Origin of the sequence: Streptomyces sp. NPDC101178 (genome assembly GCF_044767965.1) — a bacterium.
GTDB lineage: Bacteria > Actinomycetota > Actinomycetes > Streptomycetales > Streptomycetaceae > Streptomyces.
Genome location: NZ_JBIWOZ010000001.1, coordinates 354473 through 403978 on the forward strand (window position 1 = coordinate 354473; position 49506 = coordinate 403978).

Genomic DNA, 49506 nt, shown 5'->3' on the forward strand with positions numbered 1-49506 from the left:
CCGAGCCGTCACGGTATCGGGGTGATCATCACCGAGCAGCCGCTCCCGGTCGGCCACCACCCGCTCCTTGATCGCGATCGCCTCCTCGGTCCGCCCTGCCTGCCAGTACGAGGAGGCGAGATTGGCCCGAGCCGTCACGGTGCCGGGGTGGTCCTCACCGAGCAGGCGCTCCCGGTCGGCCACCACCCGCTCCAACAACTCGATCGCCTCCCCGGTCCGCCCCGCCCGCCAGTACGAGGAGGCGAGATTGGCTCGGGCCGTCACGGTGTCGGGGTGGTCCTCGCCGAGGCGTTGCCGGCTGGTGGCGGCCATGGCGTGCCAGTAGGTGATGGCGGGGGCGGCCAGGCCGGTGTCATGGAGGCTGGTGCCGGCCCGGAACAGGACCGGATGCCCATCCGGGTCCCAGAGGGTGTCGGGGGCGTGCTCGGCGAGTGCGTCGGTGTTGGCACGCAGGACAGCGGCGAGGTCCGGACGTACCTGGTCCACCTCCGGCCACACCTCCAGCAGCGCGTCGGCCGCCGCCCCGGCTGCCCGGCCGAAGTCGTCGGCGGTGAGCGACTCCCGTACCGCCCGCGCCGTCAGAGCGTGCATACGCACAGCCCGCGGTTCCCCACGCTGGTCATAGATGATCAGTGCATACCGGTCAAGAAGACGAAGCACGGCTTGTGTGTCATGGCTGGTGTCCGGGTGGGTGGTAAGGGTGGGGGCGGTCCACAGGCTGGCGGGTTGGCCGTCCGGGTCGAGGAGTGCGATGAGGTGGAGGACGGAGCGGGCGAGGGGGCCGCAGGCGTCGCGGTCGGTGGCTTCGAGCGCGAGAAGAAGGGTGGCAGTGATCTCCCGGCCGTAGCCTTCGGTGTCCGCCCAGTGCGGCAGGAGTTCGTCCAGATGTGCGGCGCGCTGGGTGAACTGGCTGAGGTAGGCGGTGCAGGTAGTGCTCTCGCGGATCATGTAGGCGGCGGCGTGGCTCAGGGCGAGGGGAAGATGGCCGAGCGCCTGCGCAAGGGCAGGAGCCTGATCGTCGAGGAGGTGGTCGGTGCGGTCGTGGCCGAGTCGCAGGGTGAGGTAGGCGACGGCCTCCTCAGGGGTGTAGACATCGACGTCGATACGGGTGCGGTTCCCGCCGGTCAGGCGGGGGTCTTTGAGGCGGGTGGTGGCCAGGACCCAGCCGGTGGAGCGGTGGCTGTCGGGCCACCAGGGCTCGATGGTGTCGAGGTCGGTGATGTCGTCGAGGACGACCAGCCAGCGGCGGTCGGTGGTAGCGAGGTAGTCCAGGAAGACTTGTGCGTCGGCTTGCGGGTCCGTCCCGGTGAGGCCGGGGGCGCGGACACGGTGGGCGGCTTTCGCGTAGGTGGTGAGGATCTGCTGGGTGTCGGTGGCGGGTACCCACAGCACCAGATCCGTGCCGTCGGTGAGAGCTGTGCGGACGTAGTCGGCGGCAAGCTGGCTTTTGCCGACCCCGCCACCGCCGGTCATCACCTGCACCGGCAGCGGCGCGGTCGGCCGGGGCGAGGGGTCGGCTTCTTCACCACGGTTTCGCGTGGTCGTGGTGTCGCTCGTCAGGACGGCCGCGTGGCCGTGGTCACGGGCGTCGTTGACCTGACGGCGCACGGTGCTGCGTGGCTGAAAAGCCGTCGCCAGTACGGGAACGGTGCCCACCACCACCGGCCAGGACACGGCTTCTTCCCTGCTGGTGAGGGTGTGGAAGTGCTGTTCACCGATGTTGACGGTGCTGTGCGGTCCGACAGCGCTGCTCTCGACGTTTCCGCCGACGCCGATGCCGCCGTTGCCTGCGGACACCGGGGACGGGTCAGCCCTCTGATGGGGAAGGGGGCCGGTCGCGGTCGGGGTGTTCCGGCGCCGTCTGCCCGGCCAGGTCACCGCTCGCTACCCTCGCCCAGGGCGCTGTCGGTGACGTCGCCGCCGGTGGCGATGCCGCCGCGCCTTGAGCTCACGTCGTCGTTCCTGGCGGGCGGGGTGGCCGCAGGCGGTGGGGACGTGGACGGGCCGGTCCTTTTGGCGTTCTTACCCACGGCGGATCCGGTGATGTTGCCGCCCACGGCGATGCTTCCCTGGTCGGCAGAGACCCGACGGCCGCCGCCACCGGGGCCGCCGCTACCGGTGCGGACCAGTGCGATGACCGAGACCAGGAGCGCGGCGAGGGCGACGACTGCCCCGGCCACGGTCGCGGCCTGCCCCGCAGTGTCGAGATCCCCCAGCCAAGCCAGGAGTACCAGGCCGACCGACATCAGGCTCGTGATCACCGCGGTCACCCATACCCACACCCGAGCTGCCCCCGTCACCGCCATCAGCCACCCTCCTTATCGCGTCGGGCCGTTCGGACCTCTGGATCCGGGGGCGGCCCGCACTCCGATGCCCCGTCAGTTCTGGTGCGACCGTAGCGGCCTGACGACGGCAAGTTCATAGGAACCGGCCAGAAAGACCCCCTCTGACCATCCTTGCGGACCGCCGGTTCGGACTGCGGCGATCAGGTGGAACGGCCAAGCGAAGAACGCTACGTTCAGAGGCATCCGTCCGGACCCAGACGCCGCGCGCCAGTCCTCGGTGCGGCGGACCGTAGCCAGGCCATCCAGGGGGCACCAGACGGTGGATATCTGCACGCACGTCACCACGACAAGCCCGATGCGGAGCGGGGCCGGAACACCCGCCCGCATCGTCGGAGACGACCAGTGAGCCCCCAGGGCTGGCCCTGGAGCCGCCCTACGCACCCCGCTCCCGACGAGAACACCACGGCCGCCGCCAGCCGACCCCCGCACGCTCCTGTCTCCGAGGACAGCCGCGCCCACGCCCCCCTGCACCCGAATGTTTCCGCAGCCAGCGACAGCATCGCCATCGGCGGGAACACCGACGGAAGCGCCGTCGGTACAGGAAACACCGTCTACAACATCCACGAAGAACACACTCACCACACGACGAGCCCGAGCGGCGAGGTGCTCTGGCCGGTAGAAGTCGGCCCCGTACCGGCACTCGCCACGGCCTTCCAGCCCCGCAGCGCACTGCGCCGACACATCGATGCCGCCCGCGCCCGCACCACGACCGTGGTCCTCACCCAGGTCCTCTCCGGCGGGGGTGGTGTCGGCAAAACACAGCTGGCCGCCGCATGCGCCGCCGACGCCGTCACCGACAGCGTCGACCTCGTGGTCTGGGTGACCGCGACCGAGCAGCAGCAGGTCATCACCCAGTACGCGCAGGCCGCAGCCCGCATCCATCTGCCCGGCGCCACCGGCAAAGACCCGCAATCCGACGCCCGCGCCCTGCTCGACTGGCTCGCCACCACCGACCGCCGCTGGTTGGTCGTCCTCGACGACATCACCGACCCTGCGGAGATCACCCCCTGGTGGCCCACCAGCCGCACCGGCACCGGCCATGTCCTGGCCACCACCCGCCTCAAAGACGCCCGTCTGACCGGTGGGAACCGCACCCGTATCGACGTCGATGTCTACACCCCTGAGGAGGCCGTCGCCTACCTGACCCTGCGACTCGCCCACGACCGCACCGCCCACCTCCTCGACGATCAGGCTCCTGCCCTCGCCCAGGCCCTCGGCCATCTTCCCCTCGCCCTGAGCCACGCCGCCGCGTACATGGTCAACGAAGACCTCACGTGCACCCAGTACCTCGCCCACTTCCGCCGGACCCGACTCGAACACGCCCTGCCCGACACGGCGGACGCCGAGGGCTACGGCCGGGAGATCGCTGCCACCCTTCTCCTCGCCCTCGAAGCCATCGACCGCGACTCCCGTGGCCCCCTCGCCCGCTCTGTCCTCAACCTCACCGCATTCCTCGACCCCGCAGGCCACCCGCGTGCCTTTTGGACCGCTTCTGCTGCCCTCAGCCACGTCACTCCGCGCCCAGACACCTCCCAGGCGCAGGCCGCACTCGACCAGATCCACACCGTGCTTCGTCTTCTTGACCGGTATGCGCTGATCACCTATGACCAGCGTGCGGAACCGCGGGCTGTGCGTATGCACGCTCTGACGGCGCGGGCGGTACGGGAGTCGCTCACCGCCGACGAGTTCGCCCGGGCAGCCAAGGCGGCGGCCGACGCGCTGCTGGAGGTGTGGCCGGAGGTGGACCAGGTACGTCCGGACCTCGCGGCCGTCCTGCGTGCCAACACCGACGCACTCGCCGACCATGCCCCCGACACCCTCTGGGACCCGGACGGGCATCCGGTCCTGTTCCGGGCCGGCACCAGCCTCCGTGACACCGGCCTGGCCGCCCCCGCCAGCACCTACTGGCAAGCCATGGCCACCGCCAGCCGGGAACGCCTCGGCGAGGACCACCCCGCCACCATGACGGCCCGGACCAACCTCGCCGTCTCGTACAGGCAGGCAGGGCGGACCGGGGAGGCGATCGAGCTGTTGGAGCGCGTGGTGGCCGACTGGGAGCGGCTGCTCGGTGAGGACCACCCCTCCGCCGTGAAGGCCCGGGCCAACCTCGCCGTCTCGTACTGGCAGGCGGGGCGGACCGGTGAGGCAGTCGAGCTGTTGGAGCGGGCGGTGGCCGACCGGGAGCAGCTGCTCGGTGAGGACCACCCCTCCACCGTGAAGGCCCGGGCCAACCTCGCCGTCTCGTACAGGGCGGCGGGGCGGATCAGGGAGGCGATCGTGATCGAGGAGCGGGTGGTGGCCGACCGGGAGCAGCTGCTCGGTGAGGACCACCCCGATACCGTGCTGGCCCGGGCCAACCTTGCTGTCTCGTACGGGCAGGCAGGGCGGACCGGGGAAGCGATCGCGATCGGAGAGCGGGTAGTGGCCGACCGGGAGCAGCTGCTCGGTGAGGACCACCCCTACACCGTGACGGCCCGGGCCAACCTCGCCGTCTCGTACGGGCAGGCAGGGCGGACCGGGGAAGCGATCGAGCTGTTGGAGCGGGCGGTGGCCGACCGGGAGCGGCTGGTCGGTGAGGACCACCCCGATACCGTGCTGGCCCGGGCCAACCTCGCCGTCTCGTACGGGCAGGCAGGGCGGACCGGGGAAGCGATCGAGCTGTTGGAGCGGGTGGTGGCCGACAGTGAGCGGCTGCTCGGTGAGGACCACCCCGACACCGTGAGCGCGCGCGAGGTTCTCTCAATGTGGAGGAACCCGGGCAACTCGACTATCCGTTAGTTTCAGGCCCTCCGCACGCGCTTGTTTCGCACCCTCGCTCCGAGGGCGGGGCAAGTGAAGGTTCGTCGTCTCGCCGCCGGAGACGACCGTGTTCCTCAGGGAGAAGGTCACCGAACGGTTCCGTGGGGAGAAGACCAGGAGGGTTTGAGTACACGTACTCATGAGCCATGTTCCGGCCGGGCCCGAGAGTGGGGACCCGCACCGAACACGAGGAGCAGGCCATGAGTGCCCACCCCGCCCCGGCCCCGACGCCGGCCCTGAGTCTGTCGTCCCGGCGTCGTTTGCCGGCCCTCCTCGCCGTCGGAGTGAGCGCGGCGCTCGTCGCATCGTGGTTCGGCGCGGCCGATCCGACGACCTGGCTGCTGGAGACGGTGTGGGTGATGGTGGGGCTGCCGCTGGCGATCCTGCTGCGCCACCGTTTCCCGCTGAGCGGCCTGCTGTGCGGGCTGCTGGCGGCGCACGCCCTGGTCCTCATCGTGGGCGGCCACTACACCTACGCGGAGGTGCCCGCCGGGGACTGGGTGCGCGACTGGCTTGGCTGGGACCGCAACCCCTACGACCGCTTCGGCCACCTCGTGCAGGGCTTCGTCCCGGCCGTCTTGGTGCGCGAACTCCTCCTCCGCACCTCCCCGTTGCGCGGCAGCCGCTGGCTCGCCCCGCTCACCGTCTGCGCCTGCCTGGCCTTCAGCGCCGTCTTCGAGATGCTGGAGTGGCTGGCGGCTGTCACCGGCGGCCAGGCCGCGGAGGCCTTCCTCGGCACGCAAGGAGACGTCTGGGACACCCAGTGGGACATGTTCTGCGCCCTCATCGGCGCCGTCTGCGCCCTGTTGCTCCTCAGCCGTGTCCACGACCGGTCCCTCATCCGTCTGAGCCGTGAGAGGACGGCCGAGAGCTGAGAGAAAAAAGGGGGTTCTTCCACCGGCCGGTGGAAGAACCCCCTTTTCTCGGCGTCCGGAAAACTCTCCTGCCGACCGGAAGCCCAAGAACAGAAATGCGTCAGGCGTTGATCTTCTTCAGGTCCACCACGTCCCCGGCGGCGGGCTTCTGCGCGTCGACCTTCTTGTTGTATTCGCTCAGCACCGTCTCGCTCGGCACGTCGCCACCTTCGGACACCGCCTTGAGAACGTAGGGCTCGCCCTCGGTGGCCACGTACATGGTGATCTTCTCGCCGTTCTCCTGCTTCTTCTCCAGGATCAGCGCCGGCGTGCCGTCGACCTCCGTGGTCTTGCCCTTCTTCATTCCCTTGCGCTCGGACTTGTCGCTGTCCAGCATGGCGAGGGCGGCCTGCTTGTCGCACATGCCCTCCGCCCCGGCCTGCGCCGAATCGGAGACCACCCACTTGTCCTGCACCTGCTGGACCACCTTCTCGGTGCCGGGCTTGCCCTTCAGCGTGTTCTGCCAGAACTTCTCGTCGCCCCGCACGTAGACGCTCTGCCCGACCTGGATGACATCGGCCTTGGCCCCCTGTCCGGTCATGGTGCCCTTACAGAGATCCTGGTCGTCCACGCGGAAATCGAGGTTGATCTCGTTGCCGCCGGGCTGCTTCGCCTTTCCGACGATCCGCAGGGATTTCGCGTCACGCGTCGCCTTGACCGCCTCCGCCGCGATGGTGTCCGCGCTCTTTCCCTCGAACGCGTCGTCGGAACTCTCACCGCCACACCCCACCAGTGCCGTCGCGCCCAAAGACACCGAAACCGCGGCCAGGATGACCTTCTTCATCGCTTTCCCTCCCGGAAATAATGGAAGGCCTCCCCGGGCCCTCATGAGCCCGGCTACCCAGCAAAAGCGGAAGATCACTCACCTATTTATCAATTTCCCGGTGTCCCCAGGAAAGAGGCGGAATTCGGCCACGGTGGCCGACGCGGGGGCTGCTCAGCCGGTACGCGTACGGACTCCTCGCCTCACGGCTTTCCTACGGCGTCGAACGTCCCGGCCTGCACGCTTGCGACGAACGCGGAGAACGCCGCCGTACGGACGTCGACCGCCGGGCCGTCCACGCACTTGGAGTCACGCATCGGGACGATGCCACGCGCAGCGGCCAGGTTGACGGCGACCTCGACGCAGTTGCCGCCGTTGTCGCTATACGAGGACGTGAACCACTGCGGGTGCTGCTCGGCGATCATGAAGTGCCCTTCTGTCGCCGGAAGTTCCACCATGCATGAGCCAGCAGACCGCTGCCAGAGTGCCTTGGCCCCGGGCGACAGAACGCCCCACCCTGCGCGGGACAGAGTGGGGCGGTGCTCGGAAGGGTCTTCCCGTCAGGCGGCGTTGAACATCCCGGCCTGCACGCCGGCGACGAACGCGGAGAACGCGGCGGCACGGACGTCGACGACCGGGCCGTCGACGACCTTGGAGTCGCGGACCGGGACGATGCCCTGCGAGGCGACCAGGTTGGCGGCCACCTCGACACAGTCACCGCCGGTGTCGCTGTACGAGGACTTGAACCAACGGGGGGATTCGGTCTTCACAGGGTGCCCTTTCGCAACTTGCTGATCTTGGCCACAGACGCCGCCTTCGACAGCGACTCGCCCTGCATCTGATGGTAGGCCGTGAACATGGGTGCCACTAGCGACGTTTCGCGCTCGACATACCCCTGCGCCTGCGATTCGGCGTAGGCGACGATGGACCGGTCGGCCATGGTCAGCAGGTTGACCGGCAAGAAGAACGCCCTGCGCTCACCCAGGCTGAACGGCGCCACCTGGATGATCCAGTTGGGGCGCGCGGCCATCTCCTCCAACCGTCGGAGCTGGGCGTTCATGACCTCCGAGCCGCCGACAGCCTGATGGAGACAGCTCTCGTCCATGACGACGAACACCATGGGCGGTTGCGAACGCACCAGCGCTTCCTGACGCTGCGCCAGGAATGCGACGCCCTCGTCGGCCTGCTCGTACGTGATGGAGCCTCGTTCCACGTGCCCGTAGGCCACAGCCCGCGCGTAGTCCGGTGTCTGTAACAGCCCAGGAATGAGACCGAGGTTGTAGATCCGGAGCTCAACCGCACGACCCTCGTACCCCGCGTACTCCGGAAAGCCCTCCTTGAGCGAGCCGTTCCGCAGCTCCATGTACTCACGCTCGAAGGAGTCGGCCGTGCCGGTCGTACCAAATGCCAGGTCGGACTTCCGCGAAAACGGAAGGGACGGCGGTTTGCGAACAGTTTCCACGGCCGAGATGTGCTGACTGGAGTACCCGATCCTCGGAGCCAGCGCGTCCTGTGTCCACCCCCGCTCCTCCCGGAACCTGCGGAGACGCGCTCCGAAGGCCGCCTGCGGGCTGCTGGCGGGGTTCAGCTGCTTGATGTTGACCATGCCCGGACTTCCTACTCTTCCTTCAGATTCCCTCAGTTGAAGGGCTCTTTACGGTAGGTCACTCTGAATCGCCCCGGTAGCCGAACGGCTACAGAACGGAGCGAAGGAGTACGCCATGGACTCTTGTGCGAGCCACCAGGAAGAACCTCCTGACCCACCCGCCCCGAACACCCCTCTGGTCGACACCAGCCGCAACGACCGCGTCGGCGAGTTCCGTGGCGTCGCCGGCACCCGCTGGTCCCTCCGGCCCATCGGCGGCGGGCGCGAGTGGGAGGCCGACCCCCGGCACGTACGCCCCGCGCTCCCGATGGAGCAGATTCGCGCCCGTACCGCCCGGGCCAACGCCCGCAGCCGGGGTGAGGTGCTGTGAGCGGCGCGTTCGCCGCCGAGGTCACCGTGTCCGACGCCCGGCGGTACGCCTCCCTCGGCGCCGTCGCCGTACGCAACCGGCGCCTCGTCCTCCTCTGGCTCCGGCGCCAGGCCCTCCGCCTGGCCAACGCCCACGGCGACCGCGCGGCCCTGGAACGGGAAGCGCTGCGGCTGCCCACCGCCGACGTACGGGCCGTCCTGTTCCACGGCACCGACGCACCCGAGAGCCTGCGGTGCTGGGCCACCGACGCGTACCGCCAGGACGAGGCGATACGGACGCTGGAAGCGGGCTTACCCCTCCGCTTCACCGTCGCCGACCCCGCCGTCGGCCTCCGCGTCACCCTCGCCGGATGGCACACCGCCCCGGCCGTCCCGCCGTAACTCCCCCTCCGCAGAAGAGGCTTCCGTGCTGCAGTGCACCGCCGTGACCCTGACCCCTCGCAGTGAGGTGCTCACCGCCCTCGTCACCATGCCCTACGGGCCCGACACCCTGCCCGACGACTTCACGATCGACCACCACGTGCTGTGCGAACTCGGCGAACACGACGACCGCGCCGAACACGCCGCGCTCCTGGCCCCCGCCGAGGATCCCGACCGCCCCGCGCTCTGGTTCCACTGGACCGGCTCCGGCACCGACCGCACCCACCGCATCATCACCGCGCCCTGGTGTCCGGCCGTCCTCCGGCACCTGGGCACCGCCGCCATCCTGCGGTGCTCACTCTTCAACGGCCACACCGCCGGCCACTCCTGGGACATCGCGGACCCCCTCGGGGACCTCGTCGCCGGATCGGCCGGTACCGGCAGCGATGACGACGACACCTCCGACGACCCACGAAAGCGCCACCGGCCATGAAGCAGTGCACCGCCGTCGCCCTTCTCCCGCCCCCGGACCACCTCGTCGCCCTCGCTCCTCCCGGACAACGGCCCGAGACCGGCCATGTCCTGTGCGAACTCGGCGGCGACCATGACGACCGGCACGCCGCCCTGCTCTGGGACGAGGGCGGACGGCCCGGAAGCGGCGTCTGGGTCCGCTGGAAGGGCTCCGGGCTCGCCGCCCTCGCCCCGCTCCCCTGGTGTCCCGCGCTCGACCCCCGTAACGAGGCCTGCGAGCTGTTCGCCGCGCACCCCTCCGCCCACAGCTGGCTCGTCACGGACCCCACCGACGACGCCATCACGCGGCTCCTCGCCCGCCAGCATCCGGAGCCGTTCCCGGAGTTCAGGGGCAAAGACGTCGGTGGAGAGGGTGATCAGGACGGGACCGGGGGCCCGTCCTGAGGATCGTGTTCCGCAGCGGGTCGCTGATGGCCCGCACCTGCCCGGTGGTGGTGAGCTCGATCGTCTCTTCGAGGTCGTAGTCAGGCTTATTGCTCGGCATGGTTCGATCGAACGAACATCATCGATCGATCCATACTTTTGGTCCGTTCAGAGAGTGAGCACACCATGGCGGAAGTTGTGCTGTTCCACCACGCGCAGGGCCTGACACCGGGTGTTGAGGCCTTCGCGGCCGAGTTGCGACGGGCAGGGCACACCGTCCACGTCCCGGACCTGTACGAAGGGCACGTCTTCGGGACGCTGGAGGAGGGCATCGCCCACGCGAGCCGGACCGGGTTCTCCACCATCGCCGAACGCGGGGTCGCCGCCGCCGACCGGCTCGGCGGCCGACCGGTCTACGCGGGGTTCTCCCTCGGCGTCGTACCGGCGCAGCGTCTGGCCCAGACCCGGGAGGGCGCCGAGGGGGCTCTGCTGTTCCACTCCTGTCTGCCGGTGACCGAGTTCGGCGAGGCCTGGCCGACCGGTCTTCCGGTGCAGGTGCACGGGATGGACGGCGACCCCTTCTTCGCCGGTGACGGGGATCTCGACGCCGCGAAGGAGCTGACCGCCGGTACCGAGGGTGCCGAGCTGTTCGTGTACTCCGGCGACCAGCACCTGTTCGCCGACTCCTCGCTCCCGTCCTACGTCCCGGCCGCGGCCGACCTGTTGTTGGGGCGAGTTGTCCAGTTCCTGAACGGTCTCCGATAGACCTGCCGCCCGGTCAGCTCTCCTCGCAGCCGGTGATACCGGTCAGCAGGCGCGCGGTGGCCTCCGGTGCTTCGAGCATCATGTCGTGGCCGGTCGGGAGCGAGTGGACGTCCCAGCCGTGGGCTCGTGCCCGGTCCTCGGACCGTTCGAGGCTGGGCAGCGGCGGCCGGGTGTGGCGTACGTAGGACGCGGGCAGGGCCGCGAGCGGTGCCGGGTCGAAGTCGACGGCGTCCGTCTGGCAGCGCAACGGGAAGGCGGTGAGGCGGGGCGCCACCCAGGCCGCCAACTCCTCGTCCGTGATGCCCCATTGGGCGAGGAAGGAGGCGTCGGCGGGCAGGAACCAGCCCTCCCCGCCCGCTGCTGCCAGTGCCCGGTACCGCTGGGCCGTCTCCGGCGGCTCGACGTCCAGCAGGCACTCGCCCGGCCGGACGAGGAACGCGCCGAGGAAGGTGACCGAGGCGAGGCGACCGGCCGCTCGCTCGGCGACCGGGCCCGCCAGGACACCGGCGTAGCTGTGCAGGACCAGGTGCACGTCGCTGAGGTCTTCGTAGCGCAGGAGAGCGGCCACATCCTCCACGTGCGTGGCGACGCCGACGTCCGGGCCGAGCAGGTGGGCGTGCTCGCCCTGGCCGGTCAGGCTCGGCGTGAAGACCTGATGGCCGGCCCGGGAGAGCAGGTCACGGACGGACCGCCAGCACCAGCCACCGTGCATAGCTCCGTGGACCAGCACATAGGTCCCCATGACAGACCGCCTCATTCGCCCGATCGCACCCCCCGTCTGCACCTTAGGGCGCCGATCGCCGCGCGGACGGGACGACAGGACGGCTCGGGGCGGGTCAGGTCATCGCCTGTGCCCCTATGACCGACAGCAGCCGCAGCCGGTCGTAGCTCTCGCTGCCGGGCGCCGCCGTGTAGACGAGCAGGCTGTGGGACTGGTCGGGGTCCAGCAGCCGTTGGCAGTTCAGTTCCAGGACGCCCACCTCGGGGTGGATGAAGCGCTTGACCTCGTGCGGGCGGATGCCGACCTCGTGCCGGTCCCACAGGCGGCGGAACTCCTCGCTCCGGTCGAGCAGCAGCTCGGCGCAGTGGGCCGCGCGGGAGCCGGCGCCCCGCAGGGTGGCCAGCTCGCGCAGGCCGGAGGCGAACATCCGGGAGAGGAAGTCATGGTCGTCCGCCACATACATCGAGCGGGTGTCGGGGTCGGTGAACCAGCGGTAGCCGATGGAGCGGTCGAAGCCCGCGTAGCGGGTCGTGTCGCCGGTGAGGGCGACGCCCAGCGGGCTCTGCCGCAGGGTCTCCCCCAGTTCGGTGACGATCTCGGCGGGGGTGTCGTCCAGCCGGTCGAGGATGCGGAGGAGGCCGGGGTTGATGTGCTCACCGGTCGTTCCCCGGACGGGCGGGGTGTGACCGGAGAGGCGGAACAGGTGGTCGCGCTCCTCCAGGGAGAGATGGAGGCCCTGCGCGATCGAGGCGATCATCTGCTCCGACGGCTGCGGTCCGCGTTCGCGTTCCAGCCGGGCGTAGTAGTCGGTCGACATGTGGCAGAGCACGGCGACCTCCTCGCGGCGCAGCCCGCCGGTCCTGCGGCGCTGTCCGCGCGGGAGTCCGACGTCCTCGGGTTGCAGCAGCTCCCGGCGGTGCCGGAGGAAGGCCGCCAGGCCTGCGCGGTCGATCTCCACTGTTCTCCTCCGGTCCGTGTCTTCGTCTTCCCGGTCGTCCGCCCCGCCCCCGGTCGTCCGCCCTCACCTCCTTTGTAGCGTCCGGCGGCCGAACCAACCACGGATCGTCGATCCCCCCATACGGCCGGGCGCGTCCCCGGAGTGCGGCGGCGCCCGGAACGTAACGTCGCCTCGCCGGTCGAACAGCGGGCCGCCGATCAGCGGATCGGCAGGCCCTGGATAGGCCGCGGCGACGGCGTCACCGTGGAAGCGACCCGGCCTCACGGACCCCACGAGGAGTGATCACCATGCCCCGCAAGACCCCCGACCTCACCCTCCCCGACCTCTCCGGCAAGCGTGCCGTCGTCACCGGCGGCAGCGACGGCATCGGGCTCGGTATCGCGGCCCGCCTCGCCGGCGCCGGTGCCGAGGTCGTCCTGCCCGTCCGCAACCAGGGCAAGGGTGAGAAGGCGCTCGCCGCGATCGAACGGCAGGCTCCCGGCGCCCGGGTGTCGCTGCGCTCGCTCGACCTGTCATCGCTGGACTCGGTCGCCGCGCTCGGCGACTCCCTGGCCGGCGAGGGCCGGCCCATCCACCTGCTGGTCAACAACGCGGGCGTCATGACCCCGCCCGAGCGGCAGACCACCGCCGACGGGTTCGAGACGCAGTTCGGCACCAACCACCTCGGCCACTTCGCCCTCGTCGGCCGGCTGCTGCCCCTGCTGCGGGCCGGGCAGGCCCGGGTGACCTCGCAGATCAGCGTCTCCGCCAACCAGAACGCGATCAACTGGGACGACCTGAACTGGGAACGTTCGTACAACGGCATGAAGGCCTACAGCCAGTCGAAGATCGCCTTCGGGCTCTTCGGCCTCGAACTCGACCGCCGCAGCCGGGCCGAGGGCTGGGGCATCACCAGCAACCTGTCCCACCCGGGTATCGCTCCGACGAGCCTGCTCGCCGCCCGGCCGGAGATGGGCCGGGCCAAGGACACCCTGGGTGTGCGGCTGATCCGCTTCCTGTCCGCGCGCGGCATCCTGGTCGGCACGGTGGAGAGCGCCCAACTGCCCGCGCTGTACGCGGCGACCGCGCCCGACTCCCGGGGCGGCGCCCTCTACGGGCCCAAGGGGCCCGGCCACATGGGCGGTGCGCCGGCCGAGCAGAAGCTCTATTCCCGGCTCACCGGCACCGACGAGGCCCGTCGGGTCTGGGAGGTCTCGGAGAAGCTGACCGGGGTCCGGTTCACGGACCTGGCCGGCCGGTAGGGCCGACCTGCACGGCTACGCGGCGGCCGGTGGGGCCGCGAGCCGGAAGCCCACGCCGATCGCCGCCAGGTCCTCCTCGTACGCGCCGTGGCGCCGGGCGCACCGGGCCAGGTCCCGGTCGTGGCGGAAGGCACCGCCCCGGGTGATGTGCCGGTCGAAGGCCCAGTCCTCGGTGACCGGTACGTCGTCGGGCGCGCCGGGATACGGGGCGTAGAGCGTGGAGGTCCACTCGTCGGCGTTGCCCGCCATGTCCAGCACGCCGAAGGGGCTCGCGCCGTCCGGGAACGAGCCGACCGGCGTGGTGGTGCCGACGCCGAGGTCCACCAGATTGGCCAGCCCGGTGCGGTACTCGTCGCCCCACGGGAACTCCCGGCCGTCGTCACCCCGGGCGGCCCGCTCCCACTCGTCCTCCGTCGGCAGCCGCACCTCACCGCCGATGCGCTCTCCGAGCCACCGGCAGTACGCCGTCGCGTCCTCCCAGGCGATCCCGATGACCGGATGGTCCGCCGGGCCCCGTGGCGCCGGCCGGCCGGTGTCGGCCGCGAAGAGCGCGTACTGCTCGACGGTGACCGCCGTCCGGGCGATCCGGAAGGCCGGTAGGTGGATCTCCGTACGCGGGGCCTCCTTCCGGTACCAGGCCTCCGGCACGTGCGTGTCCGCGTAGCGCCGGGCCACGGCCGCCATCTCGCCGGCGGGCGTGCCGCGACGCACGAGCCCGGCCGGGATGTCGATCCAGTCCACCTGATCCACTTCTTCTTCTCCTCCGTCACGCATCGTCGTTCAGGCCGCTACCGGCTTGACCAGGTCCACGACGCCCTCTTCCCAGGTGCCGGGCAGCACGGCGTATCCCTGCCGCTCGTAGAGAGCGATGTTGCGGTGACTGGCGGCACCGGTGGACAGGACGATGCGGTCGCCTTCCTCTGCCGTGGACTCGGCCCGGCTCAGCAGCCAGCGGCCCACGCCGAGGCCGCGCAGGTCGGGAGCGACGGCGAGCCGTCCGACGTGGAGGTCGGTGCCGGTGCGGCGGGTGCGGACCATGCCGAGCAGCCGGCCGTCCCGCCAGAGGCCCGTGGTGTCCCAGTCGGCCAGCCAGGTGCGTACGTCGGCCGGTGACTCGTGGAGCGCGGGGATGGCCAGCGTGTCGTTGGCGAGGGCCTCCTCCATCCAGCAGCAGCGCTGGAGCACAGTCACCTCGGCGGCGTCGTCCGGGCCGAGCCGACGCGCGTACGAGCCCGGCAGCGGGCCCGCGACGGAGGCCGCGTGCTCGCGCTCGCGCATCGGGGCCAGAGCGCGGGCCGCTCGTACCAGCTCCGCCAACAGGCCCTGTGCCGCGTCCGCGTGGCGTGCCTCGGGCTCCAGGCGGCCGTCCCGCAGCGCGTCCGCGATCCGCAGGGCGACGGTCGCGCCGAGCGGGACCAGCCGCAGCGTGGTCACCACCTGCTTGGCGTGCTGGACCGCGCGGGTGCCGGCCGAGGTGTGGCCGTAACTGACGAAGCCGACCGGCTTCCAGGCCCATTCCGGGCTCAGGTAGTCGAGCGCGTTCTTGAGCGTGGCCGGCATGCCGTAGTTGTACTCCGGGGTCACGAGGACGAAGCCGTCCGCCTCGGACACGATCCGGCTCCAGCGGCGGGTGTGGTCGTGGTGGTGGACGCCGCTCGACGGGTGTTCCTCCTCGTCCAGGAACGGCAGGTCCAGATCGCCGATCGCCACGGGCACGAGGTCCGCGCCGAGCAGCCCGGCGTCGGCCGCGAGCGTGTCGGTCAGCCAGCGGCCGACGGCGGGGCCGAGCGCGCCGGGTCGCGTGGAGCAGGTCAGGACGAGGATGCGCAGCCGCTTCGTTGTCATGGAAACGAAATTAGCCGGTAGGTTGGTTACATGTCAACGAATAGTTTGGAGCCCCCGGTCGACTGGCTCTCCGCCGACGAGGAGCGCGCCTGGCGCGCGTACCACCGCATGGTCACCGCCGTCCAGGTCGGCACCGCGCAGGACCTGGCCGCAGTCGGTCTCTCCGAGCCGGACTACGAAGTGCTCAGCACACTGTCCGAGCGCCCGGACGGCACCAGCACGCTGCACGAACAGGCCGCCAAGATGGGCTGGTCACGCAGCCGCCTCTCCCGGCACGCCTCCCGCATGGAGGCGCGCGAACTCCTCCGCCGCGCGCCCGACCCGGCCGACGGCCGCGGCTGCCTCCTGATCCTGACCCCGACCGGCTGGGACACCTTGCGCGACGCCGCTCCCACCCATGTCGCCTCCGTACGCCGCCACTTCGTCGACCGCCTGACCCCGGAGGAGCTCGCGGCCCTCGGCGCGATCGCGCGGAAGCTCATCGACGAGCGGTAGGGCCTTGGGGAAAGCGCGGTGGGCCTCCGGGAGTACGACGGTGGGCCCGGATCACGGATGATCCGGGCCCACCGTCGTACGTGTTTACGTGTCAGCTCTGCGCGGAGCCGTCCTGCTCGGCCGGCTCGGCGGTCGTGGCCGCCTGGGCCTCGGCGCGCTCGCGCATCTTGCGTACCAGCTCCTGCTTCTTGTCCTCGGCGGCCTTGCGGTCGGCGCCTCGCGCGGAACCCGCGCCCTGCTGTTCGGCGCGGGACAGCTTCTTGCGCTGTCCGCCGACGCCGAGGAGGTTGTTGCGGCTCTTGGCCACGGCGTTCTCCCATTCGTGGTGATGAGAAGTGAGAAGTGCGTCAGGAAGGGTCGAAGGGCCGGTCTGCGCCGGTCCTCGTGGCGGCGGGGGTTCACTCACCCGCCGCGCTCTCACTCGTAGATCTGGAAGAACGAAGACATGCCCAGAACGGTACCGCGCCCCCGAAGCGCCCCGCACCCGGTTTTCAGGCCATCGGGTCCACCGTCGCCTGGTGCGCCTCGGTCAGGTGCTCCTGGGCCTTGAGCCACGGCAGGAACTGGGCCGAGCGGCGCCAGCCGCAGGTGGCGCAGGTCAGCTCGCGCGCGATGCCCGACTTCCGCACCCGCACGACGTGTTCACGGCCGTGCTGGTCCCATCTGGTGACCTTGCTGGTGGTGATCGACGGCATCGCGTACCTCCCGGGACGGCGGCGGAGAGGCTCCGGTGGACCGTACGACGAAGCCCCCGGTTCCGTACCCGGAACCGGGGGCCTCACGCGCCTGCGGGCGCACGTACGGGAGTTGTCAGCAGCCGACCAGGCGGGCGCCGAGGTACGCCTGGATCTGATCCAGCGAGACGCGCTCCTGCTTCATCGTGTCGCGCTCGCGCACGGTCACCGCGTTGTCGTCGAGGGTGTCGAAGTCGACGGTGACGCAGAACGGCGTGCCGATCTCGTCCTGGCGGCGGTAGCGGCGGCCGATCGCGCCGGCGTCGTCGAACTCGATGTTCCAGTTCTTCCGCAGGTCGGTCGCCAGGCCCTTGGCCTTCGGCGAGAGCTGCGGGTTGCGGGAGAGCGGCAGGACGGCGACCTTGACCGGGGCCAGGCGCGGGTCGAGACGCATCACGGTGCGCTTCTCCATGACGCCCTTGGCGTTCGGCGCCTCGTCCTCGACGTAGGCGTCGAGCAGGAACGCCAGCATCGCGCGGCCGACACCGGCCGCGGGCTCGATGACGTACGGCGTCCAGCGCTCGTTGGCCTCCTGGTCGTAGTACTGGAGGTCGGTGCCCGAGGCCTCGGAGTGCGCCTTGAGGTCGTAGTCCGTGCGGTTGGCGACACCCTCCAGCTCGCCCCACTCGCTGCCACCGAAGCGGAAGCGGTACTCGATGTCCGCGGTGCGCTTGGAGTAGTGGGAGAGCTTCTCCTTCGGGTGCTCGAACCAGCGCATGTTCTCCTCGCGCATGCCGAGGTCGGTGTACCAGTTCCAGCGCTGGTCCATCCAGTACTGCTGCCACTCCTCGTCCTCGCCCGGCTTGACGAAGAACTCCATCTCCATCTGCTCGAACTCACGCGTCCGGAAGATGAAGTTTCCCGGAGTGATCTCGTTCCGGAAGGACTTGCCCATCTGCGCGATACCGAACGGCGGCTTCTTGCGCGAGGTCTGCAGCACCTGGCCGAAGTTGGTGAAGATGCCCTGCGCGGTCTCGGGACGCAGGTAGGCCACCGAGCCGGAGTCCTGGGTCGGGCCGAGGTGCGTGGAGAGCAGGCCCGAGAACTGCTTGGGCTCGGTGAAGGTGCCCTTGTTGCCGCAGTTGGGGCAGTTGAGGTCGGCGAGGCCGTTGACCGGCGGCTTGCCGTGCTTCTCCTCGTACGCCTCCTCCAGGTGGTCGGCGCGGTAGCGCTTGTGACAGGAGGTGCACTCGGTCAGCGGGTCCGAGAAGGTGGCGACGTGGCCCGAGGCGACCCAGACGTCCGGCGCCAGGATGACCGACGAGTCGAGACCGACCACGTCCTCGCGCGCGGTGACCATGTAGCGCCACCACTGACGCTTCAGGTTCTCCTTCATCTCGACGCCCAGCGGCCCGTAGTCCCAGGCGGCGCGCTGACCACCGTAGATCTCACTGCAGGGGTAGACGAAGCCACGGCGCTTGCTCAGGCTGACGATGGTGTCGATCTTGTCGGCGGCCACGGTGCTCTCTTCATACGACGATGACGAACGGCGAATGCCTCAGATTACCGGCGGGCGCACCCCCTGGATCAAATCCGCAGGGCCTCCGCCTCATCACCTCGTGATCTTCCGGGCATCTCATCTGCCTTGTTGACAATCGTTTCCAGTTTTGTTGAAAATGACTGTCATGAACGTACGCCGCCTGATACCCACCACTGCCGTCGCCGGAGCAGTCGTCCTCGGTCTGACCGCTCTCTCCGCCTGCTCCACCTCCGACGCAGCGGACGGGGGCAACGGCGACAAGCTGAAGGTGACCGCGTCGTTCTACCCGATGCAGTTCCTGGCCGAGCGGATCGGCGGCGAGCACGTCGCCGTCACCAGCCTCACCAAGCCGGGCGTCGAGCCGCACGACCTGGAGCTCACCCCGCGCCAGATCGGCTCCATCAGCGAGGCCGACTACGTGCTCTACCTCAAGGGCATCCAGCCCGCCGTGGACGACGCGATTGCGCAGTCGGGTGTGAAGAACACCGTCGACGCCGCGACCCTCACCACGCTGGAGAACCACGGAGCCGAGGTCAGCGGCCACGACCACGGCCACGAGGGCGAAGAAGAGCACGGCCATGAGGAGCACTCCGAGGGCGACGGCCACAACCACGGCGAGGAGGGCGGCGCCGACCCGCACATCTGGCTGGACCCGGTGAAGTACGCCGAGGTCGCCAAGGGTGTCGGCAAGTCCCTGGAGAAGGCCGACCCCGACCACGCCGCGGACTACAAGAAGAACACCGAGGCCCTGGTCGGCGAGCTGGACAAGCTGAACACGGCGTACGAGACCGGGCTGAAGAACACCGCCACCAAGACCTTCATCACCACCCACTCCGCCTTCGGCTACCTCGCAGAGCGCTACGGGCTCACCCAGCAGGGCATCGCGGGCATCGACCCCGAGGCCGAGCCGAGCCCCGCCCGCATCCAGGAGATCCACACCATCGCGGAGAAGGAGAAGGCCACCACGGTCTTCTTCGAGACGCTCGCCAGCGACAGGACCGCGAAGACCCTCGCGAAGGACACCGGGCTGAAGACCGGCGTCCTGGACCCGCTGGAGGGAATCACGAAGAAGTCCCAGGGCGCTGACTACATCGAGGTCATGGAGTCCAACCTCGCCGCGCTGCAGAAGGCGCTCGGCGCGAAGTGACCCGCACGACCCGCTTCACTCGTAGGACCATCGGATCGGAGGCGCTCATGCCGGAGCGTGAGAGCACCACCCGCGAGCCCGTCGTCAGCCTGCGCGGCGCCACCGCCACCCTCGGCGCGCGGCCCGTGCTGCGCGGCGTGGACCTCACCGTGGGCCGCGGCGAGGTCGTCGCGCTGCTAGGCGCCAACGGTTCCGGCAAGTCCACCGCCGTACGGTCCGCCATCGGCCAGGTCCCGCTGACCGGCGGCACCGTCGAACTGTTCGGCACCGAGCTGCGGCGCTTCCGCCAGTGGGGCCGGATCGGTTACGTGCCGCAGCGCACCACGGCCGCCGGAGGGGTCCCCGCCACCATCCGCGAGGTCGTCGCCTCCGGCCGGCTGGCGGTGACGCGGCTGCGGTGGCCCAGGAAGGCGGACAGGGCGGCCGTGGAGCGGGCCATCGAGCTGGTGGGCCTCGCCGATCGAGCCAAGGACTCCGTGAGCGCCCTGTCGGGCGGGCAGCACCAGCGGGTCCTGATCGCCCGCGCGCTGGCCGCCGAGCCGGAGCTGCTGATCATGGACGAGCCGATGGCCGGGGTGGACCTGGCCAGCCAGGAGATCCTCGCCTCCACGCTGCGCGAGCAGGTGGCGCTCGGCACCTCCGTCCTGCTGGTGCTGCACGAGCTGGGTCCGCTGGAGCCGCTGATCGACCGGGCCGTGGTCCTGCGCGACGGCTGCGTGACGCACGACGGGCCGCCGCCGGAGGCGCTCGGCCAGCACGCGCTGCCCGGCCACGACCACGTACACCCCCACGCGGCCGCCGAGCCCGTACGGACGGGACTGCTGACCTGATGCTGTTCGAATTCCTCAACCCTCCCTTCATGCAGCGGGCGCTCATCGCGGCCGTGCTGGTCGGCATCACCGCGCCCGCCATCGGCATCTACCTGGTCCAGCGCCGCCAGGCCCTCATGGGCGACGGCATCGGGCACATCGCGATGACCGGTGTCGGCCTCGGCTTCCTGCTCTCCACCAGCCCGGTCTGGATGGCCACCGCCGTCGCCGTGGCCGGTGCGGTCGTCATGGAGCTGATCCGCTGGTACGGACACACGCGCGGCGATCTCGCGCTGGCGATGCTCTTCTACGGGGGCATGGCGGGCGGCGTGATGCTGATCAACCTCTCCGACACCGGCTCCAACGCCAACCTGACCTCGTACCTCTTCGGCTCGCTCTCCACCGTCTCCGAGTCCGACGTGATCGCGATCTGCGTGCTGGCGGCCTTCGTGGTGCTGGTCACCGTCGGACTGCGGCGGCAGATGTTCGCGGTCAGCCAGGACGAGGAGTTCGCCCGGGTGACCGGGCTGCCGGTACGGGTGCTGAACCTGCTGATCGCGGTGACCGCCGCCGTGACGGTGACCGTCGCGATGCGGGTCGTCGGGCTGCTGCTGGTCAGCGCGCTGATGGTGGTGCCGGTGGCGGCCGCGCAGCAGATCACCAAGTCCTTCAAGGTGACGTTCGTGCTCTCCGTGGTGATCGGCACCACCGTGACCCTGACCGGCACCGTGACCTCGTACTACCAGGACGTTCCGCCGGGCGCGACGATCGTGCTGCTGGCCATCGCGGTGTTCGTCGCCCTGACCGCGCTCGCGGCTCCGCTCGCCCGGCGCCGGGCCCGGACGAGCGAGGAGAAGGGGGCCGAGTGCACCCTGGAGGTACCGGCGGCCCGCCGGGGGACGGACGACCTGCGCGTTTGAGTGCGGCGCCCGGGCGGGCTGGCACAATGGCCCGACACATGTACGGGCGACACGAGGAGGCACCTGTGGCCACGGCGCCGATCAGTGGCACGAACGCAGCGCCGGTACGCGGCCGGTCCACCCGGCAGCGGGCGGCGGTGGCGGCGGCCCTCGACGAGGTCGACGAGTTCCGCAGCGCCCAGGAGCTGCACGACGTCCTCAAGCACCGCGGCGACTCCGTGGGCCTGACCACGGTCTACCGGACCCTTCAGTCCCTCGCCGACGCGGGCGAGGTCGACGTCCTGCGCACCACCGAGGGCGAGGCCGTCTACCGGCGGTGCTCGACGGGCGACCATCACCACCACCTGGTCTGCCGGCTCTGCGGCAAGGCGGTCGAGGTCGAAGGGCCCGCCGTCGAACAGTGGGCCGAGATGATCGCCGCCCAGCACGGCTATGTGAACGTCGCGCACACCGTGGAGATCTTCGGCACCTGTGCGGAGTGTGCCGCGAACAAGAAGTGAGCACGCGAACGTAGGAGGGGCCCCTGTACGCGTACAGGGGCCCTCTTGCGTCCTACGACGTCACTTCCCGGCGGCCTCCGCGGCCTCCTGCGCCTCCTGCGCCCCGCCGAAGCGGCGGTCGCGCTGGGCGTACTCCAGGCAGGCGCGCCACAGGTCGCGGCGGTCGAAGTCCGGCCAGAGAACGTCCTGGAAGACCATCTCGGCGTACGCGCTCTGCCAGATCAGGTAGTTCGAGGTGCGCTGCTCGCCGCTGGGGCGCACGAAGAGGTCCACGTCCGGCATGTCCGGGTAGTAGATGTACTTCTGGAACGTCTTCTCGTTGACCTTGGACGGGTCGAGCTTTCCGGCCGCCACATCCCGGGCGATGGCCTGCGCGGCGTCCGCGATCTCGGCGCGGCCGCCGTAGTTGACGCAGAAGTACAGCGTCATCCTGTCGTTGTCCTTGGTCTGCTCTTGGGCGACCTGGAGCTCCTGGACGACGGACTTCCACAGCTTGGGCATGCGGCCGACCCAGCGGATCCGGATGCCGAGCTCGTCCATCTCGTCGCGGCGGCGGCGGATCACGTCGCGGTTGAAGTTCATCAGGAACTTCACCTCGTCCGGCGAGCGCTTCCAGTTCTCCGTGGAGAAGGCGTAGAGCGAGAGGTTCTTGACGCCCATCTCGATGCAGCCCTTGAGCACGTCCATGACGACGCCCTCGCCGACCTTGTGGCCCTCGGTGCGGGGCAGACCCCGCTCCTTGGCCCAGCGGCCGTTGCCGTCCATCACGACGGCGACGTGCTGGGGCACCAGCTCGCCGGGGATCTTCGGAGGCGTCGCGCCCGAGGGGTGCGGCTCGGGGGTCTTGTACGTGCGCCGGTTACGGCCGCCGAGGATCCCGCGTACTGCCATGAGGTTCTCAGTCTCCCTGTGTCACTTCTTCACACAACGCGTCGCTCTCTTGGGGCCCGCGTCACTTCTCCACGTACCGCAGCGAGCGCAGGCCGCGCTCCAGGTGCCAGTGCAGGTAGGCGGACACCAGCCCGCTCCCCTCCCTGGCATGACGCGCCTCGCACGCGTCCGCGGTCGCCCAGTCGCCGCTCAGCAGCGCGCTCAGCAGTTCGAGTGCCTGTGCCGAGGGTACGACGCTGCCGGGGACCCGGCAGTCACCGCATATGACGCCTCCCGCCGCGACGGAGAAGAACCGGTTGGGCCCCGGCATCCCGCACTTCGCGCAGTCCTCGAAGCTCGGCGCGTACCCGTTCACCGCGAGCGAGCGCAGCAGGAATGCGTCCAGGATCAGGTGCGGCGCGTGCTCGCCACGGGCGAGGGTGCGCAGTCCGCCGACGAGGAGCAGGTACTGCTGGACGGCCGGCTCGCCCTCGTGGTCGGTGAACCGCTCGGCGGTCTCCAGCATCGCGGTGCCGGCGGTGTAGCGGGCGTAGTCGGCGACGATGCCACCGCCGTACGGAGCGATCGTCTCGCTCTGGGTGCAGAGCGGCAGCCCGCGGCCGACCAGCTCGCTGCCGCGCGCGAAGAACTGCACGTCGACGTGGGAGAAGGGCTCCAGGCGGGCACCGAACTTGGACTTGGTGCGGCGCACGCCCCGGGCGACAGCGCGGACCCGGCCGTGGCCACGGGTCAGGATCGTGATGATCCGGTCGGCCTCGCCCAGTTTCTGCGTACGCAGCACGACGCCGTCGTCCCGGAACAAGCTCATGGGGCCATTGTCGCGCACACCCGGACGGGGGCGTACGCCTGTGCGCCTCTCGGGAGCCCTTAGGAGGGCGTGCGGGCCGCCGCGGCGAGCAGGCGGGCGGTGTCGTCGGCCGGGAGCTTCAGGGCGGCGCCCACCGTCGTCAGGACCTCGCGCTCGGCCGGGCTGTAGGGACCGTCGGCGAGCGCGATCCTGGCGCCCTGGAGGAGGACCGACTCACGGCCGGCGGCGGCCAGGTGCGGGGCGAGCGGGGCCAGGACCTCGTGCAGCTCGATGGCGAGGGTCGCGCCGCACGCCTCGGCCGCCGGGTCGCTCCGGGAGCCGTAGCCGGTGTCGGCGGCGAGCACCTCCACCACGGTGTAGAGCTGCTCCTGGGTGCAGTCGTCGAGCCCGGCGTCCCGGACGATGCCGACGGCGGTGTCCAGGACCGTACGGGAGGTGGCCCCGCCGGCCGCGAGGACGGCCAGGGTGACGGTGTGGACGGCCTCCCGGAGCATCGCGGAGAACCGGGTGGTGGTGGGGTGGTCCAGGGCGTCGGTGGCGAAGCGGGCGCGGCAGGCGGCGCACTCCACGACGGGCCCGGTCTCGCCGCGGCGGGCCAGCGGGATGCCGAGGACGGTGAGCCGGCGGCGGCCGGTGAGGCGGCGGTAGTTGCGGTCGCCGCCGCAGCCGGGGCAGAAGAAGGCGCCGTCGCCGACGGCGTCCCAGACCGTGCGGATGCCGCAGAGGACCGGCCTCAGAGCGCGTTGTCCTTTGACTGACCGCACGTCGCACACCTCCGTAACGCTCCGGCAACATTGCCGTGTGTTGGACGTGATGTTAGCCACATGCGCGAGGCGGCGTCAGTAGCGCGGAGGTCACAACCCTTCGAATATGGCCGAACCCCGACCGCCCGGAGCGGGCGGTCGGGGTCCTGGAACCGCTGACGTCCGGGGTCGAAGCGGACGTCCGTACGAGGAGGTGTGCGGCCGGGTCAGCGCGAGGCGCGGTTGACGGCCGAGACGACCGCCTTGAGCGAGGCGCGGGTGGTGTTGGCGTCGATGCCGATGCCCCACAGCACCTTGCCGTCGATCGCGCACTCGATGTACGAGGCGGCCTGGGCGCTGGCTCCCTCACTCATCGTGTGCTCGGTGTAGTCCAGCAGCCGGGCGTCGATGCCGATGGCCTGCAGGGCTTCGAAGAACGCGGAGATCGGGCCGTTGCCCGATCCGGTCAGCACGGTGTCCGAGCCGTCCACGGTGGCCTCGACGGTCAGGGTGTCCGTGCCGTCGGTGTCGGTGGTGGTCTGGCCGGAGCGCAGCTGGATGCGCCCCCAGGCGTTCTCCGCGTTCGGCAGGTACTCGTCCTGGAAGGTGGACCAGATCTGCGTCGGCGTGACCTCGCCGCCCTCGGCATCGGTCTTGGCCTGAATGATCCGGGAGAACTCGATCTGCATCCGGCGCGGCAGGTCCAGCTTGTGGTCGTTCTTCAGGACGTACGCGATACCGCCCTTGCCGGACTGCGAGTTGACCCGGATGACCGCCTCGTAGGAGCGGCCGACGTCCTTCGGGTCGATCGGCAGGTACGGCACGGCCCACTCGATGTCGTCGACGCTCTTCCCCTGGGCCGCCGCGTCCTTCTCCATCGCGTCGAAACCCTTCTTGATGGCGTCCTGGTGGGAGCCGGAGAAGGCGGTGTAGACGAGGTCGCCCGCGTACGGGTGGCGCGGGTGGATCTCCATCTGGTTGCAGTACTCGCTGGTGCGGCGGATCTCGTCGATCTGCGAGAAGTCGATCTGCGGGTCCACGCCCTGCGAGAACAGGTTCATGCCCAGGGTCACCAGGTCGACGTTGCCCGTGCGCTCGCCCTGGCCGAACAGGCAGCCCTCGATGCGGTCGGCACCGGCCATGATGGCCAGTTCGGCCGCCGCCACCGCCGTACCCCGGTCGTTGTGCGGGTGGACGGAGAGGCAGACGAACTCGCGGCGGGACAGGTTGCGCGACATCCACTCGAAGCGGTCCGCGTGGGTGGAGGGCGTGGAGCGCTCCACGGTGGCGGGCAGGTTCAGGATGATCTCGCGGCCCTCCTCGGGCTGCCAGACGTCGCAGACCGCCTCGCAGACCTCCAGGGCGAAGTCCAGCTCGGTGTCGGTGAAGATCTCCGGGCTGTACTGGTAGCCGAAGACCGTCTCGGGGCCCAGGATCTTCTCCGCGTACTCCATCACCAGCCGCGTGCCGTCCACCGCGATCTGCTTGACCTGCTCCTTCGAGCCGCGGAAGACGACGCGGCGGAAGGTGGGCGCGGTGGCGTTGTACAGGTGGACGGTGGCCCGGCGGGCGCCGACCAGCGACTCGACGGTCCGCTCGATCAGCTCCTCGCGGGCCTGCGTCAGGACGGAGATCGTCACGTCCTCGGGGATCGCGCCCTCTTCGATGATCGAGCGGACGAAGGCGAAGTCGGTCTCGCCGGAGGACGGGAAGCCGACCTCGATCTCCTTGTAGCCCATGCGTACGAGCAGATCGAACATCTCGCGCTTGCGGGCCGGGCTCATCGGGTCGATCAGCGCCTGGTTGCCGTCGCGCAGATCGGTGGACAGCCAGCGGGGCGCCACGGTGATCCGGTTGTCCGGCCAGGTGCGGTCGGCGATGTCCACGGCCTCGTAACCGCGGTACTTGTGGACCGGCATCCCGGACGGCTTCTGGAGCTGCGTCGCGTTGGTGACGGGGGTGGGGCGGCCGACAGCGTCGCTCGCGGGGTTCACAGCACCGGCAGGGTTCACGGGGGTCGTCATGGCGTAGGGCTCCTCGGGGTCCGACATGGGGTCGGCCGACGGTGTCGCTGCAGCACCAGACTCCGCGGGGAGGGGGTCGGCCTACGACTACAGGCCCTCGCCGCGGCAGCTAAGGAGAAGCAGCCCGAAACGCATGATGCGACGAGCCTAGCCGAGGGTGGCCCGGGGTGTCGGTCCGTATCAGTATGCGGGACCGGGCATCGATGAGGGGAAAACGGTGACTCATCACTCCATTTCGTCAATCATCGTCGCAACCAGTGACAGGGCCGTGACGGAGTGCCACAGTCGATGTCATGCAGCCTCGAACCGATGAGGACGGGCTCCACCCCGTCTTCTGCACCATCGTGCCGCCCCATGTCCTCGACAAGCTGTCGCACTCCGGCGACGCCCGGCTGGCCGAACCGGCCCGCCGCACCCTGGAGGCCGACGGCCTCCGCCGCGACCGCCGCCGGCTGACGGCCCTGGCCGCCGCGCCCGCCACCCCCACGGCGGGCGCGGTCCCCGCCAAACCCCACCGCACCCTGTACGACTGCGAGAACGGCACGTCGCTGCCGGGCACCAAGGTCCGCGACGAGGGCGACAAGCCCACCTCGGACGCCAGCGTCAACCGCGCGTACGCCGGACTCGGCGCCACCTTCGACCTGCTGCTCTCCGCCTACGGCCGCAGCTCGATCGACGGTAAGGGCCTGCCCCTCATCGGCTCCGTCCACTACGGCCACGAGTACAACAACGCGTTCTTCGACGGCGAGCAGATGGTCTTCGGTGACGGCGACGGCGAGATCTTCCTCGACTTCACGTACGCCATCGACGTCATCGCCCACGAACTGGCCCACGGCCTCACCCAGTACACCGCCAACCTGCGCTACGAGGGCCAGTCGGGCGCGCTCAACGAGTCGGTCTCCGACGTGTTCGGCTCGCTGGTCAAGCAGTACTCGCTGGGCCAGAGCGCGGAGCAGGCGGACTGGCTGATCGGCGCCGGACTGCTGGCGCCACGGGTGAGCGGGGACGCGCTGCGCTCGATGAAGGCTCCGGGTACGGCGTACGACGACGATGTGCTCGGCAAGGACCCGCAGCCCGCGTCGATGGAGGAGTACGTCGAGACGGAGGAGGACAACGGCGGCGTCCACATCAACTCCGGCATCCCGAACCGCGCGTTCTACCTCCTGGCCACCGCCCTGGGCGGCAACGCCTGGGAGCGGGCCGGGCAGATCTGGTTCGACGTGCTGACCGGCGGCGAGCTGACGGCCACGGCGGACTTCGCGGAGTTCGCCCGGCTGACGGTCGCGGCGGCCGGCGCCCGCTTCGGGGAGCGCGGTGAGAAGGAGGCGGTCCTGAAGGCCTGGTCCGAGGTGGGGGTGGAGACGGCGTAGCGAGGCGCGCGTCACCGTCTCCGAGCACCGCGGGCTTGAGCCGTCTCCGAGCACCGCGGGCTTGAGCCGTCACCGAGCACCGCAGGCTTGAGCCGTCACCGAGCAGGGCGGGCTTGAGCGTTCACCCGGCCCCGGCTAGACAGGACCCCATGCGTATTCAGGTCAGCAGGACCGGCGGCTTCGCCGGCATCTCCCGCCACCATGAGGTCGACACCGAGGGCCGGGAGGACGCGGCGGAGTGGGAGACGCTCGCCAAGGAGGTCCTCGCCGCCGCCACCGAGGCCGGCACCCCGGACGCGCCGCCGTCCGGGGTGCCGGACGGATTCCGGTACCGGATCACGGTCGGGGACCGCACCGTGTACTGCGCTGACCCCGATCTGACCGGGGCCCAGCGCACGCTGGTCTCACGCGTCCTGAAGGAGGGCGCGTGAGACCGGCCCCGGCTTGAGGGGGCTTCCGGGACTCGGGAGGAGGCTCCTAGAACCCGAGCTTCCGCAGCTGCTTCGGGTCGCGCTGCCAGTCCTTCGCGACCTTCACATGCAGGTCCAGGAAGACCGGCGTGCCGAGCAGCGCCTCGATGTGCTTGCGCGACTTGGTGCCGACGTCCTTCAGCCGCTGGCCCTTCGGGCCGATGATGATGCCCTTCTGGCTGGGGCGCTCGATGTAGACGTTGGCGTGGATGTCCAGCAGCGGCTTGTCCGCCGGACGGTTCTCGCGCGGCAGCATCTCCTCGACCACGACCGCGATGGAGTGCGGCAGCTCGTCGCGTACGCCCTCCAGCGCGGCCTCGCGGATCAGCTCCGCGACCATGACCATCTCCGGCTCGTCGGTGAGGTCGCCCTCCGGGTAGAGCGGCGGGCTCTCGGGGAGCAGCGGGGCGATGAGGTCGGCGAGCAGGCTCACCTGCTGGTCCTTGACCGCCGACACCGGAACGATCTCGGCCCACTCGAAGCCCAGCTCGTCCGCGAGCGCGGAGACGGCGAGGAGCTGTTCGGCCAGCGCCTTCGACTCGACCAGGTCGGTCTTGGTGATGATGGCGATCTTGGGGGTCTTCTTGATCCCCGCGAGCTCCTTGACGATGTACTTGTCGCCGGGGCCGAGCTTCTGGTCGGCGGGCAGGCAGAAGCCGATGACGTCGACCTCGGCCCAGGTGGTCCGTACGACGTCGTTGAGCCGCTCGCCGAGCAGCGTGCGCGGCTTGTGGAGGCCGGGGGTGTCGACCAGGATCAGCTGCGCGTCCTCGCGGTGGACGATGCCGCGCACGGTGTGCCGGGTGGTCTGGGGGCGGTTGGAGGTGATCGCCACCTTCTGACCGACCAGAGCGTTCGTCAGGGTGGACTTTCCGGCGTTGGGGCGGCCCACGAAGCAGGCGAAGCCGGCCCGGTGGGGGGAGGTGGTCTCCGCTTGCGGGGCAGCGGATTCTTGGTTCGGGCGAGCGCTCATGGCGACCATTCTCCCCGATCGCGGCGGCGCTCCCGCACAGCGGTCCGTACGGACGCGCCGGAGGGCCGCCTCGATCAGGGGTGAACCCGGCCCGTCAGCCCGCCGTGACCCGCAGCCGCAGGGTGCCGTCCGGGCCCGCGAGGAACACCGGGGTCTCCGGTCCGCCCAGGTCACGTACGGCGGCGCGGTCCTCGTCGGCGGGGGTCTCGGCGGCGGAGACGACGGCGGCGGCCTCCAGCGAGGTGGCGCCGCTGGCCACCGCCATGGCGACGGCGGTCCGCAGGGCGCTCAGCTTCAGCGACTCCAGCGCCACGGTGCCCGCCACATACGTACGTCCCGTCTCGTCGCGTACGGCGGCGCCCTCGGCCACCCCGTTGCGGGCGCGGGCGCTGCGCGCCAGGGTGACGATCTTGCGGTCCTCTGCGCCGAGGTCGGCGGCGTTGGTGGTGTCGGTCATGGCACGAGCATACGAACCGGGCCGGGCCGGTCACACGCGGGTACGCCGACGGGCCCGCGCCCGCTTTGCCGGCGCGAGCCCGTCCCCGTACCCCCTAAGGCCGGTCCAGCCGGAGCCGCTCCGCCTTCGGGAGGCCGGCGACCACCAGGTCGTAGGAGTCCTCGATCAGTTCGCGCAGCAGCTTGTCCGGGACGCCGGAGACGGTCACCGTGTTCCAGTGGCGCTTGTTCATGTGCCAGCCGGGCACGACGGCCTTCGGGTGCTCCTCGCGGAGCCGGATCGCCTCATCCGGGTCGCACTTGAGGTTGACCGTCAGCGGGTCGGCGTCCAGCGTGGTGAGCGCGAACATCTTGCCGAGCACCTTGAAGACCGAGGTCTCCGGTCCGAACGGGAACTCCTCCACGCTCGCGTTGAACTCCAGGCAGAACGCGCGCAGCCGCTCGGGGGTCATACCCTCTCCGCCTCCGCTTCCTTCTCCTGGGGCTCCACCAGCACCGTGACGATCTTGTTCCGGCGGCCGGCCGGGGACTCGGCGGTGAGGCGGAGCTTGCGGCTGTCGGGCAGGTCGACGACGGCCGAGGCACCGGCGATCGGGACCCGGCCGAGCGCCTTGGCGAGCAGGCCGCCGACAGTCTCCACGTCCTCGTCGTCGTATTCGTCGAGCCCGAAGAGGTCGCCGAGGTCACCGATGTCGAGCCGGGCGGTCACCCGGTAGCAGCCGTTCTCCAGCTCCTGGACGGGCGGCAGCTCGCGGTCGTACTCGTCGGTGATCTCACCGACGATCTCCTCCAGGATGTCCTCGATCGTGACGATGCCGGCCGTGCCGCCGTACTCGTCGATGACGACGGCCACATGGCTGCGGTCCCGCTGCATCTCGCGCAGCAGGTCACCGGCGTTCTTGGTGTCGGGGACGAAGGCGGCCGGGCGCATCGCGGTGGAGACCGGGTCGGCCTCGGACTCGCGGTTGACGTGGGTCTTGCGGACCAGGTCCTTGAGGTAGACGATCCCGACGATGTCGTCCTCGTTCTCGCCGGTGACCGGGATCCGGGAGAAACCGGAGCGCAGGGCGAGCGTGAGCGCCTGTCGGATCGTCTTGTAGCGCTCGATGGAGACCAGGTCGGTGCGCGGCACCATCACCTCGCGGACCAGGGTGTCGCCGAGCTGGAAGACCGAGTGCACCATGCGGCGCTCGTCGTCCTCGATCAGCGACTCCGCCTCCGCCAGGTCGACCATGGCCCGCAGCTCGGCCTCGCTGGCGAACGGCCCCTTGCGGAACCCCTTGCCGGGCGTGAGCGCGTTGCCGATGAGGATCAGCAGCTGCGGGATCGGGCCCATGATCCGGGCCAGCGGCAACAGGACGTACGCCGAGGCCGTCGCCGTGTTCAGCGGGTGCTGGCGGCCGATGGTGCGCGGTGAGACGCCGATCGCGACATAGCTGACGAGGACCATCACGCCCATCGCGACGGCGAGCGCCTCCCAGGTCTCCGGGAACTTCTGCAGGCAGACGTAGGTGACCAGCACCCCGGCCGACATCTCGCAGGCCACCCGCACCAGCAGCGCGACGTTGAGATAGCGGGTCGGGTCGGCGGCGATCTGCGCGAGCTTCGCGCTGCCGCGCCGGCCGGAGCGGACCGCCTCGTCCGCCCGGAAGCTCGACGTCCGGGCGATGCCGGCCTCCGCGCAGGCGGCCAGCCAGCCGACCATGACCAGCAGGACGGCGCCGGTGATCAGGGGCGCGATCACGAGACGGTCGGGGCCGGGGACGCACCGGTGAGCCCGTGCTCACCGCGCCAGCCGTCCACGATGGCGGCCTGGAGGCCGAACATCTCGGCCTTCTCCTCGGGAACCTCGTGGTCGTACCCCAGCAGGTGCAGCACTCCGTGGACGGTCAGGAGCTGGAGCTCCTCGTCCATGGAGTGCTGCGTCGGTGCCTCTTCGCCCTGCTTCTTCGCGACCTCCGGGCAGAGCACGATGTCACCGAGGAGCCCCTGCGGAGGCTCCTCGTCGTCCTTGGCCGGCGGACGCAGCTCGTCCATCGGGAAGGACATGACATCGGTCGGACCGGGCAGGTCCATCCACTGGATGTGCAGCTGCTCCATGGCGTCGGTGTCCACCACGATCACCGAGAGCTCGGACAGCGGGTGGATCCGCATCCGGGCCAGTGCGTAGCGGGCGATGTCGAGGATCGCCTGCTCGTCGACCTCGGTTCCGGACTCGTTGTTGACGTCGATCGACATGGTGCGCTGCGACTACTTCCCTTTACGTCGGTCGCGTCGGCCGTCTTCCGGGCCGCCCGCCTGACCGTCCTGCTGACCGTTTCGGCTGTCGTACTTCTCGTACGCGTCGACGATACGGCCGACGAGCTTGTGCCGGACGACATCCTGTGAGGTGAGGCGGGAGAAGTGCACGTCCTCCACACCGTCCAGGATCTCCTGGACCTGACGGAGACCGCTCTTGGTGCCGCTCGGCAGGTCGACCTGGGTGATGTCACCGGTGATGACGATCTTGGAGTCGAAGCCGAGGCGGGTGAGGAACATCTTCATCTGCTCGGCGCTGGTGTTCTGCGCCTCGTCGAGAATGATGAAGGCGTCGTTGAGCGTCCGGCCCCGCATATACGCGAGCGGCGCCACCTCGATCGTGCCCGCCGCCATCAGGCGCGGGATCGAGTCGGGGTCGAGCATGTCGTGCAGCGCGTCGTAGAGCGGGCGCAGATACGGGTCGATCTTGTCGAAGAGGGTGCCCGGGAGGAAGCCGAGCCGCTCCCCCGCCTCGACCGCCGGGCGGGTCAGGATGATGCGGCTGACCTGCTTGGACTGGAGCGCCTGGACCGCCTTGGCCATGGCCAGGTAGGTCTTTCCGGTGCCTGCCGGGCCGATGCCGAAGACGATCGTGTGCTCGTCGATCGCGTCGACGTACCGCTTCTGGTTGAGCGTCTTGGGGCGGATGGTGCGGCCGCGGTTGGAGAGGATGTTCTGGGTGAGCACCTCGGCGGGTGTCTCGCCCTGGGGGTCTCCCTCGCCGGTGCCGGCCGCCCTGAGCATGGCGATCGACCGTTCCACTGCGTCCTCCGTCATCGGCGCTCCGGTGCGGAGCACGAGCATCATTTCGTCGAACAGGCGCTGGATGAGGGCGACGTCGGCCGCCTCGCCCGTGGCGCTGATCTCGTTGCCCCGGACATGGATGTCGGCCGCCGGGAAGGCCTCTTCGATCACGCGCAACAGCGAGTCACCCGATCCGAGGAGCATCACCATGGGGTGAGCGGCCGGGATCCGGATCTGGGCACGCGCCTGCGGGTGTGTGGGTGTCTGAGTCATGGGCCGGCCCTCGGGCCTGCGCATACCTCCCGTTGCAGGGTTCTCGCTGCTCGACAACCTCTGGATCACCAGCCTACGACCTGGCAGTGACAACACGGAGTCCTTTTACCGGCCGTGTGTGCGAGGAGGCCGGTGGCTTACCGGCCGTGTGTACGAGGAGGCCGGTGGCCGATCACCGGCGGAAGCCGATCGTGGGGACGGCGCGCCGCAGCGGCCAGGCGCGGGCCGTGGTGGGCAGCAGCTCCTCCAGGAACGCGTACCGCTCCAGGGCGGCCGGGTCCTGGCTCTCGCAGGTGCGGATGCGCTGCCACCAGGCGGCGATCTCGGCCCAGCCGGGTGCGGAGAGCGAGCCGCCGAACTCCTGGACCGAGAGCGCGGCGGTCAGCCCGGCGAAGGCGAGGCGGTCGGCGAGCGGCCAGTCGGCGAGGGTGCCGGTGACGAATCCGGCCACGAAGACGTCCCCGGCGCCCGTCGGGTCGAGCGCCTCCACCTCGATGGCGGGCACCTGGGCGGCGGCGCCGGTCCGCCCGTCGACGGCGTACGCGCCCTCCGCACCCAGGGTGACGACGGCGAGCGGGACGCGTTCGGCCAGCGCGTGGGCGGCGGCGCGCGGACAGTCGGTGCGGGTGTAGCGCATCGCCTCCTCCGCGTTGGGCAGGAACGCCTCGCAGTGCGCCAGGTCCGGCAGCGCGTCCAGGTCCCAGCGGCCGGTCTCGTCCCAGCCGACGTCGGCGAAGACCAGCGCGCCGTGCCGGGCGGCGGTGGCCACCCAGGGCTCACTGCGGCCCGGGACGAGCGAGGCGATCGCGGCGCGGGCGCGCGGCGGGCACCGGGGGAAGGCGGGGTCCGGGGCGGCGGCGGGGGCGGCCTCCGCAGGGCCGGTGCCCGCCTGGCCCGGGGACACCGCCGGTGCCGGGGACGCCTGCTGGTCCGGGGGCACCGTAGGCGCCGGGGGCACCGCCGGTGCCGGGGCCTCGTGGCCGTGGGAGACCATGGTGCGCTCGCCCTCGTACGCCATCGAGACCGTGACCGGGGAGTGCCAGCCGGGAACGGTGTGGGACATCGACAGGTCGATGCCCTCGCCCTGTTCCAGCGCGTCCCAGCAGTACTCGCCGTAGTGGTCGTCGCCGAAGGCCGCGGCCAGTGAGGTGTGCAGGCCGAGGCGGGCGAGCGCGGTGGCCATGTTGGCGACGCCGCCGGGGCTGGAGCCCATGCCGCGGGCCCAGGACTCGGTGCCGCGCACGGGGGCGCTGTCGAGGCCGGTGAAGATGATGTCGAGGAAGACCGTGCCCGTCAGGAAGACGTCACAGGCGGGGTCCTGCGGGGCGCGCAGGGCCAGCAGCGGGTCGATTCCTGGAGTGTCAGTGCTCACCGTGCGCTCCCGGCCGTGCGGCAGATCTGGACAGTGTGAGATCCGGCCAGTCTGCCCGATTCGGGCGACGGGGCGGAGCCTCCCCGCCGATCCGAGGGTTCTCCGGCATGCGGGGCTGACCTGCATAAACATGCGCTGCTACCCGGCCTCCGAATACATAAACGCATAAGTGACCCAGATCACAGCGAGGCGACTTTCGGTCGGCTGGAAGCGCTTGATACAAATTGCCCCGCGAGCACCTTCGGGGACGTTGTCCGACGAGAGCCGCACTTCCCGCATCTCCCGCATTTCGTCGTACCTCCTTGCATTCTCCCCCTTCCCGCGCGCCGGGCATCGCTCTGCCCTGCTCTGCCTGCCCTGCGCGCGTCGCACCACCCTCTCCCCCTCCCCCTGCCTGCTCAGGCATGTCTTCAGGAACGCCCATGTCGTCGCGCCGTGCCGCGTGGCCCTTGGTTGCCGTGTTCACCGCCGGTTACCTCGCCTCCTATCTGCTGCCCACCATCGTCGGCCGCCTCAGCGTCCATCTCGGGCTGACCCCCGCGCAGGCGGGCCTGGTCGGCAGTGCTCTGCTGCTGAGTTCGGCGAGTGCCGGGTTCACGCTGGCGGGCCGGGTCGAGCGATGCGGGTCCCGGACCCCTGCCCGGGCCGGTCTGCTGCTGGCCGCCGTCGGGTACGGCTCCGCCGCCCTGGCCGGGTCCGTACCGCTGGTGGTGGCCTCCGTGGTGGTCGGCGGCTTCGGCTCGGGGGCGGCGACGGCGGTCGCGGCGGCCGGGATCGCCGCGCAGCGCGACCCGCACCGGACGTCCTCGCTCGGGCTGCTCACCGTCTCCGCGACGGCGGGCGCGCTCTATCTGACGATCCCGCACCTCGGCGGCGGCCACCGCCTCCCGTTCGCGGCGATCGCCCTGGTCGCCCTGCTCGTCTGGCCCGCGACCACCCGGCTGAACGGCCCCACGGCCCCGGAGGAGTCCGCCTCCCGGGTCACCGGCCGGCTGCCGCACCGCCGCTCCGGTCTCGTCCTGGCGGGCGGCATGCTGGTCTGGTCCATGGCCCAGAACGCGCTCTGGGGCGTCAGCAGCCGCATCGGCGTGGTGCAGGTGGGGCTCTCCGAGGTCACCGTCGGCGCGGTCTTCGCCGTCGCACTCGGCGCCGGTCTGCTGGGCGTGATGGGCGCCGGGGTGCTCGGTGCGCGGGTGGGGCGGGCGGTGCCGATCGGGCTGGGGACCGTGGTCATCGCCGGGAGCATCGTGGTCAGCTCCTCCGCCCGGGACCTCGCCTCGTTCGCGACCGGCGAGGTCCTCTGGAACACCGTCTACCCGGTGGTCCTCTCCTACCTGATCGGTCTGGCCGCCTCCCTGGACGTACGCGGCCGCTGGGCGGTCCTGGCGGGCTCGGCGTCCTCGGTGGGCGTCGCCTGCGGCCCACTGCTGGGCAGCGTGCTCTCCGAGGAGGCGGGCTACCCGGCGATGGGGCTGATCCTGGGCGCGGCCACGCTGCTGGTCGCCGCGCCCGTGACCGCCGTGGCGCTGCACACCGGTGGGCGTCCGCTGGTGCCCGGCTCGGTCCGCCGCCGTGGTGGCGCCCCGGCCGCGCTGCTGGCCGCCACCACCGGCAGCCTGTCCGGCGCGGTGCCGAAGCTCGGCTCACCGGAGCAGGCCGTCACCGAACTCCGCGTACGGCGCAGGCGGCTGGTGCGCAGCGCGATCCGGACGGCCGGTCCGGACGGCGGGCCCGGTCAGTCGAACGCGTACGCCTCGACCTCGGACAGGTAGCGCGCCCGGCGCTCCTCGTCGTGGTCGAGGAAGGCCGCCTCGAAGGAGTTGCGGGCCAGGGCGCGCAGCTGCTCCGGGTCCAGGGCGAGGGCGTCCCGGACGGCGTCGAAGTTGTCGCCCGCGTACCCGCCGAAGTAGGCGGGGTCGTCGGAGTTGACCGTGCAGAGCAGGCCCGCGGCCATCATCTGCGGCAGCGGGTGGTCCTTGAGCGTGTCGACCGTGCGCAGCCGTACGTTGGACAGCGGGCACAGGGTGAGCGGCACCCGGTCCGCGACCAGCCGCGCCACCAGCTCCGGGTCCTCCATGCAGCGCAGCCCGTGGTCCACGCGCTCCACCCCGAGGACGTCCAGGGCCTCGCGGATGTACGCGGGCGGCCCCTCCTCCCCCGCGTGGGCCACCTTGCGCAGGCCGAGCGCGGTGGCCGCCTCGTACACCTCGCGGAACTTGGCGGGCGGGTGGCCGACCTCGGCGGAGTCCAGGCCGACGGCGCTGATCCGGTGGAGGTAGGGGCGGGCGGCGTCCAGGGTGCCGAGGGCGGCCTCGGCGGAGAGGTCGCGGAGAAAACAGAGGATGAGCTGGGTGGAGATGCCGTGGGTCTCCTCGCTGCGCTCCAGAGCGCGGCTCAGCCCTTCGATGACCGTGCCGATCGGGACGCCGCGGGCGGTGTGGGCCTGCGGGTCGAAGAAGATCTCGGCGTGCCGGACGCCTTGGGCGGCGGCGCGGGCGAGGTAGGCGTCGGCGAGTTCGGTGAAGTCCTCCTCCGTACGCAGCACGGCCATGAGCGCGTAGTAGAGGTCCAGGAAGGACTGGAGGTCGTCGAACGCGTAGGCCCTGCGCAGCTCGTCGGTGGTGGCGTACGGCAGGGTCACTCCGTTGCGTTCCGCGAGCGCGAAGGCGAGTTCGGGTTCGAGGGTGCCTTCGATGTGGAGGTGGAGTTCGGCCTTGGGGAGGTGCACGGTGTCTCGCAAACAGTGGTGCTGGTGGGTTCAGTGGTGGTGACGGGGAGGGAGCGGGACTCTGATCAGGTCCTGCGCCACGGTGAGTTCGCCGTCGAACCCGGCGGCGCGCGCCTGGGTCTCGAAGAGTTCGGGGTCGCTGTAGCGCTGCGAGAAGTGGGTCAGCACCAGATGGCGTACGCCTGAATCCTTCGCCACCCGGGCGGCCTGTCCGGCGGTCAGGTGGCCGTGGTCGGTGGCGAGCTTCTCGTCCTCGTCGAGGAAGGTCGACTCGATGACGAGCATGTCGCAGCCCTCGGCGAGCGCGTACACCCCGTCGCAGAGCCGGGTGTCCATGACGAACGCGAACCGCTGGCCGCGCCGGTGCTCGGAGACCTGCTCCAGCGTCACACCGCCGAGAGCGCCTTCCCGCTGGAGGCGGCCGACATCCGGTCCGGCGATCCCGTGCTCCTTGAGGAGGGCGGGCAGCATGCGGCGGGTGTCGGGCTCGGTGAGGCGGTAGCCGTACGACTCGACGGGGTGCGAGAGCCTGTGGCTGTCCAGCGTGTACGAGGCCGTGGCGGCGAGGACCCCGCCGGTTCCGGCGACCGGGGTCTCGGTCAGCTCGACGGTCTCGCGGTAGGCGGTGGCGTACCGCAGCCGGTCGAAGAAGTGCTGCCCGCTCGCCGGGTAGTGGGCGGTGACGGGGTGCGGGACCTGGTCCAGGTTGATGCGCTGGATCACTCCCGCGAGCCCGAGCGAGTGGTCGCCGTGGAAGTGGGTGACGCAGATCCGGTCGATGTCGTGCGCGGCGACCCCGGCCCGCAGCATCTGGCGCTGGGTGCCCTCGCCGGGGTCGAAGAGGATGCCTTCACCGTCCCAGCGCAGCAGATAGCCGTTGTGGTTGCGGTGCCGGGTCGGGACCTGGCTGGCGGTGCCGAGCACCACCAGCTCGCGTACGGACATGGGAGAACGCTCCTGCGGTGCGAAGAACTATCCGGGCGGCCACTGGAGGCCGCGGCCGCCCAGGACGTGGGCGTGCGCGTGGAAGACGGTCTGGCCGGCGCCGGAGCCGGTGTTGAGGATGATCCGGTAGCCGGTGGCGTCGACCTTCTCGTCGGCGGCGACCGCTCCGGCCTCGCGCAGCACGTCGGCGGCGATCTGCGGTTCGGCGGCGGCCAGCGAGGCGGCGTCCGGGTAGTGGACCTTCGGGATGACCAGGACGTGGGTCGGGGCCTGCGGGTTGATGTCGCGGAAGGCGACGGTCGTGTCGCTTTCGCGGACGATGGTCGCCGGGATGTCCCCCGAGACGATCTTGCAGAACAGGCAGTCGGTCTGCGGCTCTCCCGCCATGACGCCGGGCCTCCTCGTTCGCTGGTGATCAGTGGCATTCGCCGGTGATCAGTGACAGGCGATCAGTACAGGTGCATGCTAACGCCGGTCCGCCGACGGCCGTTCAGCCCCAGCGGCCGGTGCGTCCCAGCAGCAGCGCCGTCGCGGCCGTCCCGGCGGTGGACGTACGGAGCACGCTGCGGCCCAGCCGGTAGGGGCGGGCGCCCGTCTCGGCGAAGGCGGCCAGCTCCTGCGGCGAGACGCCGCCCTCGGGGCCGACGACGAGCACGATGCTGCCGGTGGCCGGGAGTTCGGCGGTGGCGAGCGGGGTGCTGTCGTGGTCGCGGTCCTCGTGCAGGACCCCGGCGAAGTCGGCACCGGCCAGCAGGGCGGCGACCTGCTTGGTCGTCATGGCCTCGGCCACCTCGGGGAAGCGCACCCGGCGGGACTGCTTGCCCGCCTCCCGAGCCGTACTGCGCCACTTCGACAGGGCCTTGGCGCCTCGCTCGCCCTTCCACTGGGTGATGCAGCGGCCGGCCTGCCAGGGCACGATCGCGTCCACGCCGGTCTCGGTCATGGTCTCGACGGCCAGTTCGCCCCGGTCGCCCTTGGGGAGTGCCTGGACGACGGTGATCCGGGGCGCGGGCTCCGGCTCCTCGTGGACGCTTTCGACCCCGACCGTCAGCCGGTCCTTGCCCTCGGCGGCCCTAACCACACCCTCCGCCCAGTGGCCGAGCCCGTCGGTGAGGGTGACGGCCTCGCCGGGCTCCAGCCGCTTGACCGACACGGCGTGCCGGCCCTCGGGCCCGTCCAGCACGAACTCCGGTCCGGTGGGCATCCGTTCGACGACGAAGACCGGTGCGGTCACCGGGGGCTCCTCATGCTCAGGGCCGCCCTGGCGGCCTCCAGTTCGTCGGCGAGCAGCTCGATCAGCTCGCCGACGGGCAGTTCGCGGGCCATGCGGTGGCCCTGCCCGGCCCACAGCGCCATGCCCTGCGCGTCCCCCGCCTTCGCGGCGGCCTGGCGCAGCCCGGTGGTCAGGTAGTGGACCTGGGGGTAGGCGGCGGGGGCGTACGGGCCGTGTTCGCGGACGAACCGGTTGACCAGGCCGCGCGCGGGGCGGCCGGAGAAGGCCCGGGTCAGCGCGGTGCGGACGAAGAGCGGGTTGGTGAGGGCCTGCTTGTGGAGCAGGTGGGCGCCGGACTCCGGACAGATGAGGAACGCGGTGCCGAGCTGGGCCGCGTCGGCGCCGGCCGCGAGGACGGCGGCGATCTGCGAGCCGCGCATCAGGCCGCCGGTGGCGACGATCGGGATCTGCACGGTCTCGCGGACCTGGGTGACCAGGCTCAGCAGCCCGGTGCCGGTGTGGTCGGCCTGCGGGTCGTCGCGGTGCGTGGACTGGTGGCCGCCCGCCTCGACGCCCTGGACACAGACGGCGTCGGCACCGGCCCACTGGGCGCCTTGGGCCTCCTCGGCCGAGGTGACGGTCACGATGGTGTACGTCCCCGCCTTGGCGAAGGCGTCCAGCGTGTCGCGGGTGGGGCAGCCGAAGGTGAAGGAGACCGCCGGGACGGGGTCCTCCAGCAGGATGGCGACCTTCGCCTCGTACCCGTCGTCGCCGCAGCCGTCGGGGTCGCCGAGCGGGGTCTCGTACCAGGAGGCCTCACCGGCCAGCTGGTGGCGGTAGACCTCGACGGCGCTGGGGTCGGCGAGCGCGGGCTGCGGCATGAAGAGGTTGACGCCGAACGGGCCGCCGGTGAGCCGGCGCAGCTGTTTGATCTCGTTGTACATGCCGTCCGTCGTTTTGTAGCCGGCGGCCAGGAACCCAAGCCCGCCCGCCTCGGCGACGGCCGCGGCGAGCTGAGGTCCGGAAGCGCCGCCCGCCATGGGGGCCTGCACGATCGGATACCGGCAGAGATCGGTCAACGCGGAGGACATGACCGCATCGTGCCACGTCCGCCGCACAGGGCCGAATCAGCCAGCTTCGCGGGTGACCGGATCTCCCGCAGAACGCCGCACCGCCCACCGGCGGGTAACCGATGGGCGGTGCGGTGAAAGGCGGAAAAGGCTTCAGCGGCCGTTGAAGGCGTCCTTCAGCCGGGAGAAGAGACCCTGCTGACCTGGCTGGAACTGACCCAGAGGCCGCTCCTCGCCGCGCAGCTTGGAGAGCTCCCGCAGGAGCCGCTCCTGCTCGGCGTCGAGCTTGTTCGGCGTGATCACCTCGACGTGGACGATGAGGTCGCCCCGGCCCCCGCCGCGCAGGTGCGTGATGCCCCGCCCGTGCAGGGGTACGGACTGGCCGGACTGGGTGCCGGGCCGGATGTCGATCTCCTCGACGCCGTCCAGGGTCTCCAGCGGACACTTCGTACCGAGCGCGGCCGCGGTCATCGGGATGGTGACCGTGCAGTGCAGGTCGTCGCCGCGCCGCTGGAAGACGGAGTGCGGCAGCTCGTGGATCTCGACGTACAGGTCGCCGGGCGGGCCGCCGCCGGGGCCGACCTCACCCTCACCGGCGAGCTGGATGCGGGTGCCGTTGTCGACGCCCGCCGGGATCTTGACCGTGAGCGTGCGGCGCGAGCGGATGCGGCCGTCACCGGCGCACTCCGGGCACGGCGTCGGCACGACCGTACCGAAGCCCTGGCACTGCGGGCAGGGCCGCGAGGTCATGACCTGGCCCAGGAAGGACCGGGTGACCTGCGAGACCTCGCCACGGCCGCGGCACATGTCACAGGTCTGCGCGGAGGTGCCGGGGGCCGCGCCCTCGCCGCTGCAGGTGTTGCAGACGACCGCCGTGTCGACCTGGATGTCCTTGGTGGTGCCGAAGGCCGCCTCCGCGAGGTCGATCTCCAGGCGGATCATGGCGTCCTGGCCGCGCCGGGTGCGCGAGCGGGGCCCGCGCTGCGAGGCCGTTCCGAAGAACGCGTCCATGATGTCGGAGAAGTTGCCGAAGCCACCGGCTCCGAACCCGCCCGCGCCGCCTCCGCCCTGAGCGGAGAGCGGGTCGCCGCCGAGGTCGTAGACCTGCTTCTTCTGCGGGTCCGAGAGCACCTCGTAAGCGGCGTTGATCTCCTTGAACCGCTCCTGGGTCTTCGGATCCGGGTTGACATCCGGGTGCAGCTCGCGGGCGAGCCGACGGAATGCCTTCTTGATCTCGTCCTGCGATGCGTCGCGGCGTACGCCTAGTACGGCGTAGTAGTCCGTGGCCACTTACGACTCCGCCAGGATCTGTCCGACGTAACGTGCCACTGCGCGTACCGCTCCCATCGTTCCGGGGTAGTCCATGCGGGTCGGTCCGACCACGCCGAGTTTGGCGACTGCCTCGTCGCCCGAACCGTAGCCGACCGCGACGACGGACGTGGAGGTGAGCCCCTCGTGGGCGTTCTCGTGCCCGATCCGCACGGTCATGGCTGAGTCCGTGGCCTCACCGAGCAGCTTCAGCAGGACGACCTGCTCCTCCAGTGCCTCCAGCACCGGCCGGATCATCACAGGGAAGTCGTGCCCGAAGCGGGTGAGGTTGGAGGTGCCGCCGATCATCAGCCGCTCCTCCGTCTCCTCGACCAGGGTTTCGAGGAGGGTGGAAAGAACCGTGGAAACCGTCCCCCGGTCCTCGCTGTCGAAGGATTCCGGCAGCTCCCGCACCAGCCGCGGGACATCCGCGAAGCGGCGTCCGACGACCCGGCTGTTGAGCCGGGCCCGCAGATCCGCGAGGGATGCCTCGCCGAAGGGCGCGGGGCAGTCGATCATACGCTGTTCGACCCGGCCGGTGTCCGTGATCAGGACGAGCATCAGCCGGGCCGGTGCGAGCGAGAGCAGCTCCACGTGCCGCACCGTCGAACGGGTCAGCGAGGGGTACTGCACGACCGCGACCTGCCGGGTCAGCTGCGCGAGCAGCCGCACCGTCCGGCCGACCACGTCGTCGAGGTCGACCGCGCCGTCGAGGAAGTTCTGGATGGCGCGGCGCTCGGGCGAGGAGAGCGGCTTGACTCCGGCGAGCTTGTCGACGAAGAGGCGGTACCCCTTGTCGGTGGGGATGCGCCCCGCACTCGTGTGCGGCTGCGCGATGAAGCCCTCGTCCTCCAGCACCGCCATGTCGTTGCGGACGGTGGCCGGCGAGACGCCCAGCTGGTGCCGCTCGGTGAGCGCCTTGGAGCCGACGGGCTCCTCGGTGCCGACATAGTCCTGGACGATGGCGCGCAGCACTTCGAGTCTGCGTTCGCTGAGCATGGCGCACACCTCCAGCTGTCGTTCTCCGGCGTCGGTCTTCCGGTACCCGTCTGGCACTCGGTGCGTACGAGTGCCAGCTACTCATCGGTCAGTGTACGGGGGTGGGGTGGGGCCGGGGCAAGGGCGGACCGGCCACGCCGCCGCCGAGCCGTACGGGACGGTGCCGATAGCGTCGTCCCATGGACGTGTTGTGGGAAGACTTCGGCTGGGAGCGGTTGGGTCACGGTATCGGGCGGCGGCGACTGCCCGGCTGGGACGCCACGGTGGCGCTGGTGGCCGGGGCCGGTGAGGTGCTGCTGTACGACACCGGCTCGACGCTGCGCGAGGGCGTCGAGCTGCGGAGGCAGGCCGAGGCGCTGCTCGGCCGGAGGGTGACGCATGTCGCACTGAGCCACCCGCACTTCGACCATGTGCTGGGGACGGCGGCGTTCGCTGGGGCGCAGGTGTACGGGGCGGTGGGCGTCACCGCGCTGCTGAAGCGGTCGGCGGACGAGCTGACCGGGCAGGCCGTGCGCCACGGCCTGGCGGAGGAGGAGGCGCACCGGGCGGTCGACACGCTGGTCGTGCCGCACCACGAGGTGACCGGCGAGTGGACGCTCGACCTGGGCGGCGGCCGTCAGGTGCTGCTGGCCAACGTGGGCCCGGGCCACAGCGGCCACGACCTCGCGGTGCTGGTCCCGGGGTCGGACGGTGAGCCTCCGGTGGTGCTCTGCGGTGACCTGGTGGAGGAGTCGGGCGAACCGCAGGCGGGCCGGGACGCGATCACCTCGCGCTGGCCCGCCGCCCTGGACCGGCTCCTGGAGCTGGGCGGCGAGGAGGCGCTGTACGTACCGGGGCACGGGTCGGTGGTGGACGCGGCGTTCGTCCGGGAGCAGCGGGAGGCGCTGGCGGAGCGGTTCGGGGTGGGGTGAGGGGCTGCCGGAGGCGGGAGGATTATCGTCTGCGCATGCGCAGCTACCAGCCGGACCTGACCCCGCCGTGGAAGCGGTCCGCCCCCGTGCCCGAGGTGCCCGCCGAACCCGATCTGGTCGTGGAGGAGGTCGCCACCGGTTTCTGCGGGGCGGTGATCCGCTGCGAGAAGACGGCCCAGGGGCCGACGGTGACCCTGGAGGACCGGTTCGGCAAGCACCGGGTCTTCCCGATGGAGCCGCGCGCCTTCCTGCTGGAGGGCAGGGTGGTCACGCTGGTGCGCCCCAGCCCCGGCGGCCCCGCCCGCCCCACCCGTACGGCCTCCGGCTCGGTGGCGGTGCCCGGTGCGCGGGCGCGGGTGGCGCGGGCCGGGCGGATCTATGTGGAGGGCCGGCACGACGCGGAGCTGGTGGAGCGGGTGTGGGGCGACGACCTGCGCATCGAGGGCGTGGTGGTGGAGTACCTGGAGGGCATCGACGACCTCCCGGCCATCGTGGGCGAGTTCTCCCCGGGGCCGGATGCCCGGCTCGGGGTGCTGGTGGACCACCTGGTGGCCGGTTCCAAGGAGTCCCGGATCGCGGCGCAGGTCTCGGACCCGCATGTGCTGGTGGTGGGCCACCCGTACATCGACGTGTGGGAGGCGGTGAAGCCGTCGTCGGTGGGGATCGCGGCGTGGCCGGTGGTACCGCGCGGCCAGGACTGGAAGACCGGGGTGTGCCGGGCGCTGGGGTGGCCGGAGAACACCGGGGCGGCCTGGCAGCACATCCTGTCGAAGGTCCGCAGCTACAAGGACCTGGAGCCGCAACTGCTCGGGAGAGTCGAAGAGCTGATCGACTTCGTGACGCTGCCCGAGGAGTGACGGCACGGGGGCGAGCCCGGTCCCCTGGGCTCAGTCCACCAGGTCCCGCACCACCGCGTCGGCCAGGAGCCGCCCGCGCAGGGTGAGGACCGCGCGGCCCTCCTCGTACGGAACCGGGTCGAGCAGCCCGTCGGTGAGCGCGCGGCGGGAGGCGGCGAGGCCGTCGGGTTTCAGGAGGTCGAGCGGGCAGCCCTCGCGGAGGCGGAGCTCCAGGAGGATGCGCTCCACCCGGCGGTCCTCCTCGGCGAGGATCTCCCGGCCGGCGCCGGGTGAGCGGCCTTCGGCCAGCGCCTGGGCGTACGCGCCCGGGTGCTTCACGTTCCACCAGCGGACGCCGCCGACGTGGCTGTGCGCGCCGGGGCCCACGCCCCACCAGTCGGCGCCGCGCCAGTACAGCTCGTTGTGGAGGCAGCGGCCGGCCTCGGTGGTGGCCCAGTTGGAGACCTCGTACCAGTCGAAACCGGCGGCGGCGAAGGCCTCGTCCGCGATCAGGTAGCGGTCGGCGTGGGCGTCGTCGTCGGTCATCGGGATCTCGCCGCGCCGGATGCGGCGGGCGAGCTGGGTGCCCTCCTCGACGATGAGCGCGTACGCGGAGACATGGTCGGGGCCCGCGCCGATCGCCGCGTCCAGGGTGGCCCGCCAGTCGTCATCGGACTCGCCGGGGGTGCCGTAGATCAGGTCGAGGTTGACGTGGTCGAAGCCGGCCGCGCGCGCCTCCGCGACGCAGGCCTCGGGGCGGCCGGGGGTGTGCGTGCGGTCCAGGATCTTCAGGACGTGCTGCTTGGCGCTCTGCATCCCGAAGGAGACCCGGTTGAAGCCGCCCTCGCGGAGGGCTGCGAGGTAGGCCGGGTCGACGGACTCCGGGTTCGCCTCTGTGGTGATCTCGGCGTCCTCCGCGAGCCCGAACTCCTCCTTGATCGACCCCAGCATCCGCACGAGATCGGCCGCCGGCAGGAGCGTGGGCGTGCCGCCGCCGACGAAGACCGTACGGACCGGGCGCGGGTCGTCGCCGAGGACCTTGCGGGCCTGGCGGACCTCCTCAATGAGGTGGGCGGCGTAGTTGTCGCGGGAGGCGAGCGCGCCGCCGGAGCCGCGCAGCTCGGTGGCGGTGTAGGTGTTGAAGTCGCAGTAGCCGCAGCGGCTGGCGCAGTACGGGACGTGCAGGTAGAAGCCGAGCGGGCGGTCGGCTGCGCCTTCCAGGGCGTGGCGGGGCAGTGCCCCGTCGTCGGGCACGGGCTCACCATCGGGCAGTACGGAAGGCATACCGTCCATTGTCGCTCGCGCCGGAAGCGTCTCCGACCGGCCTCAGTCCGCGTGCAGCACCAGCAGCGCCACATCGTCGTCCGGCGGCCGCTCGGCGAACGCGTGGACCGCTCGCCGGATACGGTCCGCCGTCGCCTCGGCCGGCAGTCCGGCGCACCCGGCCAGCACCCGGGCCAGCCCGTCGCCGTCGTCGAACATCAGCGGCCCCGAGCGCCGCTCGGTCACGCCGTCGGTGACGCAGAGCAGGGTGTCGCCGGGCGCGAGATCGAAGACCTGACTCTCGTACACCACGTCCTCGACGACCCCGAGCAGCACCTGCGGCTCGGCCGCCGGGCGCACCGAGCCGTCGGGGCGCAGCAGCAGCGGCAGCGGGTGCCCGGCGCTGGCCACCGTGCAGCGGACACCGCCGCCGGGGAGCGGCACGACCTCCCCGTACAGCAGGGAGAGGAAGCGGGACTGCGAGCCGTCGTGGAGCTGCCGGCCTCCGGCGGCGGCGACCATCAGCGCGGCGGCCTCGGCGGCCTCCATGGCGTCGTCCAGGAGGAGCCGGTTGAGCCGGTCCAGGACCTCGCCGACGCCGAAGCCCTCGCGGGAGAGCAGGCGGAGCCAGGGGCGGGCGAGGCCGGTGACGACGGCGGCCTCGGGTCCTGAGCCCTGGACGTCGCCGAGGACGAAGCACCAGCGGTCGCCGGGGCAGGGGAAGACGTCGTAGAAGTCACCGCCGACCACGCCGTCGTCGCTCGGTTCGTAGACGAGGGCGCTGGTGACGCCGGGGATCTCCGCGACCTTGCTGGGGAGCAGGCCGCGCTGGAGGATCCGGCTGATGGTGGCCTGGCGGGTGTAGGCGCGGGCGGCGCCGACGGCGAGGCCGAGGCGGCGTACGAAGTCCTCGACGAGCGAGGCGACGGCGTCGGGCACCTGGGCGACGCCCTCCCGGCCGACCAGGACGGTCCCGAGCGCGCGGCCGGCCGCGGTGATCCGGAAGGCGAGGGCGGCGCCGTCGCGGCCGCCGGGCTGCGGGGACTCTTCGGTGCCGGGGTGCGTGGGCCACGGCACGGGGACGGGCAGGGGGCCGGAGCCGACGCCGGCCGGGAGGCGGAAGGGTTCGCGCTCCAGGGCCGTGCGCAGGGGCTCCGTACCGGCTTCGTCGCTGTGCCAGACCCGGGCGAGCCGGGGCTCGGCCCCCGGCCCGCCGCCTTCGGCCTCCAGCCAGATCGCGCACCAGTCGGCGAGGCGCGGCACCAGGAGCTGGCCCGCTATGGCGGCCACCAGGTCCTCGTCGAGCTGCCCGGCGAGCAGGTCGGACGCCTCGGCCAGGAACGCGGGTGCGCCGCGGCCGTCCCAGACCGCGTCGTCACGCTCGGTGCGCCGGGCGGCGGGAGCGAGGATCTCGGCGGCGCGCAGGCCGCGCCGGAGGGATTCCTGGTCGGGCGGGGCGGGCGGGCCGTTCCAGTCGTCGACGGGGAGGCGGGCCCAGACGGTCTTGAGGCCGGTGCGGTAGGTGATGCCCCAGGACTCGGCGAGCGTGGCGACGAGCTGGAGGCCGCGCCCGTACTCGGCGGGGTCGGGAAGGCCGGCGGGCGCCTCGGCCTCCGTCTCCGTACGGCCGGGCTCCTTGTGCTCGTCGGCGCCGACCGGGCGGGCCGGGTGGTGGTCGGTGACCTCCAGGACGAGGGCGGCCGAGGGCTCGTCGCCGCCGTCCTCCTCCAGTCTGAGGACCAGGTCGACCGTGGTCCCGGCGTGTACGACGGCGTTGGTGACCAGTTCGTTGGTGACGGTCACCGCGTCGTCGGCCAGCCGGTCGCTGAAGCCCACGGCGGCGGGCACCCCGAGCCCGGTCCACTCCGCGAGCGCCGCCCGCACGAACCGGCGGGCGGCGGAGGGTGCGAGAGGTATGCCGGGCAGGCTGGTGCGGCTGGCCGGACGCGGGCCGTGCGCGCACCCGGCACGGGCGGTGCCGGGGCGCTGCACGGTGTCCCGCTGGTCCCGCTGCGAAGGGATGGGTGCCACGGTGCGGCTCCTCCGGGTCCGATGATTCCGACAGAGTGACAGACCGGACGCGCCCATAAGCACCGAGTTACCGAAGTGGGCAGAAAATCGAGCAGTTCGAACGCAAGGCTTCGGAAAACGGCCCCGCAGCGGAGCCCCTGTGGCGGCGCGAGAGGGTGCGGGTTTGCGTCTGCCGTAACGGCATGTGGTCCGGTGGGTTCCCTCCCCGCTCCACCGAGGCTTCACCGAGGAAAGGCACCCGCTCATGCACTCGTCCTTCGTCCCGCCGCGCCGGGTGCAGATCGGTGACGCGGCGGCGTTCGCCGGTACGACACCGCGGGCGATCCGGCACTACCACGCGATCGGTCTGCTTCCCGAGCCCGAGCGCGGCGGTGACGGGCGCCGCCGCTACGGCTACCAGGACATGATCCGGCTGCTGTGGATCCGCAAGATGGCCGGCGCCGGAATCGCCCTGGAGGACATCCGGGACGCCCTCACCGCGGACCCGGGCTCCGCCGACGGCGACGGCGACGGCGACAACGGCGGCGACAAGGACAGCGGCGGCGACGGGATCGCACTCACCCTGGAACGCCTGGAGAACTCCCTCGCCGCCCAGGAGACCCTGCTGCGCCGTCAGCGGACCGCCGTGCGGCGTATGCGCGCCGAAGGCAGCCGTACGGGCTTGCTCTCCGACATCGTGACCGACCGCTTCAAGAGCCTGCCCGAGGGCTCCCTGCGCCAGGCGGAGCTGGACACGCTGCTGGTCACGGAGCGGATCTTCGGCCCACTGGGCGCAGCCATCCAGGCCACCCGCTTCATCGCCCTGGCCACCCACCCCACCCTGCGGGAGGAGTCCGACCGCATCGACGCCGCCGAGGAGGCACTCGACGACACCGTCGCCGTCGACGATCCGCGGGTGCCGCGGGTGGCCGCCGAGCGGCACGCCTTCGAAGGCGCCTTGCAGGCCGCCATCGAGGAGTCCGGTCTGGCCGGGGAGGAGGAGTCCCTGATCGATTCCTGGGACGCCCCGGACTCCGCCACGGCCGACCAGGAGGAGGACGACGGCGACCACGGTTCCGGCGGACGGAAGGCAGGCACGATGAGCGCGCTCGAAGCCGTGGGCAAAATGCCGTACGACTTCTCCCCCGCCCGTCTGCGCTGCATGGAGTTGGCCGTCCGGCTCGCGGCCCAGGACACTCCCACGGCCTGAACCACGGGCCGGCCGGCGGCCAGGAGGAAACCGGGTTCCGTCGCGGCGATGAGCCCGCGGCCGTCCGAGGGTCTACCCCTGGAGAGACGACCGACTCACCAGGAGTACGCCATGGGCCTCATCCACATCGAGCTGTTCGCGACCCTCGACCTCGTCGGGCAGGCGCCCGGCGGACCCGACGAGGACCCGGCGGGGTTCCCGTTCGGCGGCTGGCAGGCGCCCCTGCTGGACAAGGTCACCGAGGCGCAGATCGGTGGAGCGTACGAGGGCACGGACGCCCTTCTGCTCGGCCGGCGCACCTACGACATCTTCGCCGCCTACTGGCCCCACCAGGAGGGCGGCGAGGACGACGGGATCGCCACGCTCTTCAACAGCGTCCCGAAGTACGTGGCCTCCCGCGGCGGGCCCGACCTCTCGTGGGCCGGGTCGACGCTGCTCGGCCCGGACCTCGCCGCCTCGGTGCGCGAGATCCGTGACCGGCACGAACACGTGAAAGTCGTCGGGAGCCTGAACCTCGTGCAGAGCCTCCTGCGCGAGAAGCTCTTCGACCGCCTCGACCTCTGGCTGCATCCCGTCGTGCTCGGCGTCGGCAAGAAGGTGTTCGACGGGGGCGCGGTGCCCACCAACCTGACGCTCCTCGCGCCACCGGCAGCCGGCCCGAAGGGCGCGGTCCACCTGCGCTACGGGCTCGCCGACGGCACTCCCGCGACGGGCGACATGAGCGCACCCGATCGCGGCGCCGGGAGCTAGGGTGCCGGGGCCGGTCACGGCGTGACGCGCACGGCGTGACGCGCACGGCGTGACGCGCACGGCGGGCGGGGGGGGGGGGGGGCCCCCCCCGGGGGGGGGGGCCCCCCCCCCCCCCCCCCCCCGGCCCCCCCCCCCCCCCCCCCCCCCCCCCCCCCCCCCCCCCCCCCCCCCCCCAC

53 protein-coding genes are annotated in these 49506 nt (G+C 71.2%); 20 read left to right on the plus strand and 33 right to left on the minus strand.

What is annotated here, in order from left to right; all coding sequences use genetic code 11:
• Together ACIRR8_RS01560 and ACIRR8_RS01565 are read right to left on the minus strand one after the other, a co-directional pair.
• The coding region (locus ACIRR8_RS01560) for a tetratricopeptide repeat protein (protein ID WP_404057768.1) at positions 1 to 1797 on the minus strand (1797 nt) is incomplete at its 3' end.
• Positions 1798 to 1874: 77 nt separating this feature from the next.
• Positions 1875 to 2306 carry a hypothetical protein gene (locus ACIRR8_RS01565; protein ID WP_404057770.1) on the minus strand — a complete coding sequence of 144 codons (432 nt, stop codon included), beginning with the start codon at positions 2304 to 2306 and terminating at the stop codon, positions 1875 to 1877.
• A gap of 381 nt (positions 2307 to 2687) precedes the next feature.
• Between ACIRR8_RS01565 and ACIRR8_RS01570 the strand changes: the two genes are divergently transcribed.
• The gene (locus ACIRR8_RS01570) at positions 2688 to 5123 is read left to right on the plus strand and encodes a tetratricopeptide repeat protein (protein ID WP_404057772.1); all 2436 of its coding nucleotides are present in this window, start codon (positions 2688 to 2690) and stop codon (positions 5121 to 5123) included.
• Between the two features lie 221 nt (positions 5124 to 5344).
• Positions 5345 to 6019 carry a DUF2238 domain-containing protein gene (locus tag ACIRR8_RS01575; RefSeq protein ID WP_404057774.1) on the plus strand — a complete coding sequence of 225 codons (675 nt, stop codon included), beginning with the start codon at positions 5345 to 5347 and terminating at the stop codon, positions 6017 to 6019.
• Positions 6020 to 6119: 100 nt separating this feature from the next.
• Here the strand turns inward: ACIRR8_RS01575 and ACIRR8_RS01580 are convergent, their stop codons facing one another.
• The 4 genes from ACIRR8_RS01580 to ACIRR8_RS01595 form a co-directional block, all read right to left on the minus strand.
• A complete protein-coding gene (locus ACIRR8_RS01580) occupies positions 6120 to 6842 on the minus strand; it encodes a hypothetical protein (protein ID WP_404057776.1) in 723 nt (240 codons plus the stop codon).
• Positions 6843 to 7024: 182 nt separating this feature from the next.
• Complete coding sequence (locus ACIRR8_RS01585) at positions 7025 to 7246, minus strand: DUF397 domain-containing protein (protein WP_404057778.1); 222 nt, start codon at positions 7244 to 7246, stop codon at positions 7025 to 7027.
• Positions 7247 to 7381: 135 nt separating this feature from the next.
• A complete protein-coding gene (locus ACIRR8_RS01590) occupies positions 7382 to 7591 on the minus strand; it encodes a DUF397 domain-containing protein (protein WP_404057780.1) in 210 nt (69 codons plus the stop codon).
• Complete coding sequence (locus ACIRR8_RS01595; protein WP_404057782.1) at positions 7588 to 8427, minus strand: Scr1 family TA system antitoxin-like transcriptional regulator; 840 nt, start codon at positions 8425 to 8427, stop codon at positions 7588 to 7590. Before ACIRR8_RS01595 ends, ACIRR8_RS01590 begins: the two co-directional genes overlap by 4 nt.
• A 115-nt stretch (positions 8428 to 8542) precedes the next feature.
• Between ACIRR8_RS01595 and ACIRR8_RS01600 the strand changes: the two genes are divergently transcribed.
• The 5 genes from ACIRR8_RS01600 to ACIRR8_RS01620 all read left to right on the plus strand — a co-directional run bounded on the left by ACIRR8_RS01600 (position 8543) and on the right by ACIRR8_RS01620 (position 10815).
• Entirely contained in the window at positions 8543 to 8797 is a 255-nt protein-coding gene (locus ACIRR8_RS01600) for a hypothetical protein (protein WP_404057784.1), read from the plus strand.
• Positions 8794 to 9177: a hypothetical protein gene (locus ACIRR8_RS01605; RefSeq protein ID WP_404057786.1), complete on the plus strand. Its 384-nt coding sequence runs from the start codon at positions 8794 to 8796 to the stop codon at positions 9175 to 9177. Before ACIRR8_RS01600 ends, ACIRR8_RS01605 begins: the two co-directional genes overlap by 4 nt.
• 25 nt (positions 9178 to 9202) lie before the next feature.
• Positions 9203 to 9649: a hypothetical protein gene (locus ACIRR8_RS01610; RefSeq protein ID WP_404057788.1), complete on the plus strand. Its 447-nt coding sequence runs from the start codon at positions 9203 to 9205 to the stop codon at positions 9647 to 9649.
• The gene (locus tag ACIRR8_RS01615) at positions 9646 to 10071 is read left to right on the plus strand and encodes a hypothetical protein (RefSeq protein WP_404057790.1); all 426 of its coding nucleotides are present in this window, start codon (positions 9646 to 9648) and stop codon (positions 10069 to 10071) included. Before ACIRR8_RS01610 ends, ACIRR8_RS01615 begins: the two co-directional genes overlap by 4 nt.
• Positions 10072 to 10236: 165 nt before the next feature.
• A complete protein-coding gene (locus ACIRR8_RS01620; protein ID WP_404057792.1) occupies positions 10237 to 10815 on the plus strand; it encodes a dienelactone hydrolase family protein in 579 nt (192 codons plus the stop codon).
• Positions 10816 to 10828: 13 nt separating this feature from the next.
• On the opposite strand, the gene ACIRR8_RS01625 is transcribed toward ACIRR8_RS01620, so the two are convergent.
• On the minus strand, positions 10829 to 11557 hold the full coding sequence (locus tag ACIRR8_RS01625) for an alpha/beta fold hydrolase (protein ID WP_404057794.1): 729 nt from the start codon (positions 11555 to 11557) through the stop codon (positions 10829 to 10831).
• 94 nt (positions 11558 to 11651) lie between these two features.
• Positions 11652 to 12494: a helix-turn-helix transcriptional regulator gene (locus ACIRR8_RS01630; RefSeq protein WP_404057796.1), complete on the minus strand. Its 843-nt coding sequence runs from the start codon at positions 12492 to 12494 to the stop codon at positions 11652 to 11654.
• 287 nt (positions 12495 to 12781) lie between these two features.
• Here ACIRR8_RS01630 and ACIRR8_RS01635 point away from each other — a divergent pair, with 287 nt between their 5' ends.
• Complete coding sequence (locus ACIRR8_RS01635) at positions 12782 to 13735, plus strand: SDR family oxidoreductase (RefSeq protein WP_404057798.1); 954 nt, start codon at positions 12782 to 12784, stop codon at positions 13733 to 13735.
• Positions 13736 to 13750: 15 nt separating this feature from the next.
• Here the strand turns inward: ACIRR8_RS01635 and ACIRR8_RS01640 are convergent, their stop codons facing one another.
• Both ACIRR8_RS01640 and ACIRR8_RS01645 read right to left on the minus strand, forming a co-directional pair.
• Positions 13751 to 14509, minus strand: coding sequence for a formylglycine-generating enzyme family protein (locus ACIRR8_RS01640; RefSeq protein WP_404057800.1), 759 nt, complete (start codon positions 14507 to 14509; stop codon positions 13751 to 13753).
• Positions 14510 to 14515: 6 nt separating this feature from the next.
• Positions 14516 to 15580: a GNAT family N-acetyltransferase gene (locus ACIRR8_RS01645; protein ID WP_404057802.1), complete on the minus strand. Its 1065-nt coding sequence runs from the start codon at positions 15578 to 15580 to the stop codon at positions 14516 to 14518.
• 30 nt (positions 15581 to 15610) lie between these two features.
• Here ACIRR8_RS01645 and ACIRR8_RS01650 point away from each other — a divergent pair, with 30 nt between their 5' ends.
• Positions 15611 to 16075: a MarR family winged helix-turn-helix transcriptional regulator gene (locus ACIRR8_RS01650; protein WP_404057804.1), complete on the plus strand. Its 465-nt coding sequence runs from the start codon at positions 15611 to 15613 to the stop codon at positions 16073 to 16075.
• Positions 16076 to 16166: 91 nt separating this feature from the next.
• Here ACIRR8_RS01650 and ACIRR8_RS01655 read toward each other — a convergent pair whose 3' ends face one another.
• The 3 genes from ACIRR8_RS01655 to ACIRR8_RS01665 form a co-directional block, all read right to left on the minus strand.
• A complete protein-coding gene (locus tag ACIRR8_RS01655) occupies positions 16167 to 16382 on the minus strand; it encodes a DUF6243 family protein (protein WP_404057806.1) in 216 nt (71 codons plus the stop codon).
• Positions 16383 to 16566: 184 nt separating this feature from the next.
• Positions 16567 to 16770: a hypothetical protein gene (locus ACIRR8_RS01660; RefSeq protein WP_404057808.1), complete on the minus strand. Its 204-nt coding sequence runs from the start codon at positions 16768 to 16770 to the stop codon at positions 16567 to 16569.
• Positions 16771 to 16885: 115 nt separating this feature from the next.
• Positions 16886 to 18268, minus strand: a complete 1383-nt coding sequence (locus tag ACIRR8_RS01665) for a glycine--tRNA ligase (protein ID WP_404057810.1) — start codon at positions 18266 to 18268, stop codon at positions 16886 to 16888.
• Between the two features lie 166 nt (positions 18269 to 18434).
• On the opposite strand from ACIRR8_RS01665, the gene ACIRR8_RS01670 reads away from it, so the two are divergent.
• The 4 genes from ACIRR8_RS01670 (at position 18435) to ACIRR8_RS01685 (ending at position 21665) form a co-directional block, all read left to right on the plus strand.
• Complete coding sequence (locus ACIRR8_RS01670; protein WP_404057812.1) at positions 18435 to 19436, plus strand: metal ABC transporter substrate-binding protein; 1002 nt, start codon at positions 18435 to 18437, stop codon at positions 19434 to 19436.
• 47 nt (positions 19437 to 19483) lie between these two features.
• A complete protein-coding gene (locus ACIRR8_RS01675) occupies positions 19484 to 20266 on the plus strand; it encodes a metal ABC transporter ATP-binding protein (protein ID WP_404058683.1) in 783 nt (260 codons plus the stop codon).
• The gene (locus ACIRR8_RS01680) at positions 20266 to 21165 is read left to right on the plus strand and encodes a metal ABC transporter permease (protein WP_404057814.1); all 900 of its coding nucleotides are present in this window, start codon (positions 20266 to 20268) and stop codon (positions 21163 to 21165) included. The genes ACIRR8_RS01675 and ACIRR8_RS01680 overlap by 1 nt, the downstream gene beginning before the upstream one ends.
• A gap of 65 nt (positions 21166 to 21230) precedes the next feature.
• Positions 21231 to 21665: a Fur family transcriptional regulator gene (locus tag ACIRR8_RS01685; protein ID WP_404057816.1), complete on the plus strand. Its 435-nt coding sequence runs from the start codon at positions 21231 to 21233 to the stop codon at positions 21663 to 21665.
• Positions 21666 to 21725: 60 nt separating this feature from the next.
• Here ACIRR8_RS01685 and ACIRR8_RS01690 read toward each other — a convergent pair whose 3' ends face one another.
• From ACIRR8_RS01690 to leuA, 4 genes are all read right to left on the minus strand, one after another.
• A complete protein-coding gene (locus ACIRR8_RS01690; protein WP_404057818.1) occupies positions 21726 to 22556 on the minus strand; it encodes an isoprenyl transferase in 831 nt (276 codons plus the stop codon).
• A 61-nt stretch (positions 22557 to 22617) separates the two neighbouring features.
• A complete protein-coding gene (gene recO, locus ACIRR8_RS01695) occupies positions 22618 to 23364 on the minus strand; it encodes a DNA repair protein RecO (RefSeq protein WP_404057820.1) in 747 nt (248 codons plus the stop codon).
• 59 nt (positions 23365 to 23423) lie between these two features.
• Positions 23424 to 24128 carry a TerB family tellurite resistance protein gene (locus ACIRR8_RS01700; protein ID WP_404057822.1) on the minus strand — a complete coding sequence of 235 codons (705 nt, stop codon included), beginning with the start codon at positions 24126 to 24128 and terminating at the stop codon, positions 23424 to 23426.
• A 206-nt stretch (positions 24129 to 24334) separates the two neighbouring features.
• Positions 24335 to 26131, minus strand: a complete 1797-nt coding sequence (gene leuA, locus ACIRR8_RS01705) for a 2-isopropylmalate synthase (RefSeq protein ID WP_404057824.1) — start codon at positions 26129 to 26131, stop codon at positions 24335 to 24337.
• 293 nt (positions 26132 to 26424) lie between these two features.
• Between leuA and ACIRR8_RS01710 the strand changes: the two genes are divergently transcribed.
• Entirely contained in the window at positions 26425 to 27501 is a 1077-nt protein-coding gene (locus ACIRR8_RS01710; RefSeq protein WP_404057826.1) for a M4 family metallopeptidase, read from the plus strand.
• Between the two features lie 149 nt (positions 27502 to 27650).
• A complete protein-coding gene (locus ACIRR8_RS01715) occupies positions 27651 to 27932 on the plus strand; it encodes a protealysin inhibitor emfourin (protein ID WP_404057828.1) in 282 nt (93 codons plus the stop codon).
• A gap of 46 nt (positions 27933 to 27978) precedes the next feature.
• Here the strand turns inward: ACIRR8_RS01715 and era are convergent, their stop codons facing one another.
• From era to ACIRR8_RS01750, 7 genes are all read right to left on the minus strand, one after another.
• Positions 27979 to 28953, minus strand: coding sequence for a GTPase Era (gene era / locus ACIRR8_RS01720; protein ID WP_404057830.1), 975 nt, complete (start codon positions 28951 to 28953; stop codon positions 27979 to 27981).
• Positions 28954 to 29038: 85 nt separating this feature from the next.
• Positions 29039 to 29401: a cytidine deaminase gene (locus ACIRR8_RS01725; RefSeq protein WP_404057832.1), complete on the minus strand. Its 363-nt coding sequence runs from the start codon at positions 29399 to 29401 to the stop codon at positions 29039 to 29041.
• 94 nt (positions 29402 to 29495) lie between these two features.
• Complete coding sequence (locus ACIRR8_RS01730) at positions 29496 to 29852, minus strand: MmcQ/YjbR family DNA-binding protein (RefSeq protein WP_404057834.1); 357 nt, start codon at positions 29850 to 29852, stop codon at positions 29496 to 29498.
• Positions 29849 to 31144 (minus strand): hemolysin family protein, encoded by a 1296-nt coding sequence (locus ACIRR8_RS01735; RefSeq protein WP_404057836.1) that lies wholly within the window; start codon positions 31142 to 31144, stop codon positions 29849 to 29851. Before ACIRR8_RS01735 ends, ACIRR8_RS01730 begins: the two co-directional genes overlap by 4 nt.
• On the minus strand, positions 31141 to 31638 hold the full coding sequence (gene ybeY / locus ACIRR8_RS01740; RefSeq protein ID WP_366421992.1) for an rRNA maturation RNase YbeY: 498 nt from the start codon (positions 31636 to 31638) through the stop codon (positions 31141 to 31143). Before ybeY ends, ACIRR8_RS01735 begins: the two co-directional genes overlap by 4 nt.
• 12 nt (positions 31639 to 31650) lie before the next feature.
• Positions 31651 to 32715 (minus strand): PhoH family protein, encoded by a 1065-nt coding sequence (locus ACIRR8_RS01745; RefSeq protein ID WP_404057838.1) that lies wholly within the window; start codon positions 32713 to 32715, stop codon positions 31651 to 31653.
• Positions 32716 to 32887: 172 nt separating this feature from the next.
• On the minus strand, positions 32888 to 34087 hold the full coding sequence (locus ACIRR8_RS01750) for a carbohydrate kinase family protein (RefSeq protein WP_404057840.1): 1200 nt from the start codon (positions 34085 to 34087) through the stop codon (positions 32888 to 32890).
• A gap of 422 nt (positions 34088 to 34509) precedes the next feature.
• On the opposite strand from ACIRR8_RS01750, the gene ACIRR8_RS01755 reads away from it, so the two are divergent.
• Positions 34510 to 35859: an MFS transporter gene (locus tag ACIRR8_RS01755; RefSeq protein WP_404057842.1), complete on the plus strand. Its 1350-nt coding sequence runs from the start codon at positions 34510 to 34512 to the stop codon at positions 35857 to 35859.
• Here ACIRR8_RS01755 and ACIRR8_RS01760 read toward each other — a convergent pair.
• From ACIRR8_RS01760 to hrcA, 7 genes are all read right to left on the minus strand, one after another.
• On the minus strand, positions 35823 to 36815 hold the full coding sequence (locus ACIRR8_RS01760) for an adenosine deaminase (RefSeq protein WP_404058685.1): 993 nt from the start codon (positions 36813 to 36815) through the stop codon (positions 35823 to 35825). The genes ACIRR8_RS01755 and ACIRR8_RS01760 overlap by 37 nt on opposite strands.
• A gap of 30 nt (positions 36816 to 36845) precedes the next feature.
• Positions 36846 to 37760 (minus strand): ribonuclease Z, encoded by a 915-nt coding sequence (locus ACIRR8_RS01765; protein ID WP_404057844.1) that lies wholly within the window; start codon positions 37758 to 37760, stop codon positions 36846 to 36848.
• 27 nt (positions 37761 to 37787) lie between these two features.
• Positions 37788 to 38147: a histidine triad nucleotide-binding protein gene (locus ACIRR8_RS01770; protein ID WP_404057846.1), complete on the minus strand. Its 360-nt coding sequence runs from the start codon at positions 38145 to 38147 to the stop codon at positions 37788 to 37790.
• Between the two features lie 103 nt (positions 38148 to 38250).
• Positions 38251 to 38994 carry a 16S rRNA (uracil(1498)-N(3))-methyltransferase gene (locus ACIRR8_RS01775; RefSeq protein ID WP_404057848.1) on the minus strand — a complete coding sequence of 248 codons (744 nt, stop codon included), beginning with the start codon at positions 38992 to 38994 and terminating at the stop codon, positions 38251 to 38253.
• Positions 38991 to 40064, minus strand: coding sequence for a nitronate monooxygenase (locus tag ACIRR8_RS01780; protein ID WP_404057850.1), 1074 nt, complete (start codon positions 40062 to 40064; stop codon positions 38991 to 38993). The genes ACIRR8_RS01775 and ACIRR8_RS01780 overlap by 4 nt, the downstream gene beginning before the upstream one ends.
• Before the next feature lie 132 nt (positions 40065 to 40196).
• Positions 40197 to 41333 (minus strand): molecular chaperone DnaJ, encoded by a 1137-nt coding sequence (gene dnaJ / locus ACIRR8_RS01785; protein ID WP_404057852.1) that lies wholly within the window; start codon positions 41331 to 41333, stop codon positions 40197 to 40199.
• On the minus strand, positions 41334 to 42350 hold the full coding sequence (gene hrcA / locus ACIRR8_RS01790) for a heat-inducible transcriptional repressor HrcA (protein ID WP_030563440.1): 1017 nt from the start codon (positions 42348 to 42350) through the stop codon (positions 41334 to 41336).
• A gap of 179 nt (positions 42351 to 42529) precedes the next feature.
• On the opposite strand from hrcA, the gene ACIRR8_RS01795 reads away from it, so the two are divergent.
• Both ACIRR8_RS01795 and ACIRR8_RS01800 read left to right on the plus strand, forming a co-directional pair.
• The gene (locus ACIRR8_RS01795) at positions 42530 to 43261 is read left to right on the plus strand and encodes an MBL fold metallo-hydrolase (RefSeq protein WP_404057854.1); all 732 of its coding nucleotides are present in this window, start codon (positions 42530 to 42532) and stop codon (positions 43259 to 43261) included.
• Positions 43262 to 43296: 35 nt separating this feature from the next.
• On the plus strand, positions 43297 to 44118 hold the full coding sequence (locus ACIRR8_RS01800) for a DUF3097 domain-containing protein (protein WP_404057856.1): 822 nt from the start codon (positions 43297 to 43299) through the stop codon (positions 44116 to 44118).
• A 30-nt stretch (positions 44119 to 44148) separates the two neighbouring features.
• Here ACIRR8_RS01800 and hemW read toward each other — a convergent pair whose 3' ends face one another.
• The gene (gene hemW, locus ACIRR8_RS01805) at positions 44149 to 45390 is read right to left on the minus strand and encodes a radical SAM family heme chaperone HemW (RefSeq protein ID WP_404057858.1); all 1242 of its coding nucleotides are present in this window, start codon (positions 45388 to 45390) and stop codon (positions 44149 to 44151) included.
• A gap of 33 nt (positions 45391 to 45423) precedes the next feature.
• Positions 45424 to 47391 carry a SpoIIE family protein phosphatase gene (locus ACIRR8_RS01810; protein WP_404057860.1) on the minus strand — a complete coding sequence of 656 codons (1968 nt, stop codon included), beginning with the start codon at positions 47389 to 47391 and terminating at the stop codon, positions 45424 to 45426.
• 244 nt (positions 47392 to 47635) lie between these two features.
• Between ACIRR8_RS01810 and ACIRR8_RS01815 the strand changes: the two genes are divergently transcribed.
• Together ACIRR8_RS01815 and ACIRR8_RS01820 are read left to right on the plus strand one after the other, a co-directional pair.
• The gene (locus ACIRR8_RS01815) at positions 47636 to 48580 is read left to right on the plus strand and encodes a MerR family transcriptional regulator (RefSeq protein WP_404057862.1); all 945 of its coding nucleotides are present in this window, start codon (positions 47636 to 47638) and stop codon (positions 48578 to 48580) included.
• A 111-nt stretch (positions 48581 to 48691) separates the two neighbouring features.
• Positions 48692 to 49330 (plus strand): dihydrofolate reductase family protein, encoded by a 639-nt coding sequence (locus tag ACIRR8_RS01820; RefSeq protein WP_404057864.1) that lies wholly within the window; start codon positions 48692 to 48694, stop codon positions 49328 to 49330.
• Positions 49331 to 49506: the final 176 nt, after the last annotated feature.

Coding starts and splice junctions, on each gene's coding strand:
- ACIRR8_RS01765 (WP_404057844.1), bottom strand. CDS start 37,760: ATGTCCGTACGCGAGCTGGTGGTGCTCGGCACCGCCAGCCAGGTCCCG.
- ACIRR8_RS01690 (WP_404057818.1), bottom strand. CDS start 22,556: ATGGCAGTACGCGGGATCCTCGGCGGCCGTAACCGGCGCACGTACAAG.
- ACIRR8_RS01770 (WP_404057846.1), bottom strand. CDS start 38,147: ATGGCGGGAGAGCCGCAGACCGACTGCCTGTTCTGCAAGATCGTCTCG.
- ACIRR8_RS01725 (WP_404057832.1), bottom strand. CDS start 29,401: ATGACCGACACCACCAACGCCGCCGACCTCGGCGCAGAGGACCGCAAG.
- ACIRR8_RS01815 (WP_404057862.1), top strand. CDS start 47,636: ATGCACTCGTCCTTCGTCCCGCCGCGCCGGGTGCAGATCGGTGACGCG.
- ACIRR8_RS01675 (WP_404058683.1), top strand. CDS start 19,484: ATGCCGGAGCGTGAGAGCACCACCCGCGAGCCCGTCGTCAGCCTGCGC.
- ACIRR8_RS01575 (WP_404057774.1), top strand. CDS start 5,345: ATGAGTGCCCACCCCGCCCCGGCCCCGACGCCGGCCCTGAGTCTGTCG.
- era (WP_404057830.1), bottom strand. CDS start 28,953: ATGGTCGCCATGAGCGCTCGCCCGAACCAAGAATCCGCTGCCCCGCAA.
- recO (WP_404057820.1), bottom strand. CDS start 23,364: ATGAGCTTGTTCCGGGACGACGGCGTCGTGCTGCGTACGCAGAAACTG.
- ACIRR8_RS01600 (WP_404057784.1), top strand. CDS start 8,543: ATGGACTCTTGTGCGAGCCACCAGGAAGAACCTCCTGACCCACCCGCC.
- ACIRR8_RS01565 (WP_404057770.1), bottom strand. CDS start 2,306: ATGGCGGTGACGGGGGCAGCTCGGGTGTGGGTATGGGTGACCGCGGTG.
- ACIRR8_RS01795 (WP_404057854.1), top strand. CDS start 42,530: ATGGACGTGTTGTGGGAAGACTTCGGCTGGGAGCGGTTGGGTCACGGT.
- hrcA (WP_030563440.1), bottom strand. CDS start 42,350: ATGCTCAGCGAACGCAGACTCGAAGTGCTGCGCGCCATCGTCCAGGAC.
- ACIRR8_RS01615 (WP_404057790.1), top strand. CDS start 9,646: ATGAAGCAGTGCACCGCCGTCGCCCTTCTCCCGCCCCCGGACCACCTC.
- ACIRR8_RS01620 (WP_404057792.1), top strand. CDS start 10,237: ATGGCGGAAGTTGTGCTGTTCCACCACGCGCAGGGCCTGACACCGGGT.
- ACIRR8_RS01670 (WP_404057812.1), top strand. CDS start 18,435: ATGAACGTACGCCGCCTGATACCCACCACTGCCGTCGCCGGAGCAGTC.
- ACIRR8_RS01820 (WP_404057864.1), top strand. CDS start 48,692: ATGGGCCTCATCCACATCGAGCTGTTCGCGACCCTCGACCTCGTCGGG.
- leuA (WP_404057824.1), bottom strand. CDS start 26,131: ATGACGACCCCCGTGAACCCTGCCGGTGCTGTGAACCCCGCGAGCGAC.
- ACIRR8_RS01710 (WP_404057826.1), top strand. CDS start 26,425: ATGCAGCCTCGAACCGATGAGGACGGGCTCCACCCCGTCTTCTGCACC.
- ACIRR8_RS01595 (WP_404057782.1), bottom strand. CDS start 8,427: ATGGTCAACATCAAGCAGCTGAACCCCGCCAGCAGCCCGCAGGCGGCC.
- ACIRR8_RS01800 (WP_404057856.1), top strand. CDS start 43,297: ATGCGCAGCTACCAGCCGGACCTGACCCCGCCGTGGAAGCGGTCCGCC.
- ACIRR8_RS01650 (WP_404057804.1), top strand. CDS start 15,611: ATGTCAACGAATAGTTTGGAGCCCCCGGTCGACTGGCTCTCCGCCGAC.
- ybeY (WP_366421992.1), bottom strand. CDS start 31,638: ATGTCGATCGACGTCAACAACGAGTCCGGAACCGAGGTCGACGAGCAG.
- ACIRR8_RS01730 (WP_404057834.1), bottom strand. CDS start 29,852: ATGACCCCCGAGCGGCTGCGCGCGTTCTGCCTGGAGTTCAACGCGAGC.
- ACIRR8_RS01585 (WP_404057778.1), bottom strand. CDS start 7,246: ATGATCGCCGAGCAGCACCCGCAGTGGTTCACGTCCTCGTATAGCGAC.
- ACIRR8_RS01680 (WP_404057814.1), top strand. CDS start 20,266: ATGCTGTTCGAATTCCTCAACCCTCCCTTCATGCAGCGGGCGCTCATC.
- ACIRR8_RS01715 (WP_404057828.1), top strand. CDS start 27,651: ATGCGTATTCAGGTCAGCAGGACCGGCGGCTTCGCCGGCATCTCCCGC.
- hemW (WP_404057858.1), bottom strand. CDS start 45,390: ATGGACGGTATGCCTTCCGTACTGCCCGATGGTGAGCCCGTGCCCGAC.
- ACIRR8_RS01645 (WP_404057802.1), bottom strand. CDS start 15,580: ATGACAACGAAGCGGCTGCGCATCCTCGTCCTGACCTGCTCCACGCGA.
- ACIRR8_RS01745 (WP_404057838.1), bottom strand. CDS start 32,715: ATGACTCAGACACCCACACACCCGCAGGCGCGTGCCCAGATCCGGATC.
- ACIRR8_RS01660 (WP_404057808.1), bottom strand. CDS start 16,770: ATGCCGTCGATCACCACCAGCAAGGTCACCAGATGGGACCAGCACGGC.
- ACIRR8_RS01640 (WP_404057800.1), bottom strand. CDS start 14,509: ATGCGTGACGGAGGAGAAGAAGAAGTGGATCAGGTGGACTGGATCGAC.
- ACIRR8_RS01625 (WP_404057794.1), bottom strand. CDS start 11,557: ATGGGGACCTATGTGCTGGTCCACGGAGCTATGCACGGTGGCTGGTGC.
- ACIRR8_RS01780 (WP_404057850.1), bottom strand. CDS start 40,064: ATGTCCTCCGCGTTGACCGATCTCTGCCGGTATCCGATCGTGCAGGCC.
- ACIRR8_RS01580 (WP_404057776.1), bottom strand. CDS start 6,842: ATGAAGAAGGTCATCCTGGCCGCGGTTTCGGTGTCTTTGGGCGCGACG.
- ACIRR8_RS01635 (WP_404057798.1), top strand. CDS start 12,782: ATGCCCCGCAAGACCCCCGACCTCACCCTCCCCGACCTCTCCGGCAAG.
- ACIRR8_RS01755 (WP_404057842.1), top strand. CDS start 34,510: ATGTCGTCGCGCCGTGCCGCGTGGCCCTTGGTTGCCGTGTTCACCGCC.